Origin of the sequence: Denitratimonas organivorans, from assembly GCF_037478135.1 — a bacterium.
Taxonomy (GTDB): Bacteria; Pseudomonadota; Gammaproteobacteria; order Xanthomonadales; family Xanthomonadaceae; genus Denitratimonas.
This window is the reverse complement of the sequence record NZ_JBBHDV010000009.1, coordinates 56,786-112,731: the sequence shown is the minus strand read 5'-3', so window position 1 is coordinate 112,731 and position 55,946 is coordinate 56,786. Positions and strand designations below refer to the sequence as shown.

Genomic DNA, 55,946 nt, shown 5'->3' with positions numbered 1-55,946 from the left:
GAGCGGCCTGGCGGGCAACTTGGGCGGGTGAATGATCGGCTCCACCGCTTCGCGGTTTGAGCTGACCTGCGACATCCCGCATCCGCATGTCACGAATCGCGTGCGGCGCTGCTCTATGATTCGGCAACCCTTGTTGGAGCACCTCACATGTTTTTTGTCTGGATCCTGCTGGCCTTCGTCGTGATCTCGATCTTCCGTGGCGTGAAGTCGGTACCGCAGGGCTTCGAATACACGGTGCAGCGCTTCGGTCGCTACACCCACACGCTCTCGCCCGGGCTGGGTTTCATCGTGCCTTGGGTGGATGCGGTCGGGCATCGCATGAACATGATGGAGCAGGTGCTGGATGTGCCCAGCCAGGACGTCATCACGCGCGACAACGCGGTGGTGAAGGTGGATGGCGTGGTGTTCTTCCAGGTGCTGGATGCGGCCAAGGCGGCCTACGAGGTGGCCGAGCTGGAAGTCGCCATCCTCAATCTCGTCATGACCAACATCCGCACCGTGCTGGGCGCGATGGACCTGGACGAATCGCTCTCCAAGCGCGACGAGATCAATTCGCGCCTGCTGGCGGTGGTCGATCAGGCCACCCATCCCTGGGGCGTGAAGGTCAATCGCATCGAGATCAAGGACATTCAGCCGCCGCGCGACCTGATCGATTCGATGGCGCGGCAGATGAAGGCTGAGCGCGAAAAGCGCGCCAATATTCTGGAGGCCGAAGGCTTCCGCGCCGCCGCGATCCTCAAGGCCGAAGGCGAAAAGCAGGCTGCCGTGCTGGATGCCGAAGGCCGGCGCGAAGCTGCGTTCCGCGATGCCGAGGCACGCGAGCGCCTGGCCGAAGCCGAGGCCCGCGCCACCACGATGGTGTCCGAGGCCATCGCGCAGGGCGATGTGCAGGCGATCAATTATTTCGTCGCACAAAAATACGTCGAAGCGCTGAAGGATTTCGCCGATTCGCCGAACCAGAAGACGCTGCTGCTGCCGATGGAAACCACCGGCGTACTGGGTTCACTGGCCGGCATCGTCGAGCTGACCCGTGCTTCCGGCAACGCGGCCGCAGCGACATCTTCAAACGAAGGTGCAGCGGCGCGCCCGCGCGTCCCGCGTGTCACCACCGACCCGACACCCCCGGCCAGCCCGCAGTGAGGTAAGCGCGATGGAATGGATCGGAACGGCATGGTTCTGGGCAGGGCTGGCATTGGCACTGTTCGCCGCCGAAGCGCTGTTGCCCGGCGCCTTTCTGTTATGGCTGGGATTCGCCGCCGCCGCGCTGGCGTTGATCCTGGTGCTGCTGCCGGATCTGGGGCTGGTGACGCAGTGCATCGTGTTCGCGCTGCTGGCGCTGGCCTCGGCCGGTCTGGGCTGGAAACTGCGCGGACAGCGGGTCGAGCGCAATGACAGCCCGCTGTTGAACCGGCGTTCGGCGCAATTGGTCGGGCGCACCCTGCCGCTGGTGCAGCCGATCATCAATGGCCGCGGCCAGGTACGCATCGACGATGCCTACTGGGTGGTCGAAGGGCCCGACCTGCCGCTGGGCGCCAATGTGCGCGTGATCGCCGCCGACACCATGCTGCTGCGCGTGGTGCCGGTGGATTGACGATGGCTGCGGCGATGCTGGCGAGCCGGCTTGGGATGCAGGCTAATCACAACAACGAAACCCTGCCAGGCCTCGCAGCAAACCACGTAGCCCGGGCAAGCGCAGCGCACCCGGGGCTGGAATCTCCGGTAAAGCCCACCCCGGGTGCGGCTATGCGTTACCCGGGCTACTTGTTGCGGTTCGCTGTGATGCTGTCTGGAGGCTCAGCCACGTTTTCGGAACAGGCCGACAAGCAGTCCGATCAGCGCACCGGCACGGTGCGCCTCGAGTACCACCGGGAACCCGTGCTGCACGGGATAACCGGGCAGGCTTTCCAGCAGCAGTTTCAGCGCGATCAGTAGCAGCCCGGCGGCGCCGATCCAGCCGCCACGGCGTATCAGCAGCCAGGCGGCGCAGCCGTGCAGCAGGCCGGACAGGCCGGCATAAGCCTGCTGCGACGGCATCAGAAACAACAAAGCGACGGACAGCAGCGGCATCATCAGCGCACTGGCGCGCAGCAGCGCATCCAGTTCATGCCGGCGCCGGGCGATCAATGCGAGCAGGCCGGCACCGGCCAGGTTCAGTGCGGCGTGCGGAGCATCGATATGCGCCAGATGCCCGCTCCACAGGCGCCAGAGCTGGCCGCGTGCCAGTTGGCCGCGCTCCAGTACCAGCAGGTCAAAGGCGCCGGGCCACCACAGGCTGGCCAGCGCCAGCGCGATGCTGGTGCTGGCGACGATCAGCGCCGGCGCGAGGCCAGCATCAGCGCCAGTGCGCCCAGCAGCAGGGCCAGTTCCCATGTTCCGATGCTCCCGCCGCCTGATTTGCCACGCCATGCATCACCGCTGCGCCGGTCGTACAGCTCGGCACGGCCATCCTCGCCTGCACGCATGGCGAATTCGCGGATCGCGCTGTCCAGCTTCGGGATCATGTCGTCCACCGCCGCGTTGAAGCTGGCCCGCGCCAGGGTTTCGCGGCGCTCGTCCGAACGCACGCCGGTGGACTGGAGGTCGCGCTGATCCTGTCCGGGTGCGCGCAGCAGCAGCGCGTGGCTGCGGATATCGAACACCGTGGTTTCGACAAACGTGCTGACCTGGTTGCGCGTGGCCGGGATCGTGTAGGCGCCGATGATGGTCCAGTACAGGAACGAGGCGCCGGTTTCGTTGCGCTGGCTGATCTGGTCGTAGGACACCAGCGCGACCAGATCCAGGCCATGCATCCGTGCGATCTGCTCGAGGTTGTCGAAGCCGCCGCCACGGCGCAGATAGCTGTCGGGCACGATCTCAATGCGTTCAATGAAGTCCTGTTCGCGGAATGCGTGGCGCACCTTTTCCAGCAATTGCTCGCGGTTGGCGACGGTGAGCCCGGGCGGGCTGCTGGACGAGGGTACAAACATCAATCCGACCCGCGCCGGCAGCGGAATCCGTGGCGTGCCCGGTTCGACCGGCTCGAACGGCGTGCCCTTCGGGTAGAGGAAATCGACCACGCTGCTGGAATGCCCGCTGCGGTCGCCGTAACTGGATAATACGCCGGCACAGCCGCCGAGCAGTGCCATTGCAATCATCAGCAGGGCCAGAGGCAGGATGCGGGTTCTGGCGTGATGCGGCGCGGATTCCATGTCATTCACCGGGATGTACCTGTGTGGCTGCGGAAACGGCATTGTAGGGGCAGGGGTGGATGGCGCGGCTTCGCTGGTCGAGGCCTTCAAGCCGGGGTTGAAGCGATGGATTGCGAAGCCGGGGTTTCGGCTGGGAACGGGTTTTAACTGTGATGTTGGGAGGTGCGGCGAGCGTATGCAGGACGGCCCCGGTAATCGCGCCCCCCGTTCGGGTGCGCGATGTACTAGGCGTAGGATTCAACCTTCGCGCGCGATCGCGCGCCAGCCGATGTCGCGGCGGTGGAAGGCGTGGGCCCAGCTGATCGCGTCCACGCCGGCGTGGGCACGGCGTTGCGCATCCCATACCGAGTCCCCCAGCGCGGTGACGCACAGCACCCGGCCGCCGGCGCTCAGTACACGGCCCTGCGCATCCAGCGTGGTGCCGGCGTGGAATGCCTTGACATCATCGGGCAGCGAATCCAGCCCAGTGATGACATCACCGGTCACCGGACTGTCCGGATACGGGCGTGACGCCATCACCACGCCCAATGCGGGGCGTGCATCCCATTCGGCCTGCAGCTGGTCCAGGCGACCATCAATGCCGGCTTCAACCAGATCGACCAGATCCGAAGCAAGGCGCATCAGCACCGGCTGGGTTTCCGGATCGCCGAAACGCACATTGAACTCGATCACTTTCGGTGCGCCGCTGGCATCGATCATCAGCCCCGCATAGAGGAACCCGGTGAACGGCACGCCATCGGTGGCCATGCCGGCAACGGTCGGCTCCACCACCTCGCGCATGATCCTGGCGTGGATCTCCGGGGTCACTACCGGTGCCGGTGAATAGGCGCCCATGCCGCCGGTGTTGGGGCCGGTATCGCCATCACCGACGCGCTTGTGGTCCTGGCTGGTGGCCATCGGCAGTGCGTGGCGGCCGTCGACCATCGAAATGAAGCTGGCTTCCTCGCCTTCGAGGAATTCCTCGATCACCACCCGCGCGCCGGCATCGCCGAAGGCATTGTCTTCGAGCATGTCGCGCACCGCCGCCTCGGCCTCGGCCAGCGTCAGCGCCACGATCACGCCCTTGCCGGCGGCCAGGCCATCGGCCTTGATGACAATCGGTGCGCCCTTTTCACGCAGATAGGCCAGTGCAGCCTCGACTTCGGTATGCACCGCGTAGAACGCGGTCGGAATGCCGTGCCGTGCAAGAAAATCCTTGGCGAAGGCCTTGCTGCCTTCCAGTTGCGCGGCGGCAGCGCTCGGGCCGAACACGCGCAGCCCGGCGGCACGGAAACGGTCCACCACGCCGGCCACCAGCGGCGCCTCCGGCCCGACCACGGTCAGCGCCACGTTTTCGCGCTGCGCCAGCGCCAGCAAGCCGTCGATATCGTCGGCCTTCACTGCCACATTGCGGCATTTGGCTTCATGCGCGGTGCCGGCATTGCCCGGTGCGACGAGGATTTCGCTGGCACGCGGCGACTGCGCCAGCTTCCACGCCAGCGCGTGTTCGCGCCCGCCGGAACCGATGACGAGGATTTTCATGTGGAGGTTTCCCGGGTGGTGCCGCAGCGGTGCCGACCGGAGGCACGCGCGGCGAAGGCCAAAAAAAAAGCCCGGTGCGCAGGGGAACGCACCGGGCTGCTCTGCGCGCGCAAGTGTGCCGAACGCGCAGGTTGGGGGCAAATCAGGTGCTCATGGTGCGGGCTCTTCGGTCGGAAAACTCGCATAGAGTGTGACGTTATCGAAACCCTGGCCATCCTTGCTTTGGAGGGTAAGGTTGTACCAGCCGCTGGCAGGCGATGTCAGGGTGATGATCTTGTTGTTGCCCGGGTTCGTGGATGCGTCATCGAAGTCTTCCGGGGTGGGATAGCCTCCGCGCTTGCCGAACAGGTCCACATCGCCGCTGCCACCCACGGCACGGATCACGGTGGTGTCCGTGCCCGGCGGAATGAACACGGTGGCGTAGGCGCGGTTGCTGGCGGGGCGGCTGAAACCGCTGATCTTGCAACCGTCACGGAGAGTGGGCGTGGCGGCTTCTTCACATTCGGGCAGGTCCGGGATGTCGGGCTGTTCCGGATCTTCGGGGTCTTCAGGATCCACCGGGTCGCCGAAGGACGGGTCGATGTCTTCTTCCCCATCAAGCAGCCAGTAGGCGTAGATGTCGACGCCGGAGAAATAGTCCTGGTTCTTGGCGTGCAGACCGATGTTGTGCCAGACATTGCCCGGCGCATCGATCTGCACCGCTTCGGTGTTGCCATCTTCGGTGGAATTGAAGGTGTCCGGTGTTCCCGGATACGGCCACGTGGGTGAAGCTGCCACGTACAGGTCGACATCGCCCATGCCGTTGCGGGTCTTGATCCACAGTCGGCTGGCATTGGCCGGCGGCAGGATGGAAAGCCAGGCCGTGCCACTTCCTGAAACCTGCAAGCCTTCGACCTTGCAGGCATTGCCCAGCTGGCTGCTGGAAGCGCACAGCGGCAGATTCACCGGAATGTGCTCAGGCTCGGGCGGTGGCGGCGCGCCTTCGAAATCATCCTTGAACAGACGCATCGCCACATCCTGATTGCAGGGCACGGTGTCGCCGGTGTTGAGCAGATAGCAGTCCAGCCAGCTGCGGAATTCCTGATCCTTGCCGTTGCGCACGTTGTCGAGCCAGGTGCGGTAGCCGGGCGCGTAGTCGCCGACCCGGGCCAGCGCCAGCATCGCGTCGATATCGGAACGGTGGCGTTCGAACATGAAGCGCGTGGCCAGATAGCCCCAGACGTAGATGTTGTCCTGCGGGCTGGTGCTGTACTGGTTGTTGAACACCGTCGACAGCGGCACATTGCGTGTGGGTTCGTTACCGACATACCAGACGCTTTCGTCGTTGCGGGCCAGGAACGACAGCGCCATCGCATCGGCCAGCGCCGGGAACTGCGAGGCCGGCAGGTTGCTCAGGAAGAACTGCGCCATGTACTCGCCCACGCCCTCGGTGAACCACACCGCCGAATACGGCGCGGTACCCGGCAGCGCGCTGAAGCCGCCGTGGAAGTTGTAGCGCCCGTCCAGATAGTGGGTGTACTCGTGGTGCAGGTTCCACGGCTCCCAGACGCCGGCTGGCCGGGTCCAGTTGCTGGGTGCGATGAAGGTGATGAAACGCGGGATATTGCCCGGCGTGGCGGGGTTGCCTTCCAGATAGATGCCGCCGTTGTTGGTGCTGTTGCCGAAGAAGGTGGTGGAGTAGCTGGTGTAGTGGCCCTGGTCCTTGAAAATCACCACTTCCAGCGTGTCGTTGTGGTCATTGGCCACCGGCTGGTCTTCGCTCACCGCCATCAGCGTCAGGAAGGCGTCCTTCTGCTGTTGCAACGATTCGCAGATGAAGTCCAGCCGGGTGCTGCTCAGGTCGTGGTTGCGGATGCGGAGTTTTCCGTTATGACACACACGGGCCTGCGATGGCGGCAGGATCATGTCCTGCAGATCCTGCATCGCGGTGCACACGCCGGGGCCATACCAGGCGCAGTTGGCGCTGTCGTACCAGTGCACCATCTCGGCCAGTTTCAGGAAGACGTTGGCGTGGTTCTCCAGCGAATAGAGCGTGGTCAGGGATTTGACCAGATCGCGCGTTTCCTGGCGGAATGTGGCATCGCTGGTGATCCGGAGGAATCTTCCCAGTTCATAGGCCGCATCGGTGATCAGGTACGAGGTCTGGCCCAGATCGCAATCGGTCGGGCAGTTGTCGCGGACAAAGTCGCGCAGCGCCTCACGGAAGCCTTGGTCGTCGACGATCATGTGGGCTTCGCTGTCCGGTTCCCATTGCAGGTTGTAGGAAAGGATGTGGACCTGGCTGACGGCGCCGCGCATTTCGAAAATGCCGCGATAGCTCGCGCTGTCGTAGTGGTTCAGCACGCTGGCCATGGTGTCGAAATTTTCGGTGATGGCATCCACCGCCCGGACGAGGATCAGCGAATCCCGGAGCGCATAGCCATGTTCGGCCGATGCCGGGAAATTGTTCACACGGACACGCTCGCCGAAGGTCCGGATGGCGCTCTTCAGCACACTGCGGAAGGCGGCGGTGTCGAAGTTCAGCGCGCTGCGGTCGCCGGCGTAGTAGCCGGTGCGAAGGAACATGATCAGCTGGGTGATCTGCGTGCTGTTGTTGCCGGGATAGTTCTGCGCGGCCGCCAGATAGGCGCTCGCCACGGCGGTCATTTTCGCTTCGGTGAAGGTGGCCTGATCCAGTGCCCCGCTGGCGCTGAAGTTTTCATTGACGCATCCGACGGTGGCGGCCTGCACGACGCTGACGATCGTGGCCGGGGTGGCGTCGGCGAATTGCGCGATGTCGCATCCGCCCTTGGCCTGCGCCGGTGCCGGAAGCGGGCGGCTGTAGTCCAGTTGCTGGTAAATCCCGTCGCCGAAGCGGGGTGGCCGATGCTCGGGCGGCAAGGGTTCGCTCTGGACGTGGGCGGTTTTTCTTGGATCAATCCGATCCTGAAGGCCGGGGTGCTGCGTGTAATCCGACGGTGGAGGTGCCGGTGTCTGCGGCGGGGTCACCGCCCATGCGGCGGTGGTGCAGAAAACCCACGCAAGCGTGAGACATCGCGCCGGAATGGGGAGGTGGCAACGTGGTTTCATGATCGCTTCCTGAGTTCGCCCTGGGATGCCTTGCCTGACCGGTGGATGAACCGGAAAAACCGACAGGACCATGCTCGCAATGCTGGTGTGCTGCGTATTGCGCTATTTCGGTGCAGCCACGGTTTGATCTGCACAGCATCCGGAGGGTGCGGCGGCTAGACTCGCAATACGCGCGTGGGCGCCTGTCTTGCAGGGCTCCGCGACACGGGAGCACGTCCGCTGCCGGGGGGCATCGGGCATCACACGGGGACGATGGACATGGCAACAGACGAGGTGCTGCAGTGGCGCGAGCGCTTCATGACGAGCGTGGCGTCGCCGTTGTGGGTGGAGCGGTTGTTCGACCGTTTGCCGGACATCGTGTTCTCGATCAAGGACCGCCAGGGGCGCTACGTTTCGATCAGTGAGACGGCGGCGATGCGCTGTGATCTGAAGCATCGCCAGGATGCGATCGGCAAGACCGCGTTCGAGCTGTTCCCGGCGCCGATGGCCGAGCGCTATGCGCGCCAGGACGAGCGACTGTTCCGCACCGGCAAGCCGATCATCGATGCGCTGGACCTGACCGTGTACCGCGACGGCAGTGCCGGCTGGTGTCTTTCAACCAAGGAGCCGTTGCGCGATGGCAGCGGCCAGATCATCGGGCTGGCCTGCATCTCCAAGGATCTGACCGAGCCCAGCCGAGGCGGTTTCATCGACAGCGCCTTTGCCGACACCATCGACTATCTGCTCGAACACATCGACCAGCCATTGCGCATGGAAGCGCTGGCACGCCGCGCCGGGTTGTCGCAGGCGCAGTTCGACCGGCGGGTGAAGAAGATCTTCCAGCTTTCGGCCGGTCAGTACGTGATCAAGGCGCGTATCGATCAGGCCACGCGGCTGCTGCGTGGCACGACGTTGCCGATCGCCGATATCGCGCAGCAGTCGGGCTTTTCGGACCAGAGCGCGTTCTCGCGCCAGTTCCGCCAGGTGACCGGTTTTACGCCGCGCCAGTACCGCCAGCTGGTGCAGGCTGGCAGCTGAAACCCGCAGCGCTGCGGACAGCGCTGCTGCGGCTGGCGATCAGTGGCGGAAGTGGCGCACGCCGGTGAACACCATTGCGATGCCGTGCTCGTCGGCGGCGGCGATCACTTCGGCATCACGCATCGAACCGCCGGGCTGGATCACGGCGGCGATGCCGGCTTCGGCGGCCGAATCCAGACCATCGCGGAACGGGAAAAACGCATCGGACGCCATCACCGAACCGGGCACCATCAGACCGGCATCAGTGGCCTTGATGCCGGCGATGCGGGCCGAATACACCCGGCTCATCTGGCCGGCACCGACGCCGATGGTCTGCCCGTCGCGGGCGTAGACGATGGCGTTGGACTTGACGAACTTCGCCACATTCCACGCGAACAGCAGGTCGTCGAACTGGGCCTGGGTGGGGGTCTTCTTGGTCACGACCTTGAGCTCGTCGCGGCTGACGACGCGGTCATCGGCGCTCTGCATCAGCAGGCCCGAACCCACGCGCTTGACGTCGATGAAGCCCGGCGCGGGCGGCGCCATCGGGATGCGCAGCACGCGCACATTGGCCTTCCTGGTGGCGTGTTCCAGCGCGGCGGCCTCGTAATCAGGTGCGATCAGTACTTCGACGAACTGGCGCTCCAGAATGGCCTGCACCGTGGCGCCGTCCAGCGGCCGGTTGAAGGCCAGGATGCCGCCGAAGGCGCTGGTTGGGTCGGTGGCGTAGGCCTTTTCGTAGGTGTCGCGCGGGCTGGCGCCGACCGCCACGCCGCAGGGATTGGCGTGCTTGACGATGACACAGGCCGGCGCGTCGAACTGGCGCACGCATTCCCATGCCGCATCGGCGTCGGCGATGTTGTTGTAGGACAGCTCCTTGCCCTGCAACTGCTCGAAGCTGGCCAGCGAGCCGGGCGCCGGATGCAGGTCGCGGTAGAACGCGGCCTGCTGGTGCGGGTTCTCGCCGTAGCGCAGATCCATCACTTTGACGAAGTTGCCATTGGCCTGTTGCGGGAACAGCGCGCGCTGTTGTGCGCCCGCGTCCGATGGCACGGCGATCGCGGACAGCACATCGCTGATGCGCGCGTCGTACTGCGCGACGCGGTTGAACGCGTTCACTGCCAGCGCGAAACGGGTCTGCAGCGAGAGCGTGCCCTGCTGCGCATCCAGTTCTTCCAGCAGCGCGCCGTACTGGGACGGATCGGTCGCGACCGCGACGTGCGCGAAGTTCTTGGCGGCGGCACGCAGCATCGCCGGGCCGCCGATATCGATGTTCTCGATGATGTCGGCGAAGCGCGCGTTCGGGTCGGCCGAGACCTTTTCGAACGGATACAGGTTCAGCACCAGCAGGTCGATGGCGACGATGCCGTGTTCGGCCATGATCGCGTCATCGGTGCCGCGCCGGCCGAGCAGGCCGCCGTGGACTTTAGGATGCAGGGTCTTGACCCGGCCATCCATGATTTCCGGGAAGCCGGTCAGTTCCGAGACATCGCGCACCGCCAGACCGGCTTCGCGGATGGCTTTCGCGCTGCCGCCAGTGGACAGCAGTTCGACGCCGCGTGCGGCCAGCGCGCGTGCCAGTTCGATCAGGCCGGTCTTGTCCGAAACCGACAGCAACGCGCGACGTACCGCAATGCGGTCGCCGGCCGGGGAAGGGGAAGGGGAGGCGGTCATCGGAGGCTCGATGCAAGGGGCGGCCCTGGGTGCAGCCGCCGGAAGAGGGTCAGGTCAGGAGACGATGCCGTGGGCGCGCAGCTTCTTGCGCAGCGTGGCCCGGTTCAGGCCCAGCGTCGCGGCGGCGCGGCTCTGGTTGCCGTCGTAGTGGCGCAGTACTTCGCGGAACAGCGGGGCTTCGATTTCGCGCAGCACCACTTCGTAGAGATCGTCGGCCTGGTGGTCGTGCAGGTCGTGCAGGTAGCGCCGCACCGAATAGGCGACGACATCCCGCAATACGGCGGGCGCCGCCGGGCTGGTGTCAGCGGCGGGCAGGGAGAATGCAGGTACGTTCACGTCTGAGAATGGCTCCGGGTGTCGCGACGGCAGGCGCGGATGGCGCGTGCCGGGGGTCGATCATTCTAGCCCGGATATTTCATGAGATCGCAGAAAAGTGCCTCGCAACCGCACCAGATTGCCATTTGATCCATGTTCCCGCTTTGGATGAAGTGTCCCGTGCACTTTTCTGCTGACGCGGCGCAAAATCCCTCGCGATCATCCACGCCCCTCATGAAGTATCCGGGCTGGCGTTCCGCAGGCGTGACGGGAACTGACGCGGCGCTGGCCGCTGCTGGCGGGTGCCGTGCGGCGGCTTCGGATCGGCTCGGGTTGGATCGGAATGAGTCAGCGGAAGTCGAATTCGAACGCGACCGCCTGTTTGCCCGGATCGCGCACCTCCAGCGTCACGCTGGCGGTCTGGTCGGGCTGGATCAGCGATTCGCGCGCGCCGATGCCCAGATACTGGTCGGGCTGGAACTGGCGTTGCGCGATCGGTTGGCCGTTGAGGTCGGACAGGGTCAGGTCCAGCTGCGGCCAGGGCTGCGCCCATTGCGCCTGGTTGCGGAAGCTGGCGCTGATCAGCAGCGCGCCGGGGACCGAGGGATGCGGGCGCACGTCGCGCGTCATCAGCTGCATCGCGGCCGGTTCACGCCACGGCGGCAGCGTGCAGGGCAGGGCTTCGCAGCTGCGTTCCAGCCACGGCCGCCAGCGCGCATCGGCCGCCAGCGTGTCGCGTTCGGCGATGAGCGACAGCAGGCCGAGTGACAACAACAGCGCGGCCACCGCCAGCCGGGCCGGCCAGCGGCGCTGCGCCGGTTCAGACGGCAAGGTCGGGGTGTTGGCCGGGATGAAGCTGGGCGTGGGTGCGTCGAGCACCGGGTGAAAGGGATCGGTGTGATCGGTTTCCGTCGACGCGGCGGCAAGGAACAGTGGGGCTGGTTCCGGTCCGGCGATGTCGGAGGCCGCTGCCGGATCTTGCGGCCCGATGGCGGTGCCGAGGGCCGTTTCGTCCTGTGTTTCGGATGTGGATGGTGAGGCCGGATGTTGTGCCGGGTCTTCGAGCGCGACGGTGGCGTCGTCATCGCGGTCTTCGGTGACGGGGGCGTGGGTGGCGATGCCGTGGGTGGGTTCGAAGCCTTCGGACGGGATGTCGAAGGCGTGGGGATCGATGTCCGCGACCGTGTCGGGCTCGGGCGGGTGTTGGCTGGCAACGATGTCCGATGCATCGGCCGGATCGTGTCGATGGGCATCGGGACCGGCATCGACACCGGCATCGGCATCGGCATCGGCATCATCCGCCGGCGGCTCGATGAAATCGGCGTGCGCGGTCAGTACTTCGACCAGCGCATCGGTGCGGATCTCGACCGCTGGCGTGGGTGGTGTTGGTTTCGGTGTTGGCGCCGTTGCGGCGGCCTGTTGCAGCCATTGGAAAACCGGCGGGATGGTGGCCGCCGGTGCATCCGATGACGGCGCGGCTGTTTGCGGCTGCGCGGTGGCGGGTGCGGGTGTTGCCGCAGGCATCGTGGCCGTAGGTGCGGTTTGTGCGTCTTCCGTTCCGGGGTCGGGAGTGGCTTCAGTTTCGGCTTCAACTTCAGCTTCGGCTTCAGCTTCGGGAAGAAGAGCCGGTTCCGGCGAACGCACGATGGTGCCAGCGGCTTCAATGCTCCGAGTGAAGTCTGCCGCAGGCGCCGAAAGCGCAGGCTCCGGATTGTCGGCGGCGGGATGTGCGGGAGGCGCTTCGGCAGGTTCCAGCGGCAGCGAACCCTGCGCCAGATCCTCCTCCTGGGTGCTGCTGCCGGAGTGCGGGCCGGTGTGGGCCGGGATCGCGACGCGTGCCTGTTCCGCGCCGGGCGGCAGCGTGCGCGACAGCCGTTCCAGTGCATCGAAGCTGTGTCCGCAGGCGGCGCAATGCAGTTGCCCGCGCCCGCGTGCGAGCGCTTCGGGCGAGACTTCGTAGGGCGTGTCGCAGTGGGAACAGAGCGTGTACATGCGGTCAGGCGGGGAGGAATCTGCCCATGATGCCGCAGCTGCGGCGTGGATGCTTCAGCTGCGGCGCACGCCGTCGATCCGGACCCAGTCCTCCAGCGTGCTGACGTGCAGCGGTTCGAACCAGGTTGCGTAACGATCCAGCAGTTCGGTTTCCTGTCCTTGCAGGATGCCCGACAGGGCGATCCGCCCGCCGGCCTGCACCCGGCTGGCCAGCAACGGCGCCAGTGCATCCAGCGCACTGGCCAGAATGTTGGCCACCACCACCGGATAGGTCTTCTGCGCCGGTTCGTCTTGCGGCAGATACACGCTCAGCTGCGCGGCGACGTCATTGCGCTGTGCGTTGTCGGCACTGGCGGTCAGCGCCTGCGGGTCGTTGTCCACGCCCACCGCGGAGCTGGCGCCGAGTTTCAGCGCGGCGATGGCGAGAATGCCGGAGCCGCAACCGAAATCCAGTACACGCTGACCGGCAAGATCCAGACCATCAAGCCATTCCAGACACAGCGCCGTGGTCGGGTGGGTGCCGGTGCCGAAGGCCAGACCGGGGTCGAGCCGCACCACGGCGGCATCGGCGATCTGGGCCGCAGCCGGCAGCTCCTGGTTCCACGGCACGATGAAAGTGCGGCGGCCGAACTGCATCGGCTGGAACTGGTCCATCCACGCGCGTTCCCAGTCCTGGTCCTCGACGCTGCGGAATTGCGCGCCGCCCAGCTCCAGTCCGGGGTCGAAGGCTTCCAGCGCCAGCAGGATCAGTTCCGGCACCGCGTCGCCGGGGAACAGCGCGGTCAGCGTCAGCTCGCGCCACAGCGGGGTTTCACCCACGCCCGGCTCGAAGATCGCCTGTTCGTCCGGCGCCTCGGCGTGTGCATCCATCAGCGTGACCGCGAGCGCGCCAACATCGTCCAGCGCGGTCTGGTAGCGTGATTCCTGCGCTTCGGTGCAGGGCAGGGTGAGTTCGAGATAGGGCATGTTGATTGTCTTCCCCGGGGTTGTTTCGAGGGCGGTTCAAGTGCGGGTGCATGGGGTGATGGACAGCATGTCATGTCCGGACCATAATGACCATATCAATCATATTGGTTTGGAGACAGCCATGATCACCGAAATCAGTGCCGTCAACTTCCGTCAGAACCTGGGCGAGATGCTCAATCAGGTGCAGTACCGCAACGACAGCATTGTCATCAACAAGGATGGTAAGCCGGTTGCGGCCTTGGTGGATGCCGAGTTGTTCGCCCGTATCCGGCGCATGCGGGAACGCTTCGATGCGCTTGCCGGCAGGGTAGCGCAGGCGTATACGCAGGTTCCGGTTGAAGATGGATTGGCCGAGATCGAGGCGGCGGTGGCAGCCGAACGCCGCAGGCGCTGATGGCCAGGTTGCGGGTCGTGCTCGATACCAACGTACTGGTATCGGGCCTGGCTTATCCGGGCAGCGTGCCGGGGCGCATCGTCGCCGCCTGGCGCGAGGGCGGGCTGGACGTGGTGCTGTCGCGCTACATCCTCGATGAAATGGTGCGCGTGCTGCCACGGTTGCCGCGCGTGTCCTTGAGTGCGGCGGAAATCCGCGATCTGGCCGACAGCTTCATGTTCCTGGCCGATGTCGTCGAGCCGGCGGGTGCGCAGGACGAAAAACTGCGCGATCCGGACGATCAACCCGTGCTGCTGACCCTGCTGGCAGGCCGCGCCAGTTACCTCATCACCGGCGACAAGGATCTGCTGGCATTGGCCGAGCGTCACCCCATCGTCACGCCTGCCCAGTTCTGGGCGCGGCATGGGGGGTGACGGCGAGCCTCAGGCGGCGGGCCTCAGCCCAGCCCCATCCCCGTATCACGGTGTTCCTTCAGGCGCTTTTCCAGGTAGTGGATGTTCATGCCGCCCTGCTGGAAGCCGGGGTCGGCCATGATGCGTTGTTGCAGCGGGATGTTGGTCTTGATGCCGTCCACCACGGTTTCCGACAGCGCCACGCGCATGCGCGCGATCGCCTGTTCGCGGGTGGCGCCGTGCACGATCAGTTTGCCGATCATCGAGTCGTAGTTGGACGGCACCTTGTAGCCTTCGTAGATATGGCTGTCCACGCGCACGCCGGGCCCGCCGGGTGGGTGGTAGTGGCGGATCAGACCGGGGCAGGGCATGAAGGTTTCCGGGTCTTCGGCGTTGATGCGGCATTCGATCGCGTGGCCGCGCGGCACGATGTCTTCCTGGCGGATCGTCAGCGGCCGGCCGGCGGCGATGCGCAGCTGTTCGGCCACCAGATCGATGCCGGTGATGCGTTCGGTGACCGGGTGTTCCACCTGGATGCGGGTGTTCATTTCGATGAAGTAGAAGCGGCCGTCCTCGAACAGGAATTCGAAGGTGCCGGCGCCGCGGTAGCCGATGCGGATGCAGGCTTCGACGCAGACCTTGCCGATCTCCTCGCGCAGTTCCGGGGTGATGCCGGGGGCCGGCGCTTCCTCGACCACCTTCTGGTGACGGCGCTGCATCGAGCAGTCGCGCTCGCCCAGGTGGATGGCGTTGCCCTGGCCGTCGGCCAGTACCTGGATTTCGATATGGCGTGGATTCTCGAGGAATTTCTCCATGTAGACGATATCGTTGCCGAAGGCCGCCTTGGCCTCGGATTTCGTCGTGGCGATGGCGCTGTGCAGCGAGCCTTCGGCGTGCACCACGCGCATGCCGCGTCCGCCACCGCCGCCGGCGGCCTTGATGATCACCGGCAGACCGATTTCGCGCGCGATCATGGTGTTGCGCAGCGGATCATCGCCGAGCGGGCCGTCCGAGCCGGGCACGCAGGGCACGCCGGCATCGCGCATCGCGCGGATCGCGGCGACCTTGTCGCCCATCATGCGGATGGTGTCGGCCTTGGGTCCGACAAAGATGAAGCCGGACTGTTCCACGCGCTCGGCGAAATCTGCGTTCTCGGCGAGGAAGCCGTAGCCCGGATGGATCGCCTGCGCGTCGGTGACCTCGGCCGCGGCGATGATCGCCGGGATGTTGAGGTAGCTCTCCGACGAAGGCGCCGGGCCGATGCAGACCGATTCATCGGCCATCGCCACGTGCTTGAGGTTGCGGTCCACGGTGGAATGCACTGCGACGGTCTTCAGTCCAAGGGTGTGGCAGGCGCGCAGGATACGCAGCGCGATTTCGCCTCGGTTGGCGATGACAACTTTATCGATCATGGGAATGGGGAATCGGGAGTAGGGAATGGGGAGGTGGCGTTTCGCGTGAGGAAACGCTATCGGGTGGTGAAGCCTGGCGGGAAAGTGCGTTCATCAGGGCGGTAAGGCGGGCGAAGGTGCGGTCGATGCCGGTAACCAGCCCGGCTTCGCGTTGTCCGTAGCCCAGTCGTTCCGCGATTTGCAACTGGGTGTCCAGTTCCGACAGCGAGCCGCGCGCGATCGAGAGAAAGCGCAGGTATTCGGCGCGGGAGCGGCGTGCGGCACCTTCGGCGATGTTGGACGGGATACTGATGGCGCTTCGACGCATCTGCTGGGTCAGGGCAAACCTTTCCGTATCGGGAAACTGATGGGAATACCGGTAGACCGCTTCCACCAAACGCATGGCATCGCGCCAGACGTCAAGGCGCTCGTGCGGCCGCTTCACCGATTCCCCACTCTCCATTCCCGATTCCCGGCTCAGGAAATCACAAAAAGCGGCTCATCAAACTCGACCGGCTGGCCGTTGCTGGCCAGGATCGCGGTGACGGTGCCGGCGATTTCGGCTTCGATCGGGTTGAACATCTTCATCGCTTCGATGATCGCCAGGGTGTCGCCGACCTTGACGGTCTGGCCGATGCTGACGAACGCGGGCGCTTCCGGGCTGGAGGCGGTGTAAAAGGTGCCGACCATCGGCGAGCGCTGGATCTGGCCCTCGGGCAGGTCGCTTTCCTTCGCCGCAGGGGCGCTGCCGGAAGTGGTGGCCGGGGCGGCGCTGGTGGCGGGCGCGGCGAGGTGTTGCGGTGCCGAGGCGGCGACCTGCACCTGAGCGGGAGCGGCATTGCTGATGCGCGACAGGCGTACCGACTCCTCGCCTTCCTTGATCTCGATCTCGGTGAGGTTGGATTCCTCCAGCAGGTCGATCAGTTTCTTGATTTTTCGCAGGTCCATGGGATTTCTCGCAGGTGTGTGGACCGCTGCGCGCGCAGGCGGGTCAGCGGGTGGAAGGGGATGGGGTGTCGAGGTGGCGCACGGCGGCGCTCAGCGCCAGGCCGTAGCTCAGTGGCCCGAAGCCGGCGACCACGCCCAGCGCCAGATCGCTGAAATAGCTGGTGTGGCGGAACGGTTCGCGCCGGTGCGGGTTGGACAGGTGCACTTCGATGAAGGGGATCGCCACCGCCGCCAGCGCATCGCGCAGCGCCACGCTGGTGTGGGTGAAGGCGGCAGGGTTGATCAGGATGAAAGCGGTGCCGTCGCTGCGCGCGGCATGCACGCGCTCCACCAGCTCGTGCTCGGCATTGGACTGGAAACTGCCGAGCTGGTGGCCGTGTTCGGCGGCGCGCGCGATCAGATCGGCGTTGATGCTGGCCAGGTCCGTGTGCCCGTAGATGTCCGGCTCGCGCGTGCCGAGCAGGTTCAGGTTGGGGCCGTGCAGGACGAGAAGGTGCGCCATCGGGGGTTCGGGAAGTGCCGCGGGCCGGCAGTGTGCGGCAGCGGGGCGGAGCTTGTCCAGAAAATTTGCCGCATTTCGCCGAAGTTAGACGATTTAATCGACTGTTTGAATTTTCCCGGAAGATGCGCTGGAAGCGCTGCGGTAGCGTCTCAGTTCTCGATCCAGCGCTCCAGATCACCGGCGTGGAAGGCGCCCATGCGGGTTTTCCTCAGTCGGCCCTGGGCATCGATCAGCACCGAGTACGGCAGCACGCCGCGCAGATTGCCGAGCAGCGCCGAGCTGTCGTTCGGGCCGGACGGTTCGAGGAAGATCTCGAACGCCACAGGGTGCCGGGTCAGGAAGTCCTGTACCGGGGCGGCGTCATCCAGCGCGATCCCGACCACGCGCACACCGTCCGGCCCCTGCTGCGCGGCGAAGGCGTCCAGCAGCGGCATTTCCTCGACGCATGGCGGGCACCAGCTGGCCCAGTAATTGATCAGCAGCGGCCGGCCGCCGGCTTCCAGTGTGTAGGGCTGGCCGTCGCGGTCGTGCAGCGGCAGCGCCGGCACCGCCTTGCCGGGAACGATCACGCTGCGCCCGTCGGGCAGCAACGCGCCCGGATGGAACAGCGTGCGCACCACCCATTCGCCGCCGGGCAGGCCGAGCATCGAGGCTGGCCCGAAGGCTAGCATCGCCACACCCAGCCCGGCGACGGCGCCGCCCAGGCCCAGTACGCCGATCAGCAGCGCCTGTTTCCACGGCTTCATGGCGCGGCCATCGCGTTGGCGAGCGCGTCCAGGGTCAGCACCGTGGGCAGCACCGCGTCCGGCCGTCCGGGCGTGACCACCACGTACAGTGGCACGCCGAAGGAACCGTGCAGTTCGAGGAAGGCGGTGATGTCCGGGTCCACGTTGGTCCAGTCGCCCTTCATGTAGACCGCGTCGTGGCGGGCGAGCAGGTCGCGGAAGCCGTCGGTGTCCAGCACGCGCTTTTCGTTGGCCTTGCAGGTTACGCACCAGTCGGCGGTCATGTTGATAACCACGGTACGGCCTTGATCGCGCAGTTTCTGCAGGCGCGGCGCCGAATACGGGATCGCGCCATTGCTCTGTGTGGTGGCGACGCTGGCCGGAAGCTCCAGCTGCGGAATGCGCCAGAACGGCCACAGCGCCAGCAGCAGCAATGCCAGGGTCAGCACGCGGGCGCCAATGGCGCCGTTCCAACGCGCCTTTTCCCAGCGCCACAAAGCCAGCGCCAGCACCACGATGCCGGCCAGCGCCAGTGCTGCCGCATCGATACCGCGCTGCTTGCCCAGCACCCACAGCAGCCAGACGGCGGTCAGGTACATCGGGAAGGCCAACACCTGTTTCAGGGTTTCCATCCACGCACCCGGGCGCGGCAAGCGTGATGCCAGCCCCGGCACGAAACCGATCAGCAGGAATGGCAGCGCCAGTCCCAGCCCCAGCGCCAGGAACACCAGCAGCGCCAGCAGCGGGTGCGCGGTGAAGGCGAAGGCCAGTGCCGATCCCATGAACGGTGCGGTGCAGGGGCTGGCCACGACCACCGCCAGCACGCCGGTGAAGAAATCCCCGGCCGGCCCGCTCCTGCTGGCCAGTCCGTGTCCGGCGCCGGCCCAACCGCTGCCGATGGAAAACACCCCGGACAGGCTCAGGCCCACGGCCGCCATCACGTAGGCCAGCGCAGCGATCACCAGCGGCTGCTGCAATTGGAAGCCCCAGCCCAGTGCCAGCCCGAGCTGGCGCAATCCCAGGGCCGCGACGCCGAGCAGGCCGAAGCTGACCAGCACGCCGGCGGTGTACCACAGCGCATGCGAACGCGCCTGGCTGCTGCTGTGCCCGCTCTGCGCCAGTGACAGCGCCTTCAGCGACAGCACCGGCAGCACACAGGGCATCAGATTCAGGATCAGGCCGCCGCCGATCGCCAGCAGCAGCGCCAGCGCGATCGCGGCCAGGCTAGGTGCGCTGGCATCTGCGCGTGTGGTGGTGGCGTCGGCCGGCAAGCTGGAAACCAGTTGCGTGGGCTGTGCCTGCGGCAGCGCGATCGCCACTTCGCGCGTCATCGGCGGATAGCAGATGCCATCGGTCTGGCAGCCCTGGAAGGTCGCTTCCAGCTTCAGCGTGCCGGCCTCGCCACGGCTGCGGCGCAGGCCCAGCGGTACTTCGACCTGGTCGAAATAAACCTGCACCTCGCCGAAGTGTTCATCGTGGTGGGTCTGTGCTGGTGGCCACTGCGGGCTGGCCAGCTGCACGCCGTCGGCATCGAACAGGCGGAAGCTGCTGTGGTCGCGGTACAGGTAATAGCCCGGCGCCGGGGTGTAGCGCAGCAGCAGTTCCACCGGCGAAGTGGCGATGGCCTCGAACTGGAACGCCTCGTCGTCCGACAACGGCATCGCATCGGTGGCGCCAACGCCGGCGTCCAGCCCATTGCCGCCCAGCAGGCCGGGAACCGCGCTATTGCCGCCCGGAAGCCCTGCCAGTGCCGACAGCCCGCCACCGGCCTGCGGCAGCGTGGCGGGAATGGTTGCAGCGGCGCCCGCCGGCAGCTTCAGCGCCACTTCGCGCGCCTGCGGCGGATAGCAGATGCCGATATCGGCGCAGCCTTGATAGCGCACCCGCAGCCGGATGCGGTCGCGGCCCGGTGCGACGATGTCCGGCAGCGTCATCGTCAGGTGTTCGCGATAGGTTTCCACATCGCCGAAGAATTCGTCGTGGCTCGGTGTGCCGGGCGGCACCTGGAGATCGCCGGCGCTGACATCGGTATCCAGTGGTTCCACCGCGAGCCGGTGGCGGTACAGGTAATAGCCGGGCGCGATACTGAAATCGAACTGCGCCAGACCGGCCTGTGGCGCGCTGGCTTCCAGCACGAAGGCCTCGTCGACCGGCAGCAGTTGCGAATCGTCCACCGCCAGCGCCGTGGTGGCGGGCAACAGCAGGGCGGACAGGGTGAGCAGGCAGCGGCGCAGCAGGCCGCTGCGGGTCGAGCGGAGGTGGGGCAGGGGTGGGGTCATGTCAGTTCAATGCAGCGGTCAGGGCGCGGGCGCGGTGGTTTCATCGCCGATCCAGTCCAGATAGCGATCCAGGCCCGAGCCGACTGGGACCGCGAGAATCTCCGGGAGTTCATACGGGTGCAGTTCCAGCACGTGCAGCTTGAGTTGTTCCAGCCGCGCCGCCCGGGTCTTGATCAGCATCAGCACTTCTTCGGAGGTTTCGATATTGCCTTGCCAGCGGTACACCGATTGCACACCCGGCAGCAGGTTGACGCAGGCCGCCAGGCGCTGCTCGACCAGCGAGCGCGCGAGGCCGGCGGCCACTTCGCGTGTGGGACAGGTACACAACACCAACTGGACGGACATGGTGGACCCCGGACAAGAAAACGGCCGGTCGCACAGGGCGACCGGCCGTACAGTTTAGCCAGTGCCCGCAACACTGCGGGCATGGGGCTTAATCCCGGGCCTCGAAGCCATCCGCGAAGATGGCGATTTCCGGCTCGGGCGTGCCGCAGTTTTCACCAACGGCAATGGTGACGCTGGCCGGAGCCGAGCGGCGGGTGCCGTCCGAGGTGCTGTAGGTGAAGCTGTCGGTGCCGCAGAAGCCGGCGTTCGGGGTGTAGCTGAAGCTGCCGTCGGCCGCCAGCGCCACGCTGCCGTTGGCCGGAGCCGAGACCCTGGAGGCGGTCAATTCGAACCAGCCCGTCGGCGCGCCACTGGCGGCATCGAACTCCACGTCACTGTCGTTGGTCAGTACGCCATTGGCGGCCGTGATGTTCAGCACTGCGCCCTGCGCCACGCTGTAGCTGTCGGTGGCGGCGACCGGCGCGTTCAGGTTCAGCGCGCAGGAGGATGGACGCAGGGTCTCGAACAATTCACGACGTGCCCATTCGGGGTGGTCGATGAACGGGTTGCGGTTGTTCTGATAGCTGAAAACGATCTGGTTGCGATTCAGCTCCCGCGCGTCCGGCGCATCGAAGCTGTTCCATTCCAGCAGGTCGGTCAGGATGCCCATGTAGAACGGCCCGGCGCCACTGCCGGTCTGGATCAGGCTGCGGTTGTCGGTCAGCTCAAGCCGCGGCTCGCCGCTTTCGCCCTGGTAGCGTACGGCCATGTACATCACTGCGCGCGCCATGTTGCCCTTGATGTGGTCCCACACTTCGAACGAACCGTCGTTGCCGTCCGGGCCCTGGTACCAGTTCGAATCCGCATCCGAATCGCCGCCAATGCCGTGGTTGTGGACCGTGCCCAGACGTGTGCAGGCGCCTTCGCAATTGGCGAACGGCTTGTTGCCACGATCGCTGTTGTAGCCGGTGTGGGTCAGGTGCAGCATGTGGGTGTCGGTCGCCGGACCCGGTGTGCCGGTGCTGCCTAGGCCGTAGCTGCGCGGCCAGGTGTGCTCGCGGTTGTACGCGCCGGTACCGCCAGTGATCTTGGTGAACGACTCGTTGCGGAAATTGTCGAGAATCTTGCTGGTTTCTACCGGGTCCTCATCTGCGAGATTCAGGATCACCCAAGTGTTGTCGCCCGATCCGCTGTAGGGGTACTTGTTGTGGCCCTTGATGGTCTCGTAGATCGAGCAACGCAGTGTCGCTGGCGTGGCCAGATTGACGTTCTCGTAGTACGCACCGGTATTGGCCCCGTCCATCACCGTGAAGGCGATGCTGTAGTCCTGGTCCAGCTGTGCACCGACCAGATCCTGCACGCCAGCCTGATGGATGCCGAACTCGCAGGTGTCACCACCCACCAGCGCGGTGCCGGTGCCGATCGTGAAGTTCACCCCGCCATCGGTCGAGGCTGGGGTCAGTGCGATGCCGGTGGAATCTGCACAGGTCAGCGAGAACGCGCCACTGGCGGCGATCACAGGCTCACTGAAGGTGACCTTCAGGTCGCCGGCCGACGGGAAGTTGGTAGCGCCCTGTGCCGGCACGGTGCTGACCACGGCAGGCGGCACGTTCGGCGGCGGCTCGGCGACGGTGAAGCTGATCGTGCCCGGATCTTCCAGCGGATGTGCCGACGGGCCCTGATCGGTGATCAACGCAGTGTCGAACGACAGCACGCAGGTCTCGTCCACGGTGAAGGCCGTGGGCGGCGTCAGGAAGAAGCTGATCGGCCCGCCGCTGACATCGGTATTGGCCGGCGTGTGGGTGCCGCTGTCCGAGCACTGCAGGGTGAACCAGGTGCCGGTGACATCGACCGGCTCGGAGAAGGTCAGCAATACCGAGCCGTCGGCGGGGAAGTCGGTGGCGCCATCGACCGGCACGCTGCTCAGCAGCGTCGGTGCCACATCGACCGGGGTGCCGAAGACCACGTCGTCGATGGCAAGACCGTCGTCATCACCCGATTGGTTGGTATCGGACCAGCGAATCCAGAATGTACCGTTGGGTGGCACGGCCACGCTGTTGAGCAGGGCCGACAGCTGCTCTTGGTGCTCAGGCAGGTTGCCGTTGATGCCGCTGCCGCTGACGGGCGCCGCATCCGGGGTTACGAAATCCAGCGCGGAAACGTCGTGCCACGTGCCGGTGGTCAGGGAGGTGGCGTCCGTACTGTATTGAAAGCGCAGCCGGTCTGGCGATGCGACGGCCGTGCGCCGACGCCAAGCTTCGCCGGTGTAGCTGACCAGCAGGTCATTGATGGTGGCACCGCTGTCATTGCGAAGCTGCGCACCGATATAGGCCACCACGTTGCCGACGCCGGCCATGGCATTGGCCGCGAGGATGCCGAAGGCTCGATCGTCGGCGGCGGTGCCGTAGCTGTAGACATTGCCACCTGAGTTGTTGCCATTGTCGGCCGCATAGGTGGATTGCGAGCTTCCGCCCATTTCCTGGAAATACCAACCCGTAGGCAGGGTGCTGCTCGTGCCGCTGGAAGCCAACGAATTGAAATCCTCACTCGCCCCGGCACCCGGCCCGGTGAGAGCCACCGCACCGCTGCCAACCTGCTGCGCCATTGCCGATACAGGCAAGCACAGCGCCAGCGCGGCGAGCAGGCCGCGCATCCGGTAATTGCTCATTAAAAAGTACCCCGTTGTTTGTCAGATCTGCCATCGCCACGGCAGCGGGCCAGAATGCCAGAAGAACATGGCTGGCGGGTGACAGGCCCATCGTCACGCGGTGCTGCGGCCCGATATCGGTGCAGGTCTGTGACCGACATCCCATCAGGCGTCGCCGGCGGGCGCCTCGCCTATACTCGCCGGCACCGGAATCGTGGGGAAGAACGCCGATGTTGCTGCTTCGGCACGCAGTGGGATGGTTGCAGCGGGCACCGATCAGCGATCCGCTGGACCGGCGCAGCGCTCCCGGTCTGCAGGTGTTGTTGCTGATCGGTGCGGTGCTGGTGCCGCTGATCACGCTTTCGGGCTGGCGTGAAGCCGGCCAGTTCGGGTTTTCCACCGGCATCGGTCTGATGAGCACGGCGACGCTTTGGTTCTGTCTGTGGCTGGTGCGGCGCGGGCAGTTCCGCCCGGCGGTGGCACTGCTGCTGGCGGTGCTGTTGGCGCTGATCGTGCTCAGTTACCAGGTCTACGGGCTGCGTGCGCAATCCGGCCTGCAGGTGGCGCACCTGTTGCCGCTGCTGATCGGCGGACTGCTACTGGGGCGTGCCGCGCTGTGGTGGGGCATGCTGGTGCTGATGGCTGCCGCGCTGCTCGGGGCCGGTATCGACATGGCGCAGGCGCCGGATGTAGGGCTGGTGCGCGCCGACATCCTCGACGATCTGATGCTGGGTGCACTGACCTTCCTGGTGACCACGGTGATGCTGGACCGGCTGATCTCGGCTTCGCGCCGCGCGCTGCGGCGCAGCGAGGAGCTGGACGAAACCTGTCGCCGGCTGGTCTGCGAAATCGAGGAGAAGGAACGCTCCCAGGCGCAGCTGATCCAGGCTCAGAAGCTGGAATTGCTGGGCCGCATCAGCGGCGGCATCGCACACGATTTCAACAACATCCTCGGCGTGATCATGGGCTATGCCGGCATGGCGCGCGCCTCGGGCGGTTTCGACGATGGCCCGATCGACGGCATCGAGAACGCCACCCGGCGCGGTGCGATGGTGACCCGTCGCCTGCTGGGCCTGGGCCGCCACCGCAGCCGCCAGCAGGAGGTGTTCGATGTCTGCGCATCGGTGCGCCACGCGATGACGCTGATCGAGCCGCTGTTCGGTGAACGGGTGGAAGTCGGGATCGAGCTGCCGCCAACGGAGCTGCCGGTGCTGCTGGATCGCGACGAATTCGAACTGGCGCTGCTCAATCTGGCCTCCAACGCACGCGATGCGATGCCGGAAAACGGGTGCTTTCGGATCACGGTAACGGCGCAGGACGACAGGGTGCGGGTGGAGGTGTCCGACACCGGCCACGGCATGAGCCAGGAGGTGGTGGCGCGGTTGTTCGAGCCGTTCTTCACCACTAAACCCGAGGGCCGCGGCACCGGCGTCGGCATGGCCGTGGTGCAGCGTCTGGTGACCGAGGCCGATGGACAGATCCAGGTCGACAGCGCGCCCGGTCAGGGTACGCGCATCACCCTGCTGCTGCCGCGCGCGCGGATGCAGCCGGACCGGGCACCGACCGAACTCCAGGGCACGCGCGTGCTGCTGGTGGAAGACGATGCGCAACTGCGTCCGTTGCTGGCCGAGGGACTGGTCGCCGCCGGATGTGTCATCAGGTTGGCGTCTGATGGCGCGCGGGCGCTGGAAGCATGGACTGGGACGGAACCTGCGCCGCAGGTGCTGATTTCGGACTACCGGCTTTCCGATACCGACGGCATCAGCCTGCTGTGCCGGCTTGGCGAGCGCTGGCCGCAGGCGGCGCGCATCCTGATCACCTCGCACCGCAGCGACGACATGCCGGCGTTCGAGGAGCACGGCATCATGCTGCTGCGCAAGCCATTCGTGCCGGCGCAGCTACTGGATGCGGTACGCCGCAGCCTTGCACAGGAGCCGACCAGGGCCGCCACCGCCTGATCGCAGTTGATCGCGCCAGACCGGGCTGATCGCCGATGTGCGGATTGGTGCGTTCCGGCGGCACGGCTATGCTGTGACCCTTGCATACGGCGATTGCCCGGAGGATTCCGATGTCCATCAAACCGCAGTTTTCAGCATTGGCCGGCCGAATGTGCCATCCACTGGTTGCCGGAGCAGGGCGATGAGTCTGGCCGGAGTCGTGGTGAGCCTGATCGGAGCGCCGACCGATATCGGTGCCGGCCATCGCGGGGCTTCAATGGGCCCGGAGGCGCTGCGTGTGGCCGGTATCGAGGAAGCCCTGCGCAAGCGCGGGCTGGAAGTGGTGGATCGCGGCAATCTCGTCGGGCCGCGCAATCCATGGCAGGGGCCGGTCGAGGGCTACCGCCATCTGGAGCAGGTGGTGGCCTGGAACCGCGCGGTAATGGAGGCCGTTGGCCAGGCGCTGGATGCAGGGCAGTTTCCGATCCTGCTCGGTGGCGATCACTGCCTGGCACTGGGTTCGATCACCGCGGTGGCCGCGCATTGCCGGCAGCAGGGCAAGAGCTTGCGGGTGCTGTGGCTGGACGCGCACGCGGATTTCAATACCAGCCAGATCACGCCCAGCGGCAATATCCATGGCATGCCGGTGGCCTGTCTGTGCGGGATCGGCCCGCAGGAGCTGACCCATCTTTCCGGTGATTCACCGATGCTGCGGGCCGGCGAAATCCGCCAGATCGGCATCCGCTCGGTCGATGAAGGCGAACGCCGCCTGGTGCGCGAGGTTGGGCTGGACATCTACGACATGCGCACCATCGATGAGATCGGCATGCGCCAGGTGATGACCCAGGCGCTGTACGGCCTGGACGAAAACACCCATCTGCATGTCAGTTTCGATGTGGATTTCCTTGACCCGTCGATCGCGCCGGGCGTCGGCACCACGGTGCCCGGTGGTCCCAACTACCGCGAGGCGCAGCTGGTGATGGAGATGATCGCCGACAGCGGCGCGATGGCGTCGCTGGACATCGTCGAACTCAATCCGGCCTTCGATGTGCACAACTCCACCGCGCGGCTGGCGGTGGATCTGGTCGAAAGCCTGTTCGGCAAGTCCACCCTGATGCGCTGAGCGCCGGGGCTTGCTGAAACGGGTGGATGCATGGCTAAACTTGCCCGGCCGCGCACTGGGCGGCGAGTGAGGAATTGATCGATGAAGCGCAACATCAGCCTGTTGTTGTTGACCCTGGCAGCGGCTCTGGTACTGGGTGGCTGCAATACCGTGCAAGGTGCCGGCAAGGACATCCAGAAGGCCGGTGAAAAGCTGGAGGACGCTGCCCGCTGAGGCGCGGCAGGGTTCGCCGCCGTCACCTGCACAGCCCGCCGCGGCGCGATGCCCGACGGGCTGTGCGTTTTTAGCCACTGGCTCATGGGTCGGGCACGAAGCCGCCGGGGAAGGCACGCGGCCCCGGCCGGTGCGGAGGTGGCGCGATCACGCCCATCGCGATCAGGTTATCGCGCCGGTCATAGCGCAAGGCGACCATCTCCGCCGGTGTCCCGCTGGCGCGCTGGAACTGCGTGCGCTCCACCCGTGAATATTCGCGTTGTCCGTGGGCGGTGCCGATCGATTGCTGCATCTGCGGCGCGGCCTGCACGGTATCGGCCGGCGCGCGCGCTGCAGCGGGCGGATGCATGGCTTCAGCCCGTGCGCTGCCGGTCTTGCCGTGGCTGATCCGCGGGCGCGGTGGCGGAGACGGGCGCTCACGGAACACCGCAATGCCGATCACCCCGACATTATCCGGTCGGCCGGTGCGCGCGGCGTAGCTGTCGGGCAGCGCGGAAAATTCGAATGCCGCCACATCCGACAAGCTCTTGCGCCAGCCGGCCACGTCGGTGCTTTGGTATGGCTCCAGCACATAGCCGGCCTGATCCGGCGCGGCCGTCTGGCCGCTGACGGCATTGATGCCGTCCACGCTGAGCACCGCCAGCACGCGGCCGCCGCTGCGGTTGGCAAGACGGATCGCGTAACGTTGGCCCGGACGGCCTTCGACAAAGGCCTGGTCGTCGCGGTAATGGACGTGAAGCGGCTGGCCGCTGTCGCGGTCCACCACATTCAATTCGACCACCCGGCCATGCGCGGCGGCGGGCGCGGGAAACGCCGCCATCGCGGTGGACAGGGTGAGAATCAACAGGGTCAGCAGATACATGGCACGGCTCCGGTGGAAGGTGCGGCGCTTCAACGCGCGTAGCTGCGATTCGGGGTTGTGCTGCGCGGTCGCGGTTCACGTTGCGGCAACATTTGCCGGTGGCTGCTGCGGTTATGCTTTCGCCCGGATGCCGATCTGCCCGGCCGCAGGAGTTTCCCCTTGCCATTTCCGACGCGAGCCGCCGCCGGCCTGTTGATGTTGTTGCCGACGCTGGCGTATGGCCAGGGGTTGGGGCGGGTCGAGGTGCAGGGGCTGGGCGGTGAGCAGTTGCAGAATGTGCGGCTATCGCTCTCGCTGGTGCAGTTGCCCGAAGAAGAGCGCAAGACCCTGACCGAAGCGCGTCTGTCCTACCTGCTGCGGCGCGTGCCGGCGGAGGTGGACCAGGCGCTGCAACCCTATGGTTACTACGCTGCCAGTGTCGAAAGCCGGATCGAGCGGCGCGCCGATGGCGTGCCGGACGTGGTGCTGGAAGTGACGCCGGGCGAGCCGGTGAAGGTGGCCGCCAGCCAAGTCGTGATCGATGCCCCGGCAGCGGAAGACCCCGTAATCGATGCCGACATCGAAGGTTTCCGGCCGCGCATCGGAGAGGTTTTCGATCATCGGCGCTACGAGGCCAGCAAGCTGACCCTGCAACGCAGCCTGCTGGCACGCGGCTATTTCGATGCCGAGCTGCGCGCGCACCGGGTCGAGGTGTCGCGCAAGGCACTGACCGCCAAGATCAATCTGGACTGGATCGGCGGCAAACGCTACCGCTTCGGGGAAACCCGTTTTGAAGGTTCGCACGTGCGGGAGGACCTGCTGCACAAGGCGGTGCCCTACAAATACGGGGCGTTCTACGAGCAGTCTGAATTGCTGAAACTGCACCAGCGCCTGACCGATCTGGATTATTTCGGTTACATAGACGCGCGTCCGGACGTGGAAAATGCCGATGGCGACGAGGTGCCAATCGCGATCTCGTTGCTGCCGGGCAAGCGCAGCGTCTACACCGCCGGCCTGAGTTTCGGTACCGATTCGGGCGCCGGTGTGCAGGTGGGGCTCGAGCGGCGCTGGGTCAACAGCCGCGGGCACAAGTTCGGCGCCAATCTGGACTGGGCGCAGCGGCGCAAGAGCCTGGGTGCCGAATACCGCATCCCGGCCTTCGCCTGGGCCGAGGGCTGGTACGCGTTTGGTGCCAACCGGCGCGAGGAGGAGAGCGACGTGCTCAAGACCCGCATTACTGAGCTGGTGGCTTCGCGCAGCGGAGCCTGGCGTGGCTGGAATCTCAATCTCGCCATGCACATGCGGACCGAGGATTTCGAGATCGGCCATGCGGAAGCGCGGCGTGATGGCACCGCCACCGTTGGCGAATCGCGGCTGGTGTATCCGGCGCTGTCGGCGCAGCGGGTGGTGGCCGATGATCCGATGTATCCGAGCCGGGGTTTCTCGCTGCGGGGCGAGTTCAAGATCGGAGCCGAAGCGCTGGCCTCGGATGTGAACTTCGGCCAGTTTTTGCTGGATGCCAAGCTGATCCGCAGTGTCGGGAGCAACAACCGTTTCCTGTTCCGTGGCCAGCTCGGGCGCACTTTCACCGACCAGTTCGACCAGTTGCCGCCATCGCTGCGGTTTTTCGCCGGCGGCGATCGCAGCATTCGCGGCTACGGCTACCAGGAAATCGCCCCGCGCCAGGAGGGTGTGGTGCTGGGTGGCAAGAATCTGCTGGTGGGCAGTGCCGAGTACGAGCGCATGTTCAGTTCAAGCTGGGGTGCGGCGGTGTTCGTGGACGCCGGCAACGCCTTCAACGAAGTCAACGAGGGCGCCTATGTCGGCGCGGGCGCCGGAGTACGCTGGCGCTCGCCGGTGGGCATGGTGCGGCTGGATCTGGCGCACGGATTCAAGGACGCGGACAACTCGATCCAGCTCCACATCAACATCGGGCCGGACCTGTGAGCGCGGCAGCCGAGACATCCGGCAACACGCCGCCGCGCAGGCCGCGCCGTCGCCTGTGGTGGTGGCTGGGCGGTGTGCTGATGGCCGTGCCGGTATTGCTGCTGGTGTTGCTGATGTGGCTGCTGAACAGTGGCAGCGGGCGGGATGTGGCACTGGCGCAGCTGGATCGTTTCCTGCCGCCGGGCATGCTGTCCTGGAGCGGTGCCGAGGGGCACTTGGCCGGCGGTCTGGTGCTGCACGATGTGCGGCTGCACACCGATGCGGCCGATATCGCTGCGCAGCGGCTGGAGCTGGACCTAGACAGCGGCGCGCTGCTGTCCGGCGCTCTGCATCTGCGTCGCATCGCCGTTTCCGGCGGCAAGGTCGAGCTGCCAGCGGCCGCACCGTCCGACGAGCCGCCACCGGCGCGGATTGAGCTGCCGGATTCGTTGCCGCAATTGGTCTTGCCACTCCCGGTCCGGGTCGATGCGCTGGTGCTGGAGGATGTCGAGATCCTGCGCGATCGCGAACGCCTGCTGCATGTGCAGGAACTGACCGGCGCCGCATCACTGCAGGCCGGGCGCTTGCAGCTGCAACAATGGTCGCTGTCCAGCGATCGCGTCGGGCTGGCGCTGGATGCGGATATCGATACCGCCTCCAGCTGGGCCAGCCGCTTGCGTGCCCAGGCGCGCGTCGCGCTCGAAGATGCCGAACCGCTGCCGCTGGAACTGCGCATCGACGGCGATTTGAATGCGCTGGCGCTGGAGCTGGATGCCGATCTCGGACAGCCGGCGACGCTGCGGCTGCAAACCCGTGGTGGCCTGCCCGAACCGGACTGGACATTGAATCTGGATGCGCCGCATCTGGCGCTGGCGCGTCTGGGGCTTGAAGGCGAGCCGCTGACGTTGCAGCTGTCCGGTGAAGGCGACTTGCGCCAGGCGTCCCTGTCGGGCCGGCTGGAACAGGCCGGTTTCGAGCTGCAGCTGGCGCCTTCGCGGATTTCCTACGACGAGTTCCGGCTGAGGCTGGAACCGCTGTCGCTGGGTCTGTATGACGGCAGCGCCCGGCTCGAAGGCGAACTGGACCTTTCCACCTCCGATCCGCAGCTGCATGCCGATCTGGCATGGCAGGACATCGTGCTGCCCGGCGCCGCGCCGGATGCCGTGGTGCGCAGCCAGGGCACGGCCCGCATCGATGGTCCGCTGGACGACTACGCGTTGACGCTGGACGGACGTTTTGCGCGTGGCCCGGATCAGGCGCGTGTGCAACTGGCTGGTCGCGGTTCCACGCAGGCGCTGGATCTGGAAAGCCTGCACGCCGAATTGCCCGGTGGCGGGCTGGATGCACATGGCCGTGTGGCCTGGTCGCCGGCACTGCATGCCACGCTGGACGCCACGCTGCAGCAGTTTGACCCCTCGTATTTCGCGCCGGATCTGCACGGCGTGCTGGATGCCCGGCTGCATCTGGATGGTGGACTTGCCGATGCTGGCCCGTTCGGCGAACTGCGGCTGGATGGGCTGGACGGCCAGCTGCGCGGGCGCAGCGTCAGCGGCTCGGCCCAGGCACGGATGCAGGCCGATGGGCACGGCAGTGGTGAACTCGACCTGCGTCTGGGCCAGTCGCATGTCCATGGACAGGGCCATTGGCAGGATGAATTCGATATCGAGCTGGCATTGGCGCCGCTGGAACTGGCCGACCTGCTGCCCGAAGCCGGCGGCCGGCTGGACGGCAGCCTGACCCTGCGTGGCGCACGTGATGCGCCCAGCTTGTCGGCGCAACTGGATGGCCAGAGTCTGGCCCTGGCCGGGCAGACGGCGCAGCAATTGCGCCTGCGGGCCGGCGTGCAGGCCTGGGAACGCGGCAGCATCAGCATCGAAGCGCAGGCGCTGGAACTGGGTGGGCAGGACTTCGCGACATTGGCGCTGTCCGGCGAAGGCAGCCGCGCCGCACATGACCTCAGCCTGGCGCTGGTCGGTGACATCGCAACGCTGGGGCTGGACCTGAACGGTGGCCTGCAACCGCGCGACAGCAGTTGGCAGGGAGAACTGCGCGATCTGCATCTGGAGCCGAAGGAACGCACTGCCTGGCGCCTGCGCGAGCCGGCCCGGCTGGCGTATCTGCCGGATGCCGGCAGCGTATCGCTGTCGCGCACCTGCCTGGATGCCGCCCCGGCTTGGCTGTGCGCGGAAATCACCACGCAGGGGACGACCAGCCAAGGCACCGTGGAACTGGACGGTTTCGACCTGGCTGAACTGGATCCGCTGCTGGCCTCGCTGCTGGAACAACCCGCCGCATTGAACGGCAGCCTCGCCGCCAACGGGCAGTTCCAGCGCGATGCACAAGGCCGGCTCCAGGCTGGTTTCCAGGCGCGCGTGCCGCAGGCCACGCTGAAGCTGGACCCGGCCGCCGAACGCGAACTGCTGGACCTGGCCGATCTGGTTCTGGACCTGACACTGGATCCGGACCGCGCCAAGCTGCAACTGGATGCACGCGTCTCGCAGCATGGCCATCTGCGCGCCGGCATGGAGGTGTCAACGCCGCTGGAAGCGGACGGCACGCTGTCCGGCCAGGTTGATCTGTTGCTGCCCGACATCGCGCTGCTGGAACTGTTCACCGATCAGGTGGTGAATCCGCAGGGGCGGGTCGAAGGCCGGCTGCTGCTGGCCGGCACGCGCAGCCAGCCGCAACTGGATGGCACGCTGGAACTGCTGGATTTCTCGGCCGAATTGCCGGCGCTCGGCATCCAGCCACGCGAAGGCCATATCCGCCTGTCCAGCCGTGAGGCAACCGCGCTGGAGCTGGACGGCAGCCTGATGCTGGGCGACGGCAAGGCCATGATCGAAGGCCGCTTCGATCTGGCTGGCGATAACGGTGTGGCCGGCACATTGGCGATCCGGGGCGAAGAATTGAGCGTGATGGACGTGCCGCAGGCGCGGGTGCGGGCCTCGCCGGACCTGCGGCTGGAACTTGCCGGCCGGGCGCTGAAACTGCGCGGCAGCGTCGATGTGCCGTACGCGCGGATCAATCTGGAGCACCTGCAGGGCGTGGCCTCGCCCTCCTCGGACGTGGTGATCGTGGATGACGAGCAGAGCAGTGGCGGGCTGGCGGTGGACGCCGATATCAGCGTCACGCTGGGGCGCAGTGTGCGGATGCGCGGCTATGGACTGAACGGCACCCTGGCCGGCCAGCTGCGGGTGCGCGACCGCCCCGGCTACGCCACCACCGGCAGCGGCGCGATCGAGGTCGGCGGCGCCTACAAGGCCTATGGGCAGGACCTCAGCATCACTCGCGGCCGGGTGTCCTTCGCTTCGACCCCGATCGACAACCCGATGCTGGACATCCGCGCAGAACGCAAGATCGATGCGGTCACGGTCGGGGTGCAGGTGCGCGGCACCGCGCTGGTGCCGGAGTTGACGTTGTGGTCGGACCCGGCGATGGAGCAGGCCGAACAGCTGTCCTATCTGGTGCTGGGCCGCCCCTTGCGCTCGGCCTCGCAGGCCGACGGCACCCAGCTGACCCAGGCGGCCGCCGCGATGGGCGGCAACCTGCTGGCGCAGAATCTGGGTGCGCGCCTGGGCATCGAGGATGTCGGGGTGTCCGACAACCGCGCCCTGGGCGGTGCCGCGCTGACCGTCGGCATGCACCTGTCGCCACGGCTGTATGTCAGCTACGGCGTGGCGCTGTTCGGCTCCGGCCAGGTGGTGACCTTCAAGTACCTGCTCAGCCGGTTGTGGAACATCCAGATCGACTCGGGCAGCGAGAACCGTGCCGCGCTCAACTATCGACTCGAACGCTGACGGCGCGGGGACGCAACGGCTGCACGCCCCGCATCGGGGCCACCCCTGCACCAAGGTACATGGAATTCATGCATGACCATGCGGCCGGTTTGTTCTAAGCTTGCGGCTTCGGCCCGCCGGGCCGCCATCGCTGTTCCCCCACTGCGTCGGTTTTCCAGACAATCGCGTCCGCTTCACCAGGCCCTGCTACACGGGTTTTGGCAAGCTGGCGGACTGCGTTGTCCCGAAGCTTTTCGCCGCATGAAACAGTGGTTCCGGCCGCCGTTTCCATACAACCATCCGAGTACCCCCATGAAGTTCAAAGCCCTTTCGCTGTCCGCCGCTGTCGCCCTGGCGCTTGCCGCATGCGGTGGCCAATCCGATGCACCTGCCTCCGCCAACGGCGGTTCCGCCGCCAGCACTGCCCAGCCAGCAGTACCGCAGGTCAATGGGCCGGCGATCGAAGCCCAGGTGGAAATCGACCAGCTCGCCTCACTGCCGCCGGGTCTGACGCTGGTGCTGAAGCTGGTGGACATCACCGACAGCACCAACCTGCCGGTGGTCGTGGCCGAGTCTTCCACGCCGGCACCGGCCGCGCTGCCGCTGCGCGTTGCGCTGCCCTACGATCCGGCCCGCATCGATGCGTCGCGCAATTACGGCTTCCAGGTGGCGGTGCAGGCAGAAACCCTGGTGCTGTACGGCACCGCCCGTCCGGTCCCGGTGCTGACCCAGGGTGCCGAAACCGGGCGTCTGGAGCTGAGCCTGGTGCGGGGTGGCCAGCCGGCTGCCGATGTGCCGCCGGCGGATCAGGCCAAGGAAGAGTTCACCAAGCTGGAAGTCAGCATCGGCGGCATGCGCCGGATCCAGGGCGAGCGTCTGGAAGCCGATGTGGCGGTGGGCTGGGACGCCTTCGTCGAGGACAGCGGCCAGATCCGCATGGCGCGCGAGCAGGTCGATTTCGGTGATGCCGGTTCGGCCCAGTTCCGTTATGCCTACAAGGGTGGTCAGCCGTGGGTGGTCGAGCGCGTCCAGTCCGGCGTCAAGACCCTGGTGGGCTGGACCCAGAGCGGCGACCTGCTGCTGAACGAGAAGGGTTCGGGCGAAGCCGACGAGGCCGAAGTGGCCGCGTTGCGCAGCCGCGCGCAGTCGCTTTACACGCTGGCGGCCGCGCGCCGCTGATCCATATCGGGCGATGCGCCTTGCCCCGTCGGAGGGGCAATCGCTATCATCGTCCGATGCTTCAGCATCCGTACATTGTCCGGATGAGCCCGCATCCGCGCCGACGCGGCGGGAACGAGGTCAAAAAGGAGACGGCACCTGTGCCATCGGCACGGTGCCTTCGCATCGGTTAAAGCTGGGGGGAACCCCGAGGTAAAATGATGACCAACGCAGCTCGTACGCTACGCATCGGCATTGGACTGGTCGCGCTGTTCGCGGCCACTGCGGCGCTGGGTGCCGACCCGCAACCCTGGCAGCTCAACATGGGGCCCGGCGTGACCGAGGTCTCGCGTGAGGTCTACTGGCTGCACAACCTGATCCTGGGCATCTGTACCGTCATCGGCCTGCTGGTGTTCGGTGCGATGGGCTACGCGATGTTCGCGTTCCGCAAGTCCAAGGGCGTGGTGCCGGCCACCTTCAGCCACAACACCAAGGCGGAAATCGTCTGGACGGTGATTCCGATCATCATCCTGGTGGTGGTGGCGTGGCCTTCGACCAAGACCCTGTACAAGATGTACGACGCCTCCGAATCCGACATGACGGTGAAGATCACCGGCTACCAGTGGATGTGGAAGTACGAAATCCTGAACTACCGCGGCGAGCAGACCGGGGTGAGCTTCATCAGCCGTCTGGACGAAGCCAGCAACGCCGCCCGCCAGTTGCGCTCGGGCATTGATCCGGGTTCGGTGCGCGATGGTGACATCAACACCTATCTGCTCAACGTCGACAAGCCGCTGGTGCTGCCGACCAACACCAAGATCCGCTTCGTGCTGACCGCCGATGACGTCATTCACTCCTGGTGGGTGCCGGCGCTGGGCTGGAAGCAGGACGCGATTCCGGGCATGGTCAACGAGCAGTGGACCAACATCCTTGAGCCGGGTACCTACCGCGGCCAGTGCGCCGAACTGTGTGGCAAGGACCACGGCTTCATGCCGATCGTGGTGCAGGCGGTGCCGCAGGCCGAGTTCGAAGGCTGGCTCGCGATCCAGCCCGGCTCCAGCTTCACCCAGGCCGAGCGCGTGGCGCAGGCCGAAGAACCCGTCGTCCCGAACCAGGGCTGATCGCCCGCCGCAGATCGCAAGAGGCAATAGCCATGGCAACCATCCGCAGTGACATCCAGACCGGTCAGGACGTGCATCACGACGATCACGACCACGACCATCACCAGACGTTCTTCCAGCGCTGGTTCCTGTCCACCAACCACAAGGACATCGGGTCGCTGTACCTGCTGTTCTCGTTCGTGATGTTCCTGATCGGCGGCGCGATGTCCGGCGTGATCCGCGCCGAACTGGCCGTCCCGGGCCTGCAATTCGTGGACCCGCTGTTCTTCAACCAGATGACCACCATGCACGCGTTGGTGATGATCTTCGGCGGCGTGATGCCGGCCTTCGTGGGCCTGGGCAACTGGATGATCCCGCTGCAGATCGGCGCGCCGGACATGGCGCTGCCACGCATGAACAACTGGTCGTTCTGGATCCTGCCGTTCGCGTTCCTGATCCTGCTGTCGACGCTGTTCATGGACGGTGGTGCGCCGGCCGGTGGCTGGACGCTGTATCCGCCGCTGTCGCTGCAGGGCGGCAGTGCGATCGCGTTCGCGATCTTCGCGATCCACATGATGGGCATCAGTTCGATCATGGGCGCGATCAACATCATCGCCACGGTGCTGAACATGCGGGCGCCGGGCATGGATCTGCTGAAGATGCCGATCTTCCCGTGGACCTGGCTGATCACCGCCTTCCTGCTGATCGGTGTGATGCCGGTGCTGGCCGGTGCGGTGACGATGCTGCTGACCGACAAGTTCTTCGCCACCACATTCTTCTCCGCTGCCGGCGGCGGTGACCCGGTGATGTACCAGCACATCTTCTGGTTCTTCGGGCATCCGGAGGTCTACATCATGATCCTGCCCGCGTTCGGCGTGGTGTCCGAGATCATCCCGACCTTCAGTCGCAAGCCGTTGTTCGGCTACACCGCGATGGTCTATGCCACGGCTTCGATCGCGTTCCTGTCGTTCATCGTCTGGGCGCACCACATGTTCACCGTCGGCATGCCGCTGGGCGGCGAGCTGTTCTTCATGTACGCCACGATGCTGATCGCGATTCCGACCGGGGTGAAGGTGTTCAACTGGGTGTCGACGATGTGGCGCGGCTCGATCTCGTTTGAGACGCCGATGCTGTGGGCGCTGGCGTTCGTGGTGCTGTTCACCATCGGCGGCTTCTCCGGCCTGATGCTGGCGATCGTGCCGGCCGACTTCCAGTACCACGACACCTATTTCGTCGTGGCGCATTTCCACTACGTGTTGGTGACCGGTGCGCTGTTCTCGATCATCGCGGCGGTTTATTACTGGTGGCCGAAGTGGAGCGGCCGGATGGTCAACGAGCGCCTCGGCAAGTTCCATTTTTGGTGGAGCATGGTGTTCTCCAACCTGCTGTTCTTCCCGCAGCATTTCCTGGGGCTGGCCGGCATGCCGCGCCGCATCCCTGATTACAACGTCGCGTTCGCGGACTGGAATCTGATCAGCTCGATCGGCGCCTTCGGCATGCTGGTGTCGCCGTTCATCATGATCTACGTGTTCTGGCACTCGCTGCGCAAGGGCGAGAAGGCCGGCGCGCGCGCCTGGGAAGGCGCCAAGGGGCTGGAGTGGACCGTGCCTTCGCCGGCACCGCAACACACCTTCACCCGTCCGCCGGTGTTGCGCCCGGGCGACCTGGCGCACGAAGGCGAACATTGAACAGACTGACGGCCGCCGACATGGCGGCGGCCAGCCAGGGAGCCGATGTGAATGATCCGCAGCCATCGCAGGAAGTGATCGACGCCAACCGCCGTCGCGGCGTGCGCCGCACGGTGATCGTGGTGTCGACGATCGCGCTGCTGATCTACATCGGCTTCGTCACCGGATTGATCGGACGATGAGCGCTCCCCACGATGCCAGCGGCAACGTGCTGCGCCGCGCGCTGTGGATTTGCGGCATCGCGTTCGCGCTGTGCTTCTCGATGGTGCCGCTGTACCGGATCGCCTGCGAGCAGTTGCTGGGCATCAAGCTCGGTGGTGCCAGCGGCGCGGCGGCGGCGGAAGTCGATACTTCGCGCTGGGTCACGGTGGAGTTCGATGGCGGCGTCAATTCCGGCCTGCCGTGGAGTTTCCGTCCGGCCCAGGCACAGCTCAAGGTGCACCCGGGGCAGGTGGTCGACGCTTTGTACTACGCCCGCAATGACGGTGTGACCGCCATTGTCGGGCAGGCGGTGCCATCGGTGGCACCGAGCATCGCCTCGGCCTATTTCAACAAGACCGAATGTTTCTGCTTCACCGAGCAGCTGCTGGGCCCGGGTGAGGAGCGGCCGATGCCGGTACGCTTCATCGTGGATCCGGACCTGCCCAAGCAGGTGAGCCGCATGACGCTTTCGTATACCTTTTTCAAGAATGATCCGGCCACCCAGCGCCTGATCGAAAACAATCCGCACGCCGCACCTGCGGCACCATGATCGCCACAGCTTGAATACGGGAATCGCCATGGCCCAGACCACCCACGACGCCGACATCTATTTTGTTCCCAAGTACAGCCCCTGGCCGCTGGTGGGCTCGATCGGCCTGTTCATCATGGTCATCGGCGTGGCCAACTGGTTCAACGAGGTCTCCTGGGGCAAGCCACTGTTCTACGTCGGCGTGGCCGTGATGATCGGCATGTTCTGGGGCTGGTTCGGCACGGTGATCCGCGAATCGGTGTCCGGCGTCTACAGCCGCCAGGTGGATGGCTCGTTCCGGATGGGGATGATCTGGTTCATCTTCTCAGAGGTGATGTTCTTCGGTGCGTTCTTCGGTGCGCTGTTCTACGCGCGCAGCCTGTCGGTGCCGTGGATCGGCGGCGAGGGCGATGGTGTTGCGACCCAGGCGTTTCTGTGGAGTGGCTACGAGGCGGCATGGCCGACCAACGGGCCGGCCCAGGTCGGTGGCGAATTCCAGACCATGTCGGCCTGGGGTCTGCCGCTGGTCAACACGCTGCTGCTGCTGGCTTCCGGCGTCACGTTGACCATCGCGCACCATGCGCTGAAGGCCGGCCAGCGCGGCAAGCTGCTGCTGTGGCTGGGCGCCACCGTGCTGCTGGGCGCGACCTTCCTGTTCTTCCAGGTCGAGGAGTATATCCACGCTTACCGAGATCTGAACCTGACCCTGGGTTCGGGCATCTACGGTTCGACCTTCTTCATGCTCACCGGCTTCCACGGGGTGCACGTGACGCTGGGCACGATCATGCTGATCGTGATCTGGTTCCGTGTGCTGAAGGGACATTTCACTGCCGACAACCACTTCGGCTTCGAGGCGGTGGCTTGGTATTGGCACTTTGTCGACGTGGTGTGGCTGCTGTTGTTCCTGTTCGTCTACGTGCTCTGATCGCGGCGCCGGCATCAGGCCGGCTTCCGCTCAAGCGCAGGTGCGCGTGTCGATGCGCCTGCGCTTCATCGCCCAGCGCTGGCTTTCAGCACGAGGGCCCGAGGCCAGGCTGGATCAGCCGTTGATGCCGTGCGGTGTGATCACGCCGGTCAGGATGCCCAGTACCACCAGGGCAATCAGCGCGATGCTCAGGCCCACGCGCCAGGTCAAAGCATTGACGGTACGCTTGGTCTGGCCCTTGTCGATGATCATGTAGTACAGCCCGGCGCCGAGGTTGTACAGGATCAGGACGATGAACAGGATGATGATGACTTTCGGCCACATGACGGGGTTCCACTGTGCTGGAAGGAAAAGGCTTGCCGTGAACGCGCGGTTCCGGGCATCGGGCGATTGTCCCACAGCATCGTTGGATTGGATGTGAGCCGTCGGGAACATCTTGCCATCCGCCTCGCGTGGGGCGTGGCCGCCGTCCTTCTGGCTGCCGCATTCGCATCGCTCGGGTTCTGGCAATACGGCCGTGCCGACGAAAAGGCGCGCTGGCTGGACGGCTACGCGCGCGCGCTGCAGGCCGCGCCGAAGCCGTTGGCGCAGGTGCTGGGTTTGCCGCCGGTGGATGTGCCGGTGCGCGTGAATGGTGCCGTCACTCTGCGCCGGGAACCGGTGCTGCTGCTCGACAACCAGCAGCGCGAAGGCCAGGTGGGCGTGCGCGCCTACGTGCTCGGCCAGGTGCAGGGTGCTGCGACGCCGGTACTGGTGGAATTGGGCTGGCTGCCGATCGGGCCGGATCGTGCGTTGCCCGAAGTCGAGGTTCCCGCACCAGTGCAGCAGATCGATGGCGTGTTGCTGCCATGGCCCGGACAGGGCCTGAAGTTGGCGGAAAACCCATGGGGAGCCGATGCCTCCACGGTACTGCTGACCTATCTTGATCGTAACGAAATCGGCGACCACACCGGCACAAGTCCGTATGATGGCGTGTTGCAGCCGGCGCCTTCGATGCCGCTGGGCCATGTGCGCGATGCCGGCACGCTGCCCAATACGCTGCCCCCCGAACGGCACCGCGGTTACGCCGTGCAGTGGTGGGGCCTGGCGCTCACCGTCATGGTGGTCTACCTGATCCTGGCATTGCGCCGAGGACGAGAATGAACAGCGAAACCGGATTCGACCCTGCCGTCCGCCGCCGCAACCGCATCATGCTGGTGGCGCTGGCGGCCCTGTTCCTGCTGCCGTTCGTGGCGGCGACGCTGCTGCATCTGAGCGGCTGGTCGCCGCAGGACACGCGCAATCGCGGCGAATTGCTGGAACCACCGGTGCCGCTGTCCGATCTGGAACTGCATCAGGCTGATGGCAGCATCTACCAATGGGCGCCGCAGGAACGCCGCTGGCAGATCGCGGTATTGCCGCCGCCCGATTGCGGTGCGGCCTGCGGCGAATTGATCGCCGGTCTGGACAAGGTCTGGCGCCTGCAGGGACGGCGTGCCGATCGCCTGCAGGTGCTGTGGTTCGGTGCCGTGCCGGCCGATGCCGTGGTGTTCCGCAACTTCGTGCCGATGCGCCCGGATGCGACGCTGGCACAACGCATGCCGGGGCTGGCCAGCAGTGGCGCACCGACGGTCTATCTGTACGACCCGGCCGGTTTCCTGGTGATGCGCTATGCGCCGGATTTCGATCTGGCCGATCTGCGCGCCGATATCGCCCAGCTGCTGAAATGACGCCCATGCCGCACCGCAACTATCACCGCATCGCCTGGATCGCCCTGCTGCTGGTCATGGTGGTCATCGTGTTCGGCGCCTTCGTGCGCTTGTCCAACGCCGGACTGTCCTGCCCGGACTGGCCGACCTGCTATGGCCGCATCACCTGGCCGGTGCATGAGCACGAGATCGCGCATGCCAATGACGCCTTCGAGCGTCCGGTGGAAAGCCACAAGGCATGGCGTGAACAGGTGCACCGCCATCTGGCCGGATTGCTGGGGCTGATGGTGTTCACGCTGGCGCTGCTGGGTTCACGCAAGGTGCGTGGCGGCAAGGCCGTGGTGATCGGTGCCAGCGCGCTGGTGGCCGCCGCGATCCCACTCTATATGCAGGGCCAGCATGGCTGGGCCTCGACACTGGCCATTGCCGGTGAAGTGATGCTGCTGGGCTGGGCCCTGCGGCCGGACGGGGTGCTGTCGCCACGCGGGGACTTTTCCCGGCTGTCGGCGCTGTTGCTGGCGGTGATCATCTTCCAGGCGCTGCTGGGTATGTGGACCGTGACCTGGCTGCTCAAACCCATCGTGGTGATGGGCCATCTGATGGGCGGCGTGACCACGATGGCGCTGCTGACCTGGCTGGCCTGCCGTGCTTCGCCGAACGCGGCGCTGCAACTGCCGGCGGCGTGGGCGCTGCGCGGATGGCTGGTGGCCGGCATCGTACTGGTGGTGGTGCAGATCGCGCTGGGGGGCTGGGTGTCGGCCAACTATGCGGCGCTGGCCTGCGGCACGGATTTCCCGAAATGCCTGGGCCAGTGGTGGCCGCAACATGATTTCGGCGAGGCCTTCGTGCTGTGGCGCGGCATTGGCACCGACTATGAAGGCGGCGTGCTGGATGGCCCAGCGCGGGTGGCGATCCAGCTGGCGCACCGGCTGTTCGCGCTGGTTGTGGTGGCCGGGCTGATCGTTCTGGGCCGCAGGTTGCGCGCGATTCCGGAAATCTCCGGCTGGGGCACCGCGCTGTGGGTGCTGCTGGGTGCGCAGGTCGGGCTCGGCATCCTGAATGTGGTCTCCGGTTTGCCGCTGAAGATCGCCACCGCACACAACGCGGTCGCGGCGCTGCTGCTGTTCGTGATGGTGCTGCTGCTGGCGCGTCTGCGTCCGGCGCCGGAGGCGGTGGCGCGATGAGTTTCAAGGCGCGCCAGTACTGGGCCCTGACCAAGCCGCGCGTGGTGGCGCTGATCGCGTTCACCGCGATCATCGGCATGCTGATGGCGGTGCCTGGTCTGCCGCCACTGGTGCCGGCGCTGGCCGGCATGCTCGGCATCTGGCTGGCGGCGTCGTCGGCGGCGGCGATCAACCATCTGATCGATCAGCGTATCGATGTGGTGATGGCGCGCACTGCACACCGGCCATTGCCCAGCGGCCAGCTGCGCAGCTCGCAGGTGCTGGTGTTCGCGCTGGCGCTGGGTGCGCTGTCGATGCTGGTGCTGGTGCTGTGGACCAATGTGCTGACAGCAGTGCTGACCTTCGCTTCGCTGATCGGCTATGCCGTGGTCTATACCGCATGGCTCAAACGCGCGACGCCGCAGAATATCGTGATCGGCGGTGCTGCCGGTGCTGCGCCGCCGGTGCTGGGCTGGGTCGCGGTCACCGGTGAGTTGCATCCGCATGCGCTGCTGCTGTTCCTGATCGTGTTCGTCTGGACGCCGCCGCACTTCTGGGCGCTGGCGATCTTCCGCCGCGACGATTACGCGCGCGCGATGATCCCGATGCTGCCGGTCACGCACGGCGTCACCTACACCCGCTGGCATGTGCTGTTCTACACGTTGCTGCTGCTGGTGGTGACGATGCTGCCGTGGCTGACCGGCATGAGCGGGCTGTTCTATCTGGGCGGCGCGCTGGTGCTGGGCGGGGTGTTCCTGTGGTACGCGATCCGGCTGATGAATCCGCCGTCGGAGCGCTTCGCGATGATCGTGTTCAATTATTCGATCGTGTACCTGATGGCGCTGTTCGCGTTCCTGCTGGTGGACCACTGGTTGCCGCCGCTCGGCTGACGCGCAACGCCGGTAAAGCGTCAGTTCTCCTCCAGTGCCGTGCGCAGCCAGGCTGCCAGTGCGGGCAGACGCGGATCGCTGTGCTGTCTGCGGCTGCATAGTACCCAGCGCGCGTCGGTTTCGACGAATCCGAACGGTGCCAGCAGGCGGCCGGCGGCCAGATCCCCGCTTGCCAATGGTTCCGGTGCGATCGCAATGCCCAGCCCCGCGACCGCGGCTTCCAGCAAGTAATACAGATGCGCAAAGCCGCTGCCGAACTGGAGTGCGTCGGGGTCCAGCCCATGGCGCTGCGCCCAGTCCGGCCAGGCCTGCGGACGCGAGGTGGTGTGCAGCAGCGGTTGCTGGATCAGGCTGGCGGGCGTGGCGCTGCTCAGGTTGTCCGCGTCCGGATGCTGGCTCGACATTACCGGGCCGATGCGCTCGGGCGCCAGTTCCCACACCTGCCATGATGATGGCCACGGCGGGCTGTCCAGCAACAGCGCGGCATCCAGTCCGGCCAGTTCCGGGCCGGGCATGGTTTCCTGCGCGGAAAGGTGCAGGCGCAGATCCGGCAGTTCCTGCTCCAGCCGCGCAAGTCGCGGAATGACCCAGCGCGCCAGGATGCTGGCCGAGCATCCCAGCACCAGTGCGCTGCGGCCCTGCTCCTGCCGCACGCGGCCACAGGCGTCGCGCAACCGTACGAAGGCGTCGCTGGCGGCTTCGGCCAGATGCAGGCCGGCGCGGGTCGGCACCAGACCGCGGCCTTCGCGCCGGAACAGCGCGCAGCCCAGTGTTTCTTCCAGCGTGCGCAGATGGCGGCTGACCGCGCCGTGGGTGACGTGCAACTCGTCGGCGGCGCGGCTGACGCTGTGCAGTCGCGCGACCGCCTCAAAGGCCCGCAGCGCGTTCAACGAGGGCAGGGAAGTCGGCATAATCTGTGAGATTTCCTGACAGGTTGCGGCAATTTTATCGCTTATCCCTTCGCCTGCGTGGCGCTAGACTGATGGCCTTTTCCGCACAGTGCATGGCCACGATGAATCTGCCGCATGTTTCCGACTACAACGTGTTTCCCGATGCCCGTGGCCACTTCGGTCCTTATGGCGGCAGCTTCGTGGCCGAAACCCTGATGCAGCCGCTGCAGGAATTGACCGACGCCTGGTTGCGCTACCGAGAGGACCCGGAGTTCATCGCCGAACTGGACGCTGACCTGCGTGATTATGTCGGCCGCCCCAGCCCGATCTATTTCGCCCAGCGCCTGACGCAGAAGGTCGGCGGCGCGCGCATCCTGCTCAAGCGCGAAGATCTGAACCACACCGGTGCGCACAAGATCAACAACACCGTCGGCCAGGCGATGCTGGCCCAGCGCATGGGCAAGACCCGCATCATCGCCGAGACCGGCGCCGGCCAGCATGGCGTCGCCAGCGCCACCGTCGCCGCGCGTCTGGGGCTGGAATGCGTGGTCTACATGGGCGCCACCGACATCGAGCGGCAGAAGATCAACGTCTACCGGATGAATCTGCTGGGCGCGAAGGTGGTGCCGGTCACCGCCGGCTCGGCCACGCTCAAGGACGCGCTGAACGAAGCGATGCGCGATTGGGTGACGAACATCCACAACACCTTCTACATCATCGGCACGGTCGCCGGTCCGCATCCGTACCCGGCGATGGTGCGCGACTTCAACGCGGTGGTCGGGCGCGAGGCGCGTGCGCAGATGCTGGCGCAGTACGGCCGTCTGCCGGACGCGATCACCGCCTGCGTCGGCGGCGGCAGCAATGCCATCGGCCTGTTTCATGCCTTCCTCAATGACCGCGCGGTGCGCATCGTCGGAGCCGAAGCAGCCGGTGACGGTATCGAAAGTGGCCGTCATGCCGCTTCGCTGGCGGCTGGCCGGCCCGGCGTGCTGCATGGCAATCGCACCTATCTGCTGTGCGACGACGATGGCCAGATCATCGAAACCCATTCGATTTCCGCCGGGCTGGACTACCCGGGCGTCGGCCCGGAACACAGCTTCCTCAAGGACACCGGCCGCGCCGAATACATCGGCGTCACCGACGATGAGGCGCTGGAAGCCTTCCACCTGCTGTGCCGCAGCGAGGGCATCCTGCCGGCGCTGGAATCCAGCCACGCCGTGGCGCAGGCGATCAAGCTGGCGCGCGAATTGCCGAAGGACGGCATCGTGCTGTGCAACCTGTCCGGGCGCGGCGACAAGGATGTCCATACGATCGCCAAACGTGAAGGTATTGAGCTTTAGCGTGGGACGCTGGGAATGGGGAGTAGGGAGTCGGGAATCGATCAAGCCGACTCCTGCGTCCCGGATGCCCCGTTGTCCCACCGCTTCCCGCTTTTTCAACTCCCCATTCCCTATTCCCCATTCCCGGCTTCCACCCCATGAACCGCATCGATACCCGTTTTGCTTCCCTCAAGGCCGCTGGCCGCACCGGTCTGGTGCCCTTCATCACTGCCGGCGATCCATCGATCGAGGCGATGGTGCCGCTGATGCATGCACTGGTGGCATCGGGCGCCGACGTGATCGAGCTGGGGGTGCCGTTCTCTGATCCGATGGCGGACGGACCGGTGATCCAGCAGGCCAGCGAACGTGCGCTGGCGCGTGGTGTGGATACCGCGAAAGTCTTCGATTTCGTGCGCCAGTTCCGCGAGCAGGACAACGAAACGCCGGTGGTATTGATGGGCTATCTGAATCCGGTCGAGATCCATGGTGTGGAACGCTACGCACAGCAGGCTGCGCAGGCCGGCGTGGATGGCGTGCTGCTGGTGGATTGCCCGCCGGAAGAGGCTGATGCGGTGCAGGCGGCATTCAAGGCCAACGGGCTGTACCAGATCTGCCTGGCGGCTCCGACCAGCAGCCCGGAGCGGCTGGCGCGGCTGATGAAGAACGGGCGCGGTTACCTGTATTACGTGTCTTTCGCCGGCGTCACCGGCGCGGCCCATCTGCAGACCGATGCGGTGCGCGACGCCGTGGCCCGGATCAAGGCGCAGGGCGATCTTCCAGTGGCGGTCGGCTTCGGTGTGCGCGATGGCGCTTCAGCCCGTGTAATCGGCGAAACCGCCGATGCCGTGGTCATCGGCAGCGCGCTGGTGCAGACCCTGGCCGGTGCCGAAAGCGTGCAGGATACCGTCAGCCGTGCCCGGGACTTTTTCACGCCGATCCGTGCCGCGCTGGATGAGTGATGTCAGGCGCCTGTGCCTGAACAGCAGGGGAAGCACCATCGCCCGCTGTGCAGGCATGGAAGCGCGATGCCGGCTTGCTGCTTTGCCGGTTTTTCTGCGCGGTGAACAGGCAAGAAAAGACCCGCACGGTGGCGGGTTTCAAGTTCCGGTGCCGTTGGCATCGGAGCAGTATGTGGTGCCCAAGAGGGGACTCGAACCCCTACGACTCGCGTCGCTACCACCTCAAGGTAGTGCGTCTACCAATTCCGCCACCTGGGCTTGTTTTCACGGTGTGGCGCGGGAAGCCGCGCATCATACCAAAGTTCGTTGCGGCGTCACTCGGTTGCCGGAACCGGCGTTTCCACCTCGGATTCGGCCGGGATTGCGGCCGGAGCCTGCTCGGCGGCGGGTGCGGCGGGCGGCACGATCGTTTCGGGAATGGCCGGCACGCTCTGTTGGGCCGGGACACTGGCTTCCGGGACCATGCTGCCCATGATGCCCAGTTCGTCGGCCTGGCTGCTGCCCGAACCAACGGTCTTGTGCAGGAAGACCGCCATGCCCAGTGCCATCAGGAAGAAGATGGTGGCCAGAATCGCGGTGCTCTTGGACAGGAAGTTGGCCGAACCGCGTGCACCGAACACCGTGGCCGAAGCGCCGGCGCCGAATCCCGCGCCAGCACCGGCACCGGCGCCGCGCTGCAGCAGGATGAAGACGGTCATCGCAACCGCGACGAGCACATAGACAACATTGAAAAGCGTGTAGATCATGGTCTGTTCTACCGCGCCGCAACAGCGGCGATGGCTAGGAAATCGTTGGCAACCAGGGAAGCTCCGCCGATCAGGCCGCCGTCGATATCCGGCTGCGAAAACAGCTCGGCGGCGTTGGCGGGCTTGACGCTTCCGCCGTACAGGATCGGGAGCGAGCTGGCAATCTTAGCATCAACCCGGGCCACTTCGCCACGGGTCCAGGCATGGACTTCCTGCGCCTGCTCCGGGCTGGCGGTCAGGCCGGTGCCGATCGCCCAGACCGGTTCGTAGGCGAACACGACGCCTTCCAGCGCAGAAGCGCCCAGCGCCAGCAGCGGTTGCAGCTGTGCCGCAAGGGCTTCCCTGGTGGCGCCGGATTCGCGCTGTTCGCGGGTTTCGCCGAAACACAGGATCGGGATCAGGCCGGATTCGCGTGCGATCTGGAATTTCTGCGCCACCAGCTCATTGCTTTCGGCGTGGTACTGGCGGCGTTCGGAATGGCCGACCAGCACGTGGCTGGCGCCGATGTCCTTCAGCATCTGGCCGGCGACTTCGCCGGTGTAGGCACCCTGCTGGTGGATGTCCAGATCCTGCGCGCCCAGGTGCAGCGTGTTGCCGGCGTGGCGGGTCACCAGTTCGGCCAGATAAGGCAGGGGCGGCAGCACGACCAGCTCCACACCGGCCTGCGGGGCGGCGGCGATGGCGTCCACCAGGGCGTGCGCAAAAGCGCGGTCGCCATGCAGTTTCCAGTTTCCAGCGACGATTTTCTGGCGCATCGATGCAATCTCCGGGCAATGGACCGGCAAGCATAGCGATACCGTTGCGGGTGGTCACGCCGTGCCGGATCGCCCGGCGCGGCGGCTGCCGTATGCTTGTCGGCAGTCACACCACGCGGATGATCCGATGTCGCAGCCCACACATGCCCTGATCACCGGTGCCTCCAGCGGCATCGGTGCCGAAATCGCACGCCAGTACGCCGCCCGCGGGGTGCCGCTGGTGCTGACCGCGCGCCGTGCCGATCGGCTCGAAGCGCTGGCACAGGAGCTTGGAAAGCAGGTGGAGTGCGTGGTGATCGCCGCCGATCTGGCTGATCCAGCCACGCCGCGCCGGCTGGTCGAGGCGCTGGCCGAGCGCGGTATCGGCATCCGTGTGCTGGTCAACAACGCCGGCTACGGCGTGCCGGGCAATTACCTGTCCTCGTCGTGGGAAACCCACGCCGCGTTCCTGCAGGTGATGGTGACGGCGGTCAGCGAGCTGACCTGGCGCCTTCTGCCGCAACTGCGTGCTGCCGGCAACGGCCGGATTCTCAATGTGGCCTCGTTCGCGGGCCTGGCGCCGAGCTCCAACGGGCAGACGCTGTATGCGGGTGCCAAGAGTTTCCTGATCAAGTTCAGCGAGTCGCTGGCGCTGGAAAACGCCGCGCACGGGGTGCAGGTCTGCGCGCTGTGCCCGGGCTTCACCTATTCCGAATTCCACGATGTCACCGGCACCCGTGAGCGGGTATCGAAGCTGCCGAAGTGGATGTGGTTGCAGGCCGACGAGGTCGCGCGGCTGGGCGTGGAGGGCGCCGAGGCCGGCAAGGTCGTGGTGATTCCCGGTACCGGCTACAAGTTGATGCGGATGGCGTTCAAGCTGATACCCGATGTGATGTTGCGCCGCACGATGGCGAAGAAGTCGGCCGCGATCCGCGACGGCGACTGAGCCGCTTCGGCACGCCGATCCGGCCACGTGGGCCGGATCGGATGTGATGCTGCAACCAGGGATCAGATCAGCTTGATCTCGCGCAGACGCTGTTCCAGGTAGCCCTGCGCCGTGATCGGTTCCGGATAGCGGTTCGGATTGTCCGGCGTGATGCACGAGGGCAGCACATCGATCAGGAAATCCGGATTCGGGTGCAGGAAGAACGGTGTCGAATACCGCGGCTGGCGTGCCTCGTCGCCCGGCGGGTTGACCACGCGGTGCGTGGTGGACGGGTACACGTGGTTGGTCAGGCGCTGCAGCATGTCGCCGATGTTGACCACGATGGTGTCGGCATCGGCGGTGAACGGTACCCAGTCGCCCTTGCGTGAAAGCACTTCCAGGCCCGCTGCACTGGCCCCGACCAGCAAGGTGATCAGGTTGATGTCCTCATGCGCGCCGGCGCGCACGTTGGGGATGTCGTCGGCGGTGATCGGCGGGTAGTGGATCGGGCGCAGGATCGAGTTGCCGGCATCGGTCTTGTCGGCGAACCAGTTCTGCGGCAGGCCGATGTGCAGCGCCAGCGCTGACAGCACGCGCGAGCCCAGCTCGTCCAGCGCGCCATACAGCGCCAGCGCCTGATGCTTGAACTCGGGGACTTCTTCCGGCCACTGGTTGTCGGCCATCACCTGGCGGTAGTGGCTGTCCGCTGGCAGCTCGCGCCCGACGTGCCAGAACTCCTTGAGATCGAAATGCTTGGAATCCTTCGCGGTTTCCACGCCGAACGGGGTATAGCCGCGCGCACCGCCGCCGCCGGGCACGTGGTACTTCTTCTTCACCTCTGCGGGCAGTGCGAAAAAGCGCTGAAAGGCGTCGTAGGCGCCGTCGATCAGGTCCTGCGGGATGCCGTGATGGCGGATGCCGGCGAAGCCCCATTCGCGGTAGGCCGCGCCAAGTTCCGCGACGAAGGCGTCACGATCGCTGTCGAAACGACGGATGTCCAGGGTGGGGATGACGGAGCTCATGTACGCGATACCTGCAAGATGGGTGGAAAAGACCAAAGGATAGGGGTTTTGCCGGGCGCCGCTTGAGGCGGGTCAAATCCGCCCCCTGCGTTGTCCTTGAACAGCTTTGAACAGCGTCAGATGGCGGCGCTGACCGCAGACGACAGCGCATCCAGCACGGACTGCATGAGGCCGGCATCGTCGGCTTCGACCGTGACGCGGATCAGTGGCTCGGTGCCGGAGGCGCGCAGCACCAGCCGACCACGACCGGCCAGTTCGGTCTCGGCGCGCTCGCGTGCGGCGACCACATCCGGGTGTGCCAGCGGCTGGCCGCCGCGCACCGGGATATTGACGGTACGTTGCGGCAGCGGGTGATAGTCGGCCAGTGCCTGTTCCAGCGTCAGGCCCTGCGCGCGCAGGGCTTCGAGCACCTGCAGCGCGCTGATGATGGCGTCGCCGGTGCTGGCGCGGTCCAGGCACAGGATGTGGCCCGAGGCTTCGCCGCCGAGCACGCCGCCGTGTTCGACCAGTGCCTGGTGCACATAGCGGTCGCCAACCTTGGTGCGGATGAAGCCGATGCCGCGCCCGGCCAATGCCTTTTCCAGCGCGAAGTTGGTCATCAGGGTGCCGACCACTGGCCCGTGCAGGCGACCGCTGGCATGCCAGTGACCGGCCAGCACATGGATCAGTGCATCGCCGTCGATCACCTGGCTGTTGCGGTCCACGAACAGCACGCGGTCGCCGTCGCCATCGAAGGCGATGCCCAGATCCGCGTTCTTCTCGCGCACCAGTGCGGCCAGCGCCTGCGGGTGGGTGGAGCCGACGTCGCGGTTGATATTGAGGCCGTCCGGTGCGGTGCCCAGCGGCAGCACCTGTGCGCCCAATTCGGAAAACACCTGCGGGCCAATCTGGTAGGTGGCGCCATGCGCGCAGTCCAGCGCGATGCGGCGGCCGGCCAGCGAAAAATCCTCGCCGACCGAGGCCTTGCAGAATTCGGCGTAGCGAGTGGCCGCATCGACGATGCGCGCAGCCTTGCCCAGCGCATCGGAGGCGACGGTGGAAAAGGGTTGTTCCAGTGCGGCCTCGATCGCCAGCTCGGTGGCGTCGTCGAGCTTCTCGCCCTGCGCCGAGAACAGCTTGATGCCGTTGTCGTAGTGCGGATTGTGCGAGGCGCTGATGACGATGCCGGCATCGGCGCGCAACGAGCGCGTCAGGTAGGCCACGCCGGGCGTGGGCATCGGGCCGAGCAGGCGCACATCGGCGCCGGCCGCGACCAGCCCGGCCTGGAGTGCCGATTCGAACATGTAGCCGGAGATGCGCGTGTCCTTGCCGATCACCACGACCGGGTGACGCTGCCCGACGGCCAGCGCACGGCCCAGGGCCCAGCCCAGCTTCAGTACGAAATCGGCAGAAATCGCGCCTTCACCGACCCGGCCACGGATACCGTCGGTGCCGAAATAGCGTCGTGCGCCCATCAGGATGGCCGCGTCAGGCGGCCGGCTCCTCGCTGCTTTCCTGCACCGGATCCGGCGCTGGCGCCGGTGCGCGCATCAGCAGGGCGAGCAGGGCGGCCAGCTTTTCACGCAGCTGGCGTCGATCCACGATGGCGTCGATGGCACCGTGGTCGAGCAGGAATTCGCTGCGCTGGAAGCCTTGCGGCAGGGTTTCGCGCACGGTCTGTTCGATCACGCGCGGGCCGGCAAAGCCGATCAGCGCCTTGGGTTCGGCCAGGTTGAGATCACCCAGCATGCCGAGGCTGGCGGAAACGCCGCCGGTGGTCGGATGCGTCAGCACCGAGACGTATGGCAGTCCGGCCTCGCGCATGCGCGCCAGCGCGGCCGAGGTCTTGGCCATCTGCATCAGCGAGAACAGGCCTTCCTGCATGCGCGCGCCGCCGGTGGCGGAGAAGCACACCAGCGGGGTGCCATGCTCAAGCGCGTATTCGGCCGCGCGGGTGAATTTTTCACCCACCACCGCGCCCATCGAGCCGCCCATGTAGCGGAATTCAAAGGCGCAGGCGGTCAGGGCGCTGCCCTTGAGCAGGCCGTGCATCGAGATCAGAGCGTCCTTCTCGCCGGTCTGCTTCTGCGCGGCGCGGATGCGGTCGGCGTATTTCTTGGAATCGCGGAATTTCAACGCATCCACCGGACCCAGGCCGGCGTCCAGTTCGTGTGCGCTGCCTGGATCGAACAGCGCGTCCAGGCGGTAGCGTGCCGCGATCGCCATGTGGTGATCGCATTTGGGGCAGACGTAGAGGTTGCGTTCCAGCTCCGGCCGGTACAGCACGGCGGCGCAACTTTCGCATTTCTCCCAGAGCCCTTCCGGTACGGTTCCGGATTTCTTCGGGCCTTCGGTGCGGATGCGCGAGGGCATCAGTTTCTGGAGCCAGCTCATCGGTACTCAAGGATCAGGGCAAGGCCGCTAGTGTAGTACCTGCCCGACCATGGCCGCACGCGGCGACAGCCGGATGCAGAGGCGGCAGGATGCGGATGGGAAGGGGCGCCGCGGATATCGCGCGAAGGGCGAGGCGGCGGCAGGTGCGGCACCTGCCAAGATGCAGCCCGGCAGCACGGTTGCGCTGCCGGGCCTGAAATCAGGACGGCAGCAGTTCCTTGACCAGCTTGATCAGCGCGGCCTCGTTGACCGGCTTGGTCAGATAGGCCTTGGCGCCCTGACGGATGCCCCAGACGCGATCGGTTTCCTGATCCTTGGTGGTCACCAGAATGATCGGGATATGTGCGGTTTCGGCGTTCTTGGAAATCGAACGCGTGGCCTGGAATCCGTTGAGGTTCGGCATCACCACGTCCATCAGGATCAGGTCGGGCAATTCCCGCTTGGCCGCTTCCACGCCCAGTGCGCCGTCCTCGGCTGTCAGCGTCTCGTGCCCGAGGCGCTCGATGATGAGCTTCATGCCCATCAATTGAGAAGGTGAATCATCGACGATCAGAACACGTGCCATAGGTTCCTCGGCTTGTTGCATTGGCCACCGGACATCCGGTGCCCCCTGGTTGAAGGTTCCGATTCTAGCCGGTCACCGGGCCGGGTTGAAGGGAGGCGATCACGATAGCTCCGGGGCGTTGGCGGGCCGGTCAGCCGTGGTGTGCTGGGCTTTGTGGGGAAAGCGGCGAGCCCGGAATCTTCGCCCAGCCACCGCCATGGCGGCAAAGGGCAGGGATGGATGCGCCGCGATCGGACTTGCCGGAGGTGGGATATGTGCGGCGCGCGTACGCCTTGCACGAAGGCGTGAAGCTGCTGGCTACTGCGCCCAAATGGCCTGGAACCCCGCGTAAAACTGCGCCATGTGCTTGAAATGCCGGCACTTCAGGCCGGGCCGCTGTCATCCAGCCGCACCAGGGTCCGCCCGAACGAGGCACCTGCCAGCATCGTGTCGAACACCTGCGGCAGTTCTTCCAGCGTGACCTCACGGGTGCAGATCGCTTCCAGATGCGTCGGACGCCAATCGCCGGCCAGCCGGTTCCAGACCTCATCACGGTCGGCACGCGGCGCGTTGGAGGCGGTGATTCCGATCAGCGACACGCCACGCAGGACGAACGGCAGCACCGTGGTGTGCAATTCCTGCCCGCCGGCGATGCCGTAGCTGGCGATGCTGCCCTGCGGCGCGATGACGCGGGTCAGGCCTTCGAGCATTTCACCGCCGACGCTGTCCATCGCACCGGCCCAGTGGGTCGGTTCCAGCGGGCGCTGGCCCCAGTAGAGCTTTTCGCGCGAGATCACCTGGCGCGCGCCGAGCATGGTGAAGAAATCCAGCCGGTCGAGCTTGCCGGTGATTGCATGTGCTTCGTAGCCGGCGCGGGTCAGGATGTCGATCGCCATCATGCCGACACCGCCGCTGGCGCCGGTGACCACGATCGGGCCCTGTTCCGGGCGCTGGCCCAGTCGTTCCATGCGCAGCAGCGCCAGCGCTGCGGTGAATCCCGCGGTGCCGATGATCATCGCCTGACGCAGGTCCAGCCCGTCCGGCAGCCGTACCACGCTGGCGGCCTCGGCGCGTACGTACTGGGCGTAACCACCATCGCGCACTTCCGACTGGCCGCAGCCGGTCACCAGCACCTGTTCGCCGACCACGAAATCCGGACTTTCGGACGCCACCACGACACCGCTCACGTCGATCCCGCCGATGAGCGGGAAGCGGCGCAGGATCTGGCTCTTGCCGCTGCCGGCCAGCGCATCCTTGTAGTTGACTGAGGAATACGCGGCACGGATCACCACCTCGCCGGGCGAAAGCTCACCCAGCGACACCTGCTCGATGCCGGCACGCCACTGGCTGTCGTGCTTGCCGTGGATGCGGAAGGCGGAGAAGGTGGCGGGAATGTTCATGGCGGAATTCCAGTGTGGAACCTGTGTCACGGGAGCTGGGGTACGCTTCCGCCCATGTGAATCGCGGGAGCGTCCGGGACCGGAATTCTGCAACTCCCGAATCCCGTATCCCCAATCCCTGTTCGTCAATTCGCCTTGTGGATCGCGCGCTTGTCGACTGCCATCGCGGCGTCGTGGATGACTTCGGACAAGCTCGGATGGGCGTGGCAGATGCGTGCCAGGTCATCGGCCGAGCCGCTGAATTCCATCGTCAGCACGCCTTCGTGCACCAGTTCGGAGACGTTGGCGCCGACCAGGTGCATGCCGAGCACGCGATCGGTTTCCGCATGGGCCAGGATCTTCACGAAACCTGCCGGCTCCAGCATCGCCACGGCGCGGCCGTTGGCGGCGAACGGGAAGCTGCCGGCCTTGTACGGCACGCCTGCGTCCTTGAGCTGCTGTTCGGTCTTGCCGACCCATGCGATTTCCGGCTCGGTGTAGATCACCCAGGGAATGGTGTCGAAATTGACGTGGCCGGGCAGGCCGGCGATCAGTTCGGCCACCGCGATGCCTTCCTCGAAACCCTTGTGCGCCAGCATCGGGCCGCGCACGCAGTCGCCCACGGCCCAGACGCCGTCGACGCCGGTATGGCAGTGTTCGTCGACCTCAATCTGGCCGCGCTCGTTGAGCTTGACGCCCGAATCCTCGGCCAACAGGCCACGGGTCGCGGCGCGGCGGCCGACCGCCACCAGCAGCTTGTCGACGGTGATCGACTGCTCGCCGAACTTGTCCTGGAAGCTGATCCGCACCTGGCGTTCCTGGTCCTTGCCGATGATCTCGGCGGCGGACACCTTGGCGCCAAGGCGGATGTCCAGGCCCTGCTTCTTGAATTCGCGGGCGGCGGTGCGCGCCACTTCGGCATCGGCGGCGGCGAGGAAGTCCGGCATCGCTTCCAGGATCGTGACTTCGGCGCCGAGACGCTTCCAGACGCTGCCCAGTTCCAGACCGATCACGCCGGCGCCGATTACCGCCAGGCGCTTGGGCACCTGGGTGAAGTCGAGTGCGCCGACGTTGTCGACGATGGTTTCGCCATCGAATTTGGCGAATGGCAGTTCGATCGAATCCGAGCCGGCGGCAAGGATGACGTTGGCGGCGCTGAGTTCGACTTCGCTGCCGTCATGCTGCTTGACCACGACCCGGCGGTTGGCGTGCAGCGTGGCGAAGCCGAAGTACGGCTTGACCTTGTTCGCCTTGAACAGCATCTCGATGCCGCCGGTGAACTGCTTCACGATCTTGTCCTTGCGCCCGATCATCGTGCCGACGTCGATCTTCGCGTCGTTGGCGGTGATGCCGTGCTCGCCGAACAGGTGCTGCAAGTTGTGGAACTGGCGCGAGGAATCCAGCAGCGCCTTGGACGGGATGCAGCCCACGCGCAGGCAGGTGCCACCCAGTGCAGGCTTGCCGTCCTTGCCCAGCGCGGCGTCGATGCAGGCCACCTTGCGGCCCAGCTGCGCGGCACGGATCGCGGCGTGATAGCCGGCCGGGCCGGCTCCGATGACGATGACGTCGAATTGGGTTTGTTCGCTCATTGGATTCGCTCTCAACGGGAATGGGGATTTGGGAATGGGGAATCGTTAAAAGCGGGTCATTGCGGGCTTTTGCTTTGACGACTCCCGACTCTCCATTCCCGATTCCGCGTGCACAATGGGATCGGGGATTTGCGGGAGCGGGGTTTCGCGAGCTTTTCGCTTCTACGAATCCCAATCCCAAATCCCCACTCCCGTGCTTTTGAACTTACAGGCCCAAAAGCATGCGATGCGGGTTTTCCAGCTGGTTCTTGATGTCGACCAGGAACAGCACCGCGTCCTTGCCATCGATGATGCGGTGATCGTAGGAGATCGCCAGGTACATCATCGGGGCGGCCACGACCTGGCCGTTTTCCACGATCGCGCGCTCCTTGATCGCGTGCATGCCCAGGATGGCACTCTGCGGCGGGTTGACGATCGGGGTCGAGAACAGCGAGCCGAAGGTGCCGCCGTTGGTGATCGTGAAGGTGCCACCCTGCAGGTCTTCCAGCTTCAGTCCGCCTTCGCGCGCGGCCTTGGCGTAGTCGGCGATGGCATGTTCGACATCGGCAAAGCTCATGCGCTCGGCATTGCGCAGCACCGGCGTCACCAGCCCGCGCTCGGTGGAAATGGCGATCGAGATGTCGGAATAGCCGTGATAGATGATGTCGTCGCCATCAACCGAGGCGTTGATGATCGGGTAGCGCTTCAGTGCCTCGGCCGCGGCCTTGACGAAGAAGCTCATGAAGCCGAGCTTGATGCCGTTGGCCTGCACGAAGGATTCCTGCAGCTCCTTGCGCATCGCCATGACCTTGCCCAGGTTGACCTCGTTGAACGAGGTCAGCATCGCGATCGAGTCCTTGGAATGCATCAGGCGCTCGGCGATGCGCTTGCGGATGCGGGTCATCGGCACGCGCTCTTCCGGGCGTGCGCCACCGCCGACCGGGGTGTTCTTCAGGTGGTTAAGGATGTCTTCCTTGGTCACCGCGCCACGACGGCCGCTGCCGGC

At 65.9% G+C, this 55,946-nt stretch carries 51 protein-coding genes and 1 tRNA gene (1 of these 52 cut by a window edge); 23 read left to right on the top strand and 29 right to left on the bottom strand.

Annotated features, from left to right (window positions below; all coding sequences use genetic code 11):
* Positions 1-147 precede the first annotated feature (147 nt).
* Both WDB66_RS10630 and WDB66_RS10625 read left to right on the top strand, forming a co-directional pair.
* Positions 148-1,140, top strand: a complete 993-nt coding sequence (locus WDB66_RS10630) for an SPFH domain-containing protein (RefSeq protein WP_339398554.1) — start codon at positions 148-150, stop codon at positions 1,138-1,140.
* A gap of 10 nt (positions 1,141-1,150) precedes the next feature.
* On the top strand, positions 1,151-1,591 hold the full coding sequence (locus tag WDB66_RS10625; RefSeq protein WP_339398553.1) for an NfeD family protein: 441 nt from the start codon (positions 1,151-1,153) through the stop codon (positions 1,589-1,591).
* A gap of 203 nt (positions 1,592-1,794) precedes the next feature.
* Here WDB66_RS10625 and rrtA read toward each other — a convergent pair whose 3' ends face one another.
* From rrtA to WDB66_RS10605, 4 genes are all read right to left on the bottom strand, one after another.
* Positions 1,795-2,370, bottom strand: coding sequence for a rhombosortase (gene rrtA / locus WDB66_RS10620; RefSeq protein ID WP_339398552.1), 576 nt, complete (start codon positions 2,368-2,370; stop codon positions 1,795-1,797).
* Entirely contained in the window at positions 2,310-3,188 is an 879-nt protein-coding gene (rhlP, locus tag WDB66_RS10615) for a rhombotarget lipoprotein (RefSeq protein WP_339398551.1), read from the bottom strand. The genes rrtA and rhlP overlap by 61 nt, the downstream gene beginning before the upstream one ends.
* A gap of 237 nt (positions 3,189-3,425) precedes the next feature.
* Positions 3,426-4,709: a phosphoribosylamine--glycine ligase gene (gene purD, locus WDB66_RS10610; protein WP_339398550.1), complete on the bottom strand. Its 1,284-nt coding sequence runs from the start codon at positions 4,707-4,709 to the stop codon at positions 3,426-3,428.
* A gap of 150 nt (positions 4,710-4,859) precedes the next feature.
* Positions 4,860-7,589 carry a M9 family metallopeptidase gene (locus WDB66_RS10605; RefSeq protein WP_339398549.1) on the bottom strand — a complete coding sequence of 910 codons (2,730 nt, stop codon included), beginning with the start codon at positions 7,587-7,589 and terminating at the stop codon, positions 4,860-4,862.
* A gap of 447 nt (positions 7,590-8,036) precedes the next feature.
* On the opposite strand from WDB66_RS10605, the gene WDB66_RS10600 reads away from it, so the two are divergent.
* A complete protein-coding gene (locus WDB66_RS10600; protein WP_339398548.1) occupies positions 8,037-8,795 on the top strand; it encodes an AraC family transcriptional regulator in 759 nt (252 codons plus the stop codon).
* Positions 8,796-8,834: 39 nt separating this feature from the next.
* On the opposite strand, the gene purH is transcribed toward WDB66_RS10600, so the two are convergent.
* The 4 genes from purH to prmA form a co-directional block, all read right to left on the bottom strand.
* Positions 8,835-10,448: a bifunctional phosphoribosylaminoimidazolecarboxamide formyltransferase/IMP cyclohydrolase gene (gene purH / locus WDB66_RS10595; RefSeq protein WP_339398547.1), complete on the bottom strand. Its 1,614-nt coding sequence runs from the start codon at positions 10,446-10,448 to the stop codon at positions 8,835-8,837.
* A 54-nt stretch (positions 10,449-10,502) separates the two neighbouring features.
* Positions 10,503-10,784, bottom strand: a complete 282-nt coding sequence (locus WDB66_RS10590; protein ID WP_339398546.1) for a helix-turn-helix domain-containing protein — start codon at positions 10,782-10,784, stop codon at positions 10,503-10,505.
* A gap of 327 nt (positions 10,785-11,111) precedes the next feature.
* Positions 11,112-12,755 (bottom strand): zinc-ribbon and DUF3426 domain-containing protein, encoded by a 1,644-nt coding sequence (locus tag WDB66_RS10585; RefSeq protein ID WP_339398545.1) that lies wholly within the window; start codon positions 12,753-12,755, stop codon positions 11,112-11,114.
* Between the two features lie 54 nt (positions 12,756-12,809).
* Entirely contained in the window at positions 12,810-13,721 is a 912-nt protein-coding gene (gene prmA, locus WDB66_RS10580) for a 50S ribosomal protein L11 methyltransferase (protein ID WP_339398544.1), read from the bottom strand.
* Positions 13,722-13,842: 121 nt separating this feature from the next.
* Here prmA and WDB66_RS10575 point away from each other — a divergent pair, with 121 nt between their 5' ends.
* Positions 13,843-14,115, top strand: coding sequence for a type II toxin-antitoxin system Phd/YefM family antitoxin (locus WDB66_RS10575; protein WP_339398543.1), 273 nt, complete (start codon positions 13,843-13,845; stop codon positions 14,113-14,115).
* Entirely contained in the window at positions 14,115-14,528 is a 414-nt protein-coding gene (locus tag WDB66_RS10570; protein ID WP_339398542.1) for a putative toxin-antitoxin system toxin component, PIN family, read from the top strand. The genes WDB66_RS10575 and WDB66_RS10570 overlap by 1 nt, the downstream gene beginning before the upstream one ends.
* Positions 14,529-14,551: 23 nt before the next feature.
* Here the strand turns inward: WDB66_RS10570 and accC are convergent, their stop codons facing one another.
* The 8 genes from accC to WDB66_RS10530 all read right to left on the bottom strand — a co-directional run bounded on the left by accC (position 14,552) and on the right by WDB66_RS10530 (position 23,344).
* Positions 14,552-15,919 carry an acetyl-CoA carboxylase biotin carboxylase subunit gene (gene accC, locus WDB66_RS10565; RefSeq protein WP_339398541.1) on the bottom strand — a complete coding sequence of 456 codons (1,368 nt, stop codon included), beginning with the start codon at positions 15,917-15,919 and terminating at the stop codon, positions 14,552-14,554.
* The gene (locus tag WDB66_RS10560; protein WP_339398540.1) at positions 15,909-16,361 is read right to left on the bottom strand and encodes a four helix bundle protein; all 453 of its coding nucleotides are present in this window, start codon (positions 16,359-16,361) and stop codon (positions 15,909-15,911) included. Before WDB66_RS10560 ends, accC begins: the two co-directional genes overlap by 11 nt.
* Positions 16,362-16,375: 14 nt before the next feature.
* Positions 16,376-16,846: an acetyl-CoA carboxylase biotin carboxyl carrier protein gene (gene accB, locus WDB66_RS10555; protein ID WP_339398539.1), complete on the bottom strand. Its 471-nt coding sequence runs from the start codon at positions 16,844-16,846 to the stop codon at positions 16,376-16,378.
* Between the two features lie 43 nt (positions 16,847-16,889).
* Positions 16,890-17,348, bottom strand: a complete 459-nt coding sequence (gene aroQ / locus WDB66_RS10550; protein ID WP_339398538.1) for a type II 3-dehydroquinate dehydratase — start codon at positions 17,346-17,348, stop codon at positions 16,890-16,892.
* Positions 17,349-17,497: 149 nt separating this feature from the next.
* Positions 17,498-18,094: a TlpA family protein disulfide reductase gene (locus tag WDB66_RS10545; protein ID WP_339398537.1), complete on the bottom strand. Its 597-nt coding sequence runs from the start codon at positions 18,092-18,094 to the stop codon at positions 17,498-17,500.
* Positions 18,091-20,352 (bottom strand): protein-disulfide reductase DsbD family protein, encoded by a 2,262-nt coding sequence (locus WDB66_RS10540; RefSeq protein WP_339398536.1) that lies wholly within the window; start codon positions 20,350-20,352, stop codon positions 18,091-18,093. Before WDB66_RS10540 ends, WDB66_RS10545 begins: the two co-directional genes overlap by 4 nt.
* Before the next feature lie 18 nt (positions 20,353-20,370).
* Positions 20,371-20,697, bottom strand: a complete 327-nt coding sequence (gene cutA / locus WDB66_RS10535; RefSeq protein WP_339398535.1) for a divalent-cation tolerance protein CutA — start codon at positions 20,695-20,697, stop codon at positions 20,371-20,373.
* An 88-nt stretch (positions 20,698-20,785) separates the two neighbouring features.
* The gene (locus tag WDB66_RS10530) at positions 20,786-23,344 is read right to left on the bottom strand and encodes an endonuclease (protein ID WP_339398534.1); all 2,559 of its coding nucleotides are present in this window, start codon (positions 23,342-23,344) and stop codon (positions 20,786-20,788) included.
* A gap of 209 nt (positions 23,345-23,553) precedes the next feature.
* On the opposite strand from WDB66_RS10530, the gene WDB66_RS10525 reads away from it, so the two are divergent.
* The 3 genes from WDB66_RS10525 to WDB66_RS10515 all read left to right on the top strand — a co-directional run bounded on the left by WDB66_RS10525 (position 23,554) and on the right by WDB66_RS10515 (position 26,596).
* Positions 23,554-25,281: an ATP-binding protein gene (locus WDB66_RS10525; RefSeq protein WP_339398533.1), complete on the top strand. Its 1,728-nt coding sequence runs from the start codon at positions 23,554-23,556 to the stop codon at positions 25,279-25,281.
* Between the two features lie 181 nt (positions 25,282-25,462).
* Positions 25,463-26,383, top strand: a complete 921-nt coding sequence (gene rocF / locus WDB66_RS10520) for an arginase (protein ID WP_339398532.1) — start codon at positions 25,463-25,465, stop codon at positions 26,381-26,383.
* 81 nt (positions 26,384-26,464) lie between these two features.
* Positions 26,465-26,596, top strand: a complete 132-nt coding sequence (locus WDB66_RS10515) for an entericidin A/B family lipoprotein (RefSeq protein ID WP_339398531.1) — start codon at positions 26,465-26,467, stop codon at positions 26,594-26,596.
* An 82-nt stretch (positions 26,597-26,678) separates the two neighbouring features.
* Here WDB66_RS10515 and WDB66_RS10510 read toward each other — a convergent pair whose 3' ends face one another.
* Complete coding sequence (locus WDB66_RS10510; RefSeq protein ID WP_339398529.1) at positions 26,679-27,458, bottom strand: hypothetical protein; 780 nt, start codon at positions 27,456-27,458, stop codon at positions 26,679-26,681.
* Positions 27,459-27,617: 159 nt separating this feature from the next.
* On the opposite strand from WDB66_RS10510, the gene WDB66_RS10505 reads away from it, so the two are divergent.
* From WDB66_RS10505 to WDB66_RS10470, 8 genes are all read left to right on the top strand, one after another.
* Positions 27,618-29,384, top strand: a complete 1,767-nt coding sequence (locus WDB66_RS10505) for an autotransporter assembly complex protein TamA (protein ID WP_339398528.1) — start codon at positions 27,618-27,620, stop codon at positions 29,382-29,384.
* Positions 29,381-33,160, top strand: coding sequence for a translocation/assembly module TamB domain-containing protein (locus WDB66_RS10500; RefSeq protein ID WP_339398527.1), 3,780 nt, complete (start codon positions 29,381-29,383; stop codon positions 33,158-33,160). The genes WDB66_RS10505 and WDB66_RS10500 overlap by 4 nt, the downstream gene beginning before the upstream one ends.
* A gap of 291 nt (positions 33,161-33,451) precedes the next feature.
* On the top strand, positions 33,452-34,318 hold the full coding sequence (locus WDB66_RS10495; protein WP_339398526.1) for a YbaY family lipoprotein: 867 nt from the start codon (positions 33,452-33,454) through the stop codon (positions 34,316-34,318).
* A gap of 200 nt (positions 34,319-34,518) precedes the next feature.
* Positions 34,519-35,418 (top strand): cytochrome c oxidase subunit II, encoded by a 900-nt coding sequence (gene coxB / locus WDB66_RS10490; protein WP_339398525.1) that lies wholly within the window; start codon positions 34,519-34,521, stop codon positions 35,416-35,418.
* A gap of 32 nt (positions 35,419-35,450) precedes the next feature.
* Complete coding sequence (ctaD, locus tag WDB66_RS10485) at positions 35,451-37,085, top strand: cytochrome c oxidase subunit I (RefSeq protein WP_339398524.1); 1,635 nt, start codon at positions 35,451-35,453, stop codon at positions 37,083-37,085.
* Positions 37,082-37,267 (top strand): hypothetical protein, encoded by a 186-nt coding sequence (locus WDB66_RS10480; RefSeq protein WP_339398572.1) that lies wholly within the window; start codon positions 37,082-37,084, stop codon positions 37,265-37,267. Before ctaD ends, WDB66_RS10480 begins: the two co-directional genes overlap by 4 nt.
* The gene (locus WDB66_RS10475; protein ID WP_339398523.1) at positions 37,264-37,836 is read left to right on the top strand and encodes a cytochrome c oxidase assembly protein; all 573 of its coding nucleotides are present in this window, start codon (positions 37,264-37,266) and stop codon (positions 37,834-37,836) included. The genes WDB66_RS10480 and WDB66_RS10475 overlap by 4 nt, the downstream gene beginning before the upstream one ends.
* A 28-nt stretch (positions 37,837-37,864) precedes the next feature.
* Entirely contained in the window at positions 37,865-38,740 is an 876-nt protein-coding gene (locus WDB66_RS10470; protein WP_339398522.1) for a cytochrome c oxidase subunit 3, read from the top strand.
* Between the two features lie 114 nt (positions 38,741-38,854).
* Here the strand turns inward: WDB66_RS10470 and WDB66_RS10465 are convergent, their stop codons facing one another.
* Positions 38,855-39,064, bottom strand: a complete 210-nt coding sequence (locus WDB66_RS10465; protein ID WP_339398521.1) for a twin transmembrane helix small protein — start codon at positions 39,062-39,064, stop codon at positions 38,855-38,857.
* A gap of 93 nt (positions 39,065-39,157) precedes the next feature.
* Between WDB66_RS10465 and WDB66_RS10460 the strand changes: the two genes are divergently transcribed.
* From WDB66_RS10460 to cyoE, 4 genes are read left to right on the top strand one after another with little or no spacing between them, the layout of a single operon-like run.
* Positions 39,158-39,883, top strand: coding sequence for an SURF1 family protein (locus tag WDB66_RS10460; RefSeq protein ID WP_339398520.1), 726 nt, complete (start codon positions 39,158-39,160; stop codon positions 39,881-39,883).
* Entirely contained in the window at positions 39,880-40,449 is a 570-nt protein-coding gene (locus WDB66_RS10455; RefSeq protein ID WP_339398519.1) for a hypothetical protein, read from the top strand. The genes WDB66_RS10460 and WDB66_RS10455 overlap by 4 nt, the downstream gene beginning before the upstream one ends.
* Complete coding sequence (locus WDB66_RS10450; RefSeq protein ID WP_339398518.1) at positions 40,446-41,612, top strand: COX15/CtaA family protein; 1,167 nt, start codon at positions 40,446-40,448, stop codon at positions 41,610-41,612. The genes WDB66_RS10455 and WDB66_RS10450 overlap by 4 nt, the downstream gene beginning before the upstream one ends.
* Positions 41,609-42,481: a heme o synthase gene (gene cyoE / locus WDB66_RS10445; RefSeq protein WP_339398517.1), complete on the top strand. Its 873-nt coding sequence runs from the start codon at positions 41,609-41,611 to the stop codon at positions 42,479-42,481. The genes WDB66_RS10450 and cyoE overlap by 4 nt, the downstream gene beginning before the upstream one ends.
* 20 nt (positions 42,482-42,501) lie before the next feature.
* Here cyoE and WDB66_RS10440 read toward each other — a convergent pair whose 3' ends face one another.
* Positions 42,502-43,392 (bottom strand): LysR family transcriptional regulator, encoded by an 891-nt coding sequence (locus WDB66_RS10440; RefSeq protein ID WP_339398516.1) that lies wholly within the window; start codon positions 43,390-43,392, stop codon positions 42,502-42,504.
* 101 nt (positions 43,393-43,493) lie between these two features.
* Between WDB66_RS10440 and trpB the strand changes: the two genes are divergently transcribed.
* On the top strand, positions 43,494-44,711 hold the full coding sequence (gene trpB / locus WDB66_RS10435) for a tryptophan synthase subunit beta (RefSeq protein ID WP_339398569.1): 1,218 nt from the start codon (positions 43,494-43,496) through the stop codon (positions 44,709-44,711).
* Between the two features lie 137 nt (positions 44,712-44,848).
* Positions 44,849-45,649, top strand: a complete 801-nt coding sequence (trpA, locus tag WDB66_RS10430; RefSeq protein WP_339398515.1) for a tryptophan synthase subunit alpha — start codon at positions 44,849-44,851, stop codon at positions 45,647-45,649.
* Positions 45,650-45,822: 173 nt separating this feature from the next.
* Here the strand turns inward: trpA and WDB66_RS10425 are convergent.
* From WDB66_RS10425 to tpiA, 3 genes are all read right to left on the bottom strand, one after another.
* Positions 45,823-45,907 (bottom strand) — tRNA-Leu (locus WDB66_RS10425).
* A gap of 56 nt (positions 45,908-45,963) precedes the next feature.
* Entirely contained in the window at positions 45,964-46,395 is a 432-nt protein-coding gene (gene secG, locus WDB66_RS10420; RefSeq protein WP_339398514.1) for a preprotein translocase subunit SecG, read from the bottom strand.
* 8 nt (positions 46,396-46,403) lie between these two features.
* Positions 46,404-47,150 carry a triose-phosphate isomerase gene (gene tpiA / locus WDB66_RS10415; protein WP_339398513.1) on the bottom strand — a complete coding sequence of 249 codons (747 nt, stop codon included), beginning with the start codon at positions 47,148-47,150 and terminating at the stop codon, positions 46,404-46,406.
* A gap of 127 nt (positions 47,151-47,277) precedes the next feature.
* Here tpiA and WDB66_RS10410 point away from each other — a divergent pair, with 127 nt between their 5' ends.
* Positions 47,278-48,075, top strand: coding sequence for an SDR family NAD(P)-dependent oxidoreductase (locus WDB66_RS10410; RefSeq protein ID WP_339398512.1), 798 nt, complete (start codon positions 47,278-47,280; stop codon positions 48,073-48,075).
* 62 nt (positions 48,076-48,137) lie between these two features.
* Here WDB66_RS10410 and WDB66_RS10405 read toward each other — a convergent pair whose 3' ends face one another.
* The 7 genes from WDB66_RS10405 to sucB form a co-directional block, all read right to left on the bottom strand.
* The gene (locus WDB66_RS10405) at positions 48,138-49,076 is read right to left on the bottom strand and encodes an isopenicillin N synthase family dioxygenase (protein WP_339398511.1); all 939 of its coding nucleotides are present in this window, start codon (positions 49,074-49,076) and stop codon (positions 48,138-48,140) included.
* Between the two features lie 116 nt (positions 49,077-49,192).
* A complete protein-coding gene (glmM, locus tag WDB66_RS10400) occupies positions 49,193-50,530 on the bottom strand; it encodes a phosphoglucosamine mutase (protein ID WP_339398510.1) in 1,338 nt (445 codons plus the stop codon).
* A gap of 13 nt (positions 50,531-50,543) precedes the next feature.
* Entirely contained in the window at positions 50,544-51,449 is a 906-nt protein-coding gene (accD, locus tag WDB66_RS10395) for an acetyl-CoA carboxylase, carboxyltransferase subunit beta (protein WP_339398509.1), read from the bottom strand.
* Positions 51,450-51,648: 199 nt separating this feature from the next.
* The gene (locus WDB66_RS10390; protein WP_339398508.1) at positions 51,649-52,014 is read right to left on the bottom strand and encodes a response regulator; all 366 of its coding nucleotides are present in this window, start codon (positions 52,012-52,014) and stop codon (positions 51,649-51,651) included.
* A gap of 362 nt (positions 52,015-52,376) precedes the next feature.
* The gene (locus tag WDB66_RS10385; protein WP_339398507.1) at positions 52,377-53,393 is read right to left on the bottom strand and encodes an acrylyl-CoA reductase family protein; all 1,017 of its coding nucleotides are present in this window, start codon (positions 53,391-53,393) and stop codon (positions 52,377-52,379) included.
* A gap of 125 nt (positions 53,394-53,518) precedes the next feature.
* Complete coding sequence (gene lpdA / locus WDB66_RS10380) at positions 53,519-54,961, bottom strand: dihydrolipoyl dehydrogenase (protein ID WP_339398506.1); 1,443 nt, start codon at positions 54,959-54,961, stop codon at positions 53,519-53,521.
* A gap of 205 nt (positions 54,962-55,166) precedes the next feature.
* Positions 55,167-55,946: the 3' portion of a dihydrolipoyllysine-residue succinyltransferase gene (gene sucB, locus WDB66_RS10375; RefSeq protein WP_339398505.1), read on the bottom strand. Its footprint extends 411 nt past the window's final position; 780 of the gene's 1,191 nt are visible here — the last part of the coding sequence; its start codon lies off the right edge, out of view; it ends in the stop codon at positions 55,167-55,169.

What these genes read in the sequence shown, in the direction of transcription:
- trpA (WP_339398515.1), top strand. Translation starts at nt 44,849, where the DNA reads ATGAACCGCATCGATACCCGTTTTGCTTCCCTCAAGGCCGCTGGCCGC.
- WDB66_RS10455 (WP_339398519.1), top strand. Translation starts at nt 39,880, where the DNA reads ATGAACAGCGAAACCGGATTCGACCCTGCCGTCCGCCGCCGCAACCGC.
- cyoE (WP_339398517.1), top strand. Translation starts at nt 41,609, where the DNA reads ATGAGTTTCAAGGCGCGCCAGTACTGGGCCCTGACCAAGCCGCGCGTG.
- purH (WP_339398547.1), bottom strand. Translation starts at nt 10,448, where the DNA reads ATGACCGCCTCCCCTTCCCCTTCCCCGGCCGGCGACCGCATTGCGGTA.
- WDB66_RS10470 (WP_339398522.1), top strand. Translation starts at nt 37,865, where the DNA reads ATGGCCCAGACCACCCACGACGCCGACATCTATTTTGTTCCCAAGTAC.
- WDB66_RS10510 (WP_339398529.1), bottom strand. Translation starts at nt 27,458, where the DNA reads ATGTATCTGCTGACCCTGTTGATTCTCACCCTGTCCACCGCGATGGCG.
- WDB66_RS10540 (WP_339398536.1), bottom strand. Translation starts at nt 20,352, where the DNA reads ATGACCCCACCCCTGCCCCACCTCCGCTCGACCCGCAGCGGCCTGCTG.
- secG (WP_339398514.1), bottom strand. Translation starts at nt 46,395, where the DNA reads ATGATCTACACGCTTTTCAATGTTGTCTATGTGCTCGTCGCGGTTGCG.
- WDB66_RS10585 (WP_339398545.1), bottom strand. Translation starts at nt 12,755, where the DNA reads ATGTACACGCTCTGTTCCCACTGCGACACGCCCTACGAAGTCTCGCCC.
- glmM (WP_339398510.1), bottom strand. Translation starts at nt 50,530, where the DNA reads ATGGGCGCACGACGCTATTTCGGCACCGACGGTATCCGTGGCCGGGTC.
- ctaD (WP_339398524.1), top strand. Translation starts at nt 35,451, where the DNA reads ATGGCAACCATCCGCAGTGACATCCAGACCGGTCAGGACGTGCATCAC.
- accD (WP_339398509.1), bottom strand. Translation starts at nt 51,449, where the DNA reads ATGAGCTGGCTCCAGAAACTGATGCCCTCGCGCATCCGCACCGAAGGC.
- WDB66_RS10515 (WP_339398531.1), top strand. Translation starts at nt 26,465, where the DNA reads ATGAAGCGCAACATCAGCCTGTTGTTGTTGACCCTGGCAGCGGCTCTG.
- accC (WP_339398541.1), bottom strand. Translation starts at nt 15,919, where the DNA reads ATGATCGATAAAGTTGTCATCGCCAACCGAGGCGAAATCGCGCTGCGT.
- prmA (WP_339398544.1), bottom strand. Translation starts at nt 13,721, where the DNA reads ATGCCCTATCTCGAACTCACCCTGCCCTGCACCGAAGCGCAGGAATCA.
- cutA (WP_339398535.1), bottom strand. Translation starts at nt 20,697, where the DNA reads ATGTCCGTCCAGTTGGTGTTGTGTACCTGTCCCACACGCGAAGTGGCC.
- WDB66_RS10410 (WP_339398512.1), top strand. Translation starts at nt 47,278, where the DNA reads ATGTCGCAGCCCACACATGCCCTGATCACCGGTGCCTCCAGCGGCATC.
- WDB66_RS10570 (WP_339398542.1), top strand. Translation starts at nt 14,115, where the DNA reads ATGGCCAGGTTGCGGGTCGTGCTCGATACCAACGTACTGGTATCGGGC.
- aroQ (WP_339398538.1), bottom strand. Translation starts at nt 17,348, where the DNA reads ATGGCGCACCTTCTCGTCCTGCACGGCCCCAACCTGAACCTGCTCGGC.
- WDB66_RS10625 (WP_339398553.1), top strand. Translation starts at nt 1,151, where the DNA reads ATGGAATGGATCGGAACGGCATGGTTCTGGGCAGGGCTGGCATTGGCA.
- WDB66_RS10560 (WP_339398540.1), bottom strand. Translation starts at nt 16,361, where the DNA reads ATGGAGAGTGGGGAATCGGTGAAGCGGCCGCACGAGCGCCTTGACGTC.
- rrtA (WP_339398552.1), bottom strand. Translation starts at nt 2,370, where the DNA reads ATGGGAACTGGCCCTGCTGCTGGGCGCACTGGCGCTGATGCTGGCCTC.
- WDB66_RS10530 (WP_339398534.1), bottom strand. Translation starts at nt 23,344, where the DNA reads ATGAGCAATTACCGGATGCGCGGCCTGCTCGCCGCGCTGGCGCTGTGC.
- WDB66_RS10495 (WP_339398526.1), top strand. Translation starts at nt 33,452, where the DNA reads ATGAAGTTCAAAGCCCTTTCGCTGTCCGCCGCTGTCGCCCTGGCGCTT.
- trpB (WP_339398569.1), top strand. Translation starts at nt 43,494, where the DNA reads ATGAATCTGCCGCATGTTTCCGACTACAACGTGTTTCCCGATGCCCGT.
- tpiA (WP_339398513.1), bottom strand. Translation starts at nt 47,150, where the DNA reads ATGCGCCAGAAAATCGTCGCTGGAAACTGGAAACTGCATGGCGACCGC.
- WDB66_RS10465 (WP_339398521.1), bottom strand. Translation starts at nt 39,064, where the DNA reads ATGTGGCCGAAAGTCATCATCATCCTGTTCATCGTCCTGATCCTGTAC.
- WDB66_RS10525 (WP_339398533.1), top strand. Translation starts at nt 23,554, where the DNA reads ATGTTGCTGCTTCGGCACGCAGTGGGATGGTTGCAGCGGGCACCGATC.
- WDB66_RS10450 (WP_339398518.1), top strand. Translation starts at nt 40,446, where the DNA reads ATGACGCCCATGCCGCACCGCAACTATCACCGCATCGCCTGGATCGCC.
- WDB66_RS10405 (WP_339398511.1), bottom strand. Translation starts at nt 49,076, where the DNA reads ATGAGCTCCGTCATCCCCACCCTGGACATCCGTCGTTTCGACAGCGAT.
- WDB66_RS10600 (WP_339398548.1), top strand. Translation starts at nt 8,037, where the DNA reads ATGGCAACAGACGAGGTGCTGCAGTGGCGCGAGCGCTTCATGACGAGC.
- WDB66_RS10440 (WP_339398516.1), bottom strand. Translation starts at nt 43,392, where the DNA reads ATGCCGACTTCCCTGCCCTCGTTGAACGCGCTGCGGGCCTTTGAGGCG.
- WDB66_RS10475 (WP_339398523.1), top strand. Translation starts at nt 37,264, where the DNA reads ATGAGCGCTCCCCACGATGCCAGCGGCAACGTGCTGCGCCGCGCGCTG.
- coxB (WP_339398525.1), top strand. Translation starts at nt 34,519, where the DNA reads ATGACCAACGCAGCTCGTACGCTACGCATCGGCATTGGACTGGTCGCG.
- rhlP (WP_339398551.1), bottom strand. Translation starts at nt 3,188, where the DNA reads ATGGAATCCGCGCCGCATCACGCCAGAACCCGCATCCTGCCTCTGGCC.
- accB (WP_339398539.1), bottom strand. Translation starts at nt 16,846, where the DNA reads ATGGACCTGCGAAAAATCAAGAAACTGATCGACCTGCTGGAGGAATCC.
- WDB66_RS10545 (WP_339398537.1), bottom strand. Translation starts at nt 18,094, where the DNA reads ATGAAGCCGTGGAAACAGGCGCTGCTGATCGGCGTACTGGGCCTGGGC.
- purD (WP_339398550.1), bottom strand. Translation starts at nt 4,709, where the DNA reads ATGAAAATCCTCGTCATCGGTTCCGGCGGGCGCGAACACGCGCTGGCG.
- rocF (WP_339398532.1), top strand. Translation starts at nt 25,463, where the DNA reads ATGAGTCTGGCCGGAGTCGTGGTGAGCCTGATCGGAGCGCCGACCGAT.
- WDB66_RS10575 (WP_339398543.1), top strand. Translation starts at nt 13,843, where the DNA reads ATGATCACCGAAATCAGTGCCGTCAACTTCCGTCAGAACCTGGGCGAG.
- lpdA (WP_339398506.1), bottom strand. Translation starts at nt 54,961, where the DNA reads ATGAGCGAACAAACCCAATTCGACGTCATCGTCATCGGAGCCGGCCCG.
- WDB66_RS10390 (WP_339398508.1), bottom strand. Translation starts at nt 52,014, where the DNA reads ATGGCACGTGTTCTGATCGTCGATGATTCACCTTCTCAATTGATGGGC.
- WDB66_RS10630 (WP_339398554.1), top strand. Translation starts at nt 148, where the DNA reads ATGTTTTTTGTCTGGATCCTGCTGGCCTTCGTCGTGATCTCGATCTTC.
- WDB66_RS10385 (WP_339398507.1), bottom strand. Translation starts at nt 53,393, where the DNA reads ATGAACATTCCCGCCACCTTCTCCGCCTTCCGCATCCACGGCAAGCAC.